The organism is Streptococcus oralis (assembly GCF_001075875.1).
Lineage (GTDB): Bacteria > Bacillota > Bacilli > Lactobacillales > Streptococcaceae > Streptococcus > Streptococcus oralis_I.
This window is the reverse complement of the sequence record NZ_JUOS01000092.1, coordinates 1-57,671: the sequence shown is the minus strand read 5'-3', so window position 1 is coordinate 57,671 and position 57,671 is coordinate 1. Positions and strand designations below refer to the sequence as shown.

Sequence of the window (57,671 nt, the reverse complement as noted above, 5' to 3'; positions counted from 1 at the left end):
GCCTTTATTCCCTTATACTGATCATAATCCAAGGTTATATGATAGTAATTTGTTGAACCAGCTAGAACTGTTTTACCATCAATGATAACACCATCCTTATTATGATTGTGTTTGAGAGGCTTGATTAAGTTGTTATTTGGATTGTCAGGATCATTCGGTTTACCAGGTGTTGAAACCTGAACAATATTTGAATAACTTTCGTACTTATTGTTGATCTTCAATTGGAAGTTATTCTTATAAGTTGCACCATCATTCGTAACCTTACCTACTAAAATTGGAGCTGGAACTAGCACTTCTTTACTTAAATCTTGATTAAGCTTAGATTTCAAACTTTCTAAGCCTTTCATGCGAACAACATGGCTCGATTCGTCATAAGTTAATTCAAAATCTGAACTAGCCTTCTTTGAAGCTTCTACATCTAGTACAAAACCTGAAGGTAATGCATCTACAATTTCAAAGTCTGTAATAGCTTCACGATTAGCTGGAAGAGGCTTAGTTGTTAATTCCCACTGTACTGTTGAAAGCTTAGGCACATAGCTTTTATCAATAGATTCACCTGCAGAATTCTTTACAAACTTTTCTAGGTTAGGTACTGCCTGTAAACGAGCATATCTAACTCTAACAGTTGGAGCTGGCAACGAAGACGGGAGCTCTTTTTCCTTTGGCTCCTCAGGTTTTGGTGGTAGTGCTTCCTCTACTTTCCCTTTTGGGGAACTTGGTAGAGGAGTTTCCTTCTCGTATGTTACGGCAGCAGGTTTTGGCACGAAAGAAACCTTCTTCAATTCCGCTCCAGATCCCAGAATTGTAAACACAACATTTTGAGCATTTCCTCTCGCATTCTCCGCATCCCACTCGGCTGCTGTTCTTCCCTCTCTAGATCCTGGAGAGGAAGTGTGGAGATAAGTTAGGCTAGATCCATACCCTACTGAGGCAAAGGAAGCTCTAGGAATATCTGAAGCATCATTTACACCTTCTTCAACTCCTCTCATAACTCGTCCATCAAAATTCAAACCAGAGCCACTCGGATTAATAACCATTCCACGACCAGATGAACCATAACTCAAATTTGAGCCTTGACCCCAATCGACATCTGAAATCACAGTTCCGATTAATAGAGAAGCTGGTGTTGTCGTTCCTTCAATATAAAAATCAAAAACCATTTCCAAACGGGTATGATTATTATAGACAAAGTAGAAACTTCCACCATCTCCACCCTTAAGATAAATATCTGGATCTGTCACAGGAACACCATTGCGAACTTCGCCTTGGTAGTCACCTAAATCAGAAACTCTGACTTTGGCCGTTACCTTTCTACCATCCGTAAGAGTTCCAATATTGTGAATATAAAATGTATCTCCGACTTTTGGAGCTTTAATGACATCGTAAGCTCCTGTAACATCTTTGCCAACTTGAGTTCCTTCAGTTCCTGTTACATAAGTGTCTGCATGATAGCCTAAAAATCCTTCCATGCTCTCTACTTGGAGATCATCATCTGGTACAACTGTAAAGTCACCATAATACTCCATCCCTCGACCAGATGAGTTAAAGCCTCCATAGACTTTGAAACCTGTATCAGATCCGAATAAAGGCTTACTTGTTTGAATTGCCTCTTTCTCAGCTTTAGCAGTTGCTAGCTTATTTTTATATTCTGTCAAAGAAGTTTCATAAGCTGCTTTCTTAGCTTCATTTCGTTTTCGGATTTCTGCATTTTCTTGATTGATACGATCAATTTCTGCCTGATTAGCCTTCTGATTTTTCCCATTCTCTTCACGGATTTTCGAATTTTCCTGATTGATACGCTCAACTTCAGCTTGATAAGAAGCTAAATCATTTTTATATTGCTCTTTCTTTGTAGCATTTTCTTCTTGGATTTTCTTACGTTCCGCTTGATTCTGTTTTTTATCTTCGAGATATTTTTTAGTAGTTTCCGCAATACTACCCGCTTGTGTTCGATAATCGCTTTCGACTTCCTTTTGCTTTTGATCCAACTCAGAAACCGAACTCGCTGTACCTTTATCTACTACAGAATCAAATTCTACATTCACCCCAGCTTCCTGTGCCTTTTTAACAGTTTCATCTAAACTTGAATGTGAAATAGAAACTTCTAATGAACCTGTTTTTTCTTCACTCTTTCCTTGGTTATCTGTAGAAATACTACTTGGATTCGTCTGCGCATAGGGAGCATTTGTGGCTGGATTTTCAGTTCGTTCATCTGCTCTAACCGGACTAGTCATCAAGCCCAAGGCAGCTAGACCAAGAATTACTCCACACGTTCCCCATCGTCTTGTTTTTCGGATTGAACCGATTGCTTGTGTCTCGTTATTAAATTTCATTCATTCTCCTTTTTTATTATCCATTCAATACATTCTTTACAGCACTAGTTTTAGGAAGTTTTTTAGGTTCTTCCTTCTTTGGTTCAGCAGTTTTTTCTTCCGTTTTCTTTGGCTCAGCCGGTTTCTCTTTTTCTTTATAAACAAACTTAAGTGTCTGTTTATCCGAAGAAACCTTCCCTTCCAACTCTTCTGGAACTGCCTTCAAAACATAAGTTGTATCTTTAACTGTAATTTCTGTTTCAACATCACGATCAAATTTCCAGTCTTTACCTACAAGCTCTCCAGCTTTGGAAATAACTTCAGAATTCTTGATTTCCTCGCCCTTTTCGTTGACAAAGATAGCTTTAACTTCCTCGCCTTTTTCATGTGCCAAGTAAGTCAGCAAAAGGTCATTTTCAGCAAACTTCCCTTTCTCTTCACCTTCTTTAAGGGTAACTTCAAATCCATCAACAGTCGGAGCTTTGATATCATAATCATCCCCAGAGAATCCCTTAGCTACAAGAATATCCTGATCAATCTGCTCATTCGTTAAAGCATTCAGAACCTTGACTGTTAAAGAATAAACCTTTTTATCTGCTGGTTTCTTTTCATACAGATAATGTAGTTTAACAGTATCCTTAGTAACTTTTCCAGAAGATTCTTTAGGCTCACCAGTCAATACATAGGTTTCACCATCAACGGTCAATTCCTTCTTAACTTCAGTTGCCTTCCATTCACTACCAATCTCCTTACCAGCTTCGATAATTGTGATATCGCCTTGACCAGGAATTTCTTTTCCGTCCGCTGTTCGGAAATCAGCAGTAACGGCTCCACCTTCATTTTTGATTGAATCAGATTTCTTAGCCACTTCTTTTCCATCTAGTGACACTGTACCTGTTGCAGTTCCTTCTCCAGTAAAGCTATAAACGATTGAGTAATCACCATCAGGTAGTTTTTCTGAAAAATCAACCTTCCCATCTTTGACCGGTAATTCTTTATTGACTTTACCACCTTTTAACAAAGCCTTAGTGATTTTTATTCCATCTCCACCGATGGCAACTTGAGCTGTTTGATCTGCACCCTTAGAGGTTTGTACTTTGACAGTAGCAGTTTCCATAAACTGTTTAACCACTTCAGCATCTACAATTGACTTGTCTTTACCAGTCATATCGTAGATATTGGGATGACCCAATTCTTTCATTTGCTCAATCGAACGCATAGAGTTAGTGTCGTTGTCTGTAACCTGATTACGATTGACAACTGACATAAAGGTCTTAGCCCGTCGTTTTGCCCACTCAGCGAAAGATTTGTCCATTTCTTCTGGTTTACCTTTATCCATCCAACCGTCAGTGTATTGGATAACAGATACAGTATCAGAAGGTTTTGTAATTTTTTCAACAATCTCTTCAAATGGAACAACAACATCTACAGACTCATCTAGGTAACGGTGTGAACCTAGAGCATTTGCTAAAGCAGCAAAATAAGCACCATACTCATGAATATCAGAATCTTTTTCTGTTGGAGCCTTAATCTTCAACAGATTATCAATGATTTCAAGCGCTTCTTGCTTCGTCAAGAGAGTTGAAGATATGCCCACAGTGTCTTTAATTTCTTTTTTTGTGCTCGCATGATATGAACTCTGTCCGTAATTATCCGCATAAAGTTGAATAATGTGACGACTTTGAGGGTTTTTATTTTCTTCAATAATCTTCTTACTTAGGAGTAAGGAATCCTTTACTTTACCTGCATTAGAAGAAGAATAGTCATAAACATGATCCGTAATAAGAGGATCAATTTCATTTGTTGTACTCGTATTTGTAGGAGCTTTTGTCTTAAACAGAAGCTCATTAGATCCTGCTTTATCTTCACCAGTTACTACTGTATTTTCAGTAGTTTTTAGTTCTGGAGAAAAATCAGGTTGTTTAGGATCAACTGGTTCTGGATTAGGATTTTTAACCTTAGGTGCATCTTTCTTAACATTTTCAATTTCGATTTTAGTCTTTTCCAAATCCTTGAATTTGTCGGATTTATTATTATTAACTTGTTTTTCGTCCACCCCAGAGGATTCGGGATCCTTCTGCTCTGTTTTTTCAGTCACAGCTGATTTAACTGAAGAAGCATTTTTAGATTCATCTGCTTGAGCTATTGCCGAACCGACAAACCCAACTGCAACTAGTCCTAGTGCTACAGAACATAGATGTTTTCCATATTTTCTATAGCTAAATGTTTTTTTCATAGCATCGCCTTTCTAAATGTTCATTGGAATATTTTCTTTGCGGATATCGTTGATGGATCTCTAGCTCTAAAATATACAATTATCATTGTTCCTCCAATCAAAAAGTCACCCAGAAATCTTGATGACTTTAATAAGTTTAATTTTCCTTAGATTCTCGTTTGATTTTCAACAAACTTAAAAGTGAAACAGTTACCATCCCCAAGAACCAATAACTAGAAGATTTTTCCCCCGTATTAGGTAATTCATATCTTGCAGCAGGTGCTTGATAGACTGGATCTTTGATTTTGGCCACTTGTTCGTGCACGTACTTCGCAGTCTTGCCATTTTGAACTACTGGAGTAGAATGAGTTCCAGCTTGTTCAATACTTGCTTTTTGAACAGTCAACTCTTTTTGATGCTCAATTTCTTGTTGTGCTTCCAGATAATCACGATAAGCCGACAACAACTCTTTATGAGTCTCTAATACCTTTCTTTGCTCTGATTTTGCAGTTTCTAGTTTTGCTAGTGCTAACGCTAGAATTGATTTCTTTTCTTTCAAAACTTCTTGAGCAGATTCAAGATTCACTTTTGCATTTTCTAAGAGTTGTGGGGCATTTTGCAAAACTTCCACTCGCTCTTTTGATGCTTTCAAGGCTTCAGTTGATTCTGAAAGTAAGGCTTGACGACTGAGGACAAGTTCTTTAATTCGAGTAAGTTCACCTTGTTTAGCAATCAATGCCTCTTTCTCAGCAGTCAAAGCTTCATTCAGTGATTTCCATTCAGTTTGTTTTTCAGCTAGTTTATCTTTAGCTAACGCAAGTGCTTCACGTTTGTTTTGCACGTCTGCATTCAACTGTTCCAAAGCCTCTTGCGCTTGTTTGTTTTCTAAACCAGCTTTTTCAAGGTTTGCTTTCGCCTTCTTTAACTTAGCTTCTGCTTCAGGAGCTTTTAAAGCAATATTCTGAATATCATTACGATTAGTCACTGCATTTTGCGCAGTAACTTCTGCTTGAGTATATTCCGTCTGTGCTTGTTCTTTTCTAGCTTGTGCATCCTTACGATTCGTTTCCGCAGTATCATAAGTATCCTGAGCCTGTGCCACAGAGTTTCTAGCTACTTGAATTCTCTCCTGAAGACTAGCTAGATTGTTCTTAGTATCAATTTTAACTTCTTGATGGAAACCATTTTTCAGCAAATCAATTGTTTTAGAATCTGTTCCAACATAGTGCATCGCAATCAAACCAAGATCTGTCTTTCGGGTTGCTACACCGATATACTGTAGCGTGACTGACTTACGATCAAGTCCTGCAAAGTTTAAAGCATGGCCCCAATCAGCGTGCTTATCATAAAACAGCATCATAATCATGTTGTTGTAAGCCTGTTGTTTCAGATCAGCTAATGTTACTACATTATCTGCATTTTGGAAGCCAATATTTTCAGCAAGCAGACCTTGATTCCCCTGATTCAAACCAACTTCTTTCGCAACAGTATTCAAAGCATCTAGGTCATGCCCGTACTGATTAGTTGATAGCTGAGTTACCTTCTGTGCCACTTTCTGCATATCTCGATTCACTAAGACTGGAATATCATCTGTTCCCATCAATCGACGGAAATCATTAATCAAATGTGCATTGAAAATGGCAAGTTCATCTTGAACTTCAGCAGATAAATGATTGACATCAGCAATCACAGTCTTTTTATCTGCTTCACTCTGCTTAAATGGAGAAGTTGGATTGCCGTAATAAGTCTCACCACCATCTGGAGAGCTAAATCCAGCAGCGGTCATTCCTTTCTTGGCAATTTCTTGTAACTTATTTGAATCTTCTTCCGTGGGGTTATTGAAGTAAGCCTTTAATGCTTCTACGTAGCCAGCAGGATAAGTGATAGAGGTAGTTGTCAAACTATCCAGGATACTTCGAGCCTTAGATAGATTCTCTTTAGCTACTCGATACTGATTTTCAGCGTTAGTAGCGTGAGTAGTTGCTTGATCTAGCTCCTTCGCTTTCACCAACCTAGTTGCTTCTGTACTCGTTACCTCTTCTTCCGCCTGTTTCAACTTAGAAGCACGTTGTTCATCTGCTTTTTTAGCAAGTTCTAAATCTTGTCGAGCTTGTTTTTCAGCTTTTTCGCTCAGTTCTAAGCTTCGCTTAGCTGCTTCAGCATTGGCAACAATGCCTGCAACTCCAGTTCCGTCTAAAATAGCTTGTTTTTCAGCTACAATTTGTTCTGCATCTGTAACTTCTTCTGTTTTGTCAGCAAGCTTTCTCGTAGCTTCTTTGACACTTGCTTCCTGATCAGTAACATTCTTTTCAGCTAGCTTTTGTTCTTCTTCAGCAGAAGACAGTTCTTCTTGAGCCTTCTTCTCAGCAACCTCTTTTTCAGCTACACTTTGTTCTGCATCCTGGATATTTTTAGGAGTAGCTTCCTGGACAAGTTTCTCCGCTTGAGTAACAGCTTCTGTAGCTTCTTCAACTACTTTCTCAGCGTCGTTCACCTCATTTTGAGCTGTGTTTACAATCTCCTCATGTTTTTTTACAACTGTGTTTGCCTGATCCACATTTTCTTGGGAGATAGCAATATCAGTTTCTGTAATTGTTTTTTGAGTTGCAGTCTTCTGTTGGTTACCTGAATTTGGCTCTAAAGGCTTTACCTCTTCTGCGAAAGCTTGAGTTGTTGTCCCAACCGCTGCTGTTGCGATTGCGCTCGCCAATAAAGCTTTCTTAACTTCTTTCATCATTTCCATTTGATTTCTCCTTTTTGTTATTACTTAACACAATGCTTATTTGAATAGTCTTTTAGTTCTCGTGAGATTTTATCAGACAATTTATTTGGGATAAAAGTCATATATACTAGAATCCCTGAAACTAAAAGAATAACTGTAAATATTATCTGGATAATACTCATTTCTTCACCTTTTCATAACATCACCTATCTGCTTTCAGCAACAAAGAAACAGTCCCTTGCTCCCCAAAACAGATAGATGAGGACTCTATCTGTTAAATTTTACTGCTAGGTCGGTGATAACCTTTACCGGTTAGCTGTAAGATAGTTTTATTTCCTTGTTTAATTCGTCTGGCAACTAAAATATCTCCACGTTTAATGGTGCGTATATCTCTATAGATTTTAGAGTATTCTGCAATCATTTCAACGGTTTGAAGTTTTCCTGCCACATATCCTTTTTTAGGAATAAGACCATACTTACTAGTTAATTTCATTTCTTCACCACTTGCAAGCCGTGCGGTTGCATCACCTTGCAAACCTAGTCGTCTTAAGTCAGTGAGTGTAACCTCACTAGTTGATTTTATTTGATTCATATTGTCCTCCTTTTTGAATCAAAGGCTGATTTACAGCCATGCCGAGTTGATGCCGTACATCTCTACTGTGTTTTTTACGCACGATTTATAGTTTAGAAATCGCAAACTCTTTCGTCTTACGGGACAAGTCAACCGTGACTTTACATAATGCAGTCAGCACTAGATATACTTTCTAGATACACACCGCCCCTGTTCTTCTTTTTATGCCTAGACTGCGCTAATCGGGACAGTGGGGATATTCAATTTTCAAAGAACAAGAGTAGTTTTAGGACTTGCTCAGGTCAAGTATTTTACAAATATAGAACTATCTTAATTCCAGAAAGTCAACCATCTTTCTCTTAACATGTTGCGGTGTCGTTAGACAACTCAGCTAAATAGTGTTTCAGTTTCGTCTCCGATAGTTTATCTGGATAATAGTGTGCAATTAGACTAGGACACTCATCAGGGAATTTTCTAGCGTACTCACTTTGTGCTGATACCTCCAGAAAACCATGTTCTTTTTCAATGAGTAGAGCCATCTTCCAAAAACGAATCATCATTTTGTAGAAGTAGGCTGGGACATTCTGGATTGGTTTTTCTTCAGCCTCTCCTGTTTTAATTTTGAAAATCAATTTATCAAGCTCACGTTCAAGATCTTGCAGCCAAACCTCTCCATAAATTTCCTGACCAGCTAAGAGGTTCTTGTAATTTTTCTCAACTTGACGTTTCGATTGATAGATTTTATTTTCAAGAATTTTTGCATCTTTTCCAAACAAACTGAGTTTCTGAACTAGTTGAGGAGAAAGAAAACCATGTTGCCCCATTCTAAACGCTTCAGAAATTGATAAACCAGATAAAGATGACTCGCCCTCGTATCGATTAGTATCGTATGAGGACTCTGTCTGACTCCTCTCTGTATTTATTCCGTCCGCTTCGTGGACATTTTGAAGTCCATTTTGCGGACGTCCATTTTTGATACTTTCGCTATTACCAATGCTTTGGGATACTTTTTCATAGAGAACTTTACCAAAAGCATTAACCCTCTTCAGTAACTCACCATCAGCTGAATAGTGCTCCACTATTTCTAAATTAGCATCTACTAGCTGAAGATAAAGTCTATTTGGCTTATTAAGCCCTTGCCTAACTTCTCGTAAGAGACCATGTTCTTGCAGTTCTTTCTTGATCTTAGTAACTTTCATCTTTCCCTTGTCCAATAGCAGCATCAGGTCAGAAACTGTAAAAATTAGAAATACCGCTCCATTTTCATCAACGTAATCTCTATTTCCCTTCTGGAATGAACTGATACTTAATTTACAACGATTATAAAGAGCGCCATAAGCTAACTTAGCATCAGATGAGAGACCCGTGTAAGAACTAGTCAATTTGACATAGCCGTTCTCATTGTGTTGAATACGGGTGAAAAATATTTCTGGAATTTGATAAAAAGTTAGAGTAGCTAGTTGATCAATTGTGATATCCGCCATTAGTAGCCTCCTACAACTTGTAACCTCAAGCCACCAGCTTCAGGAAAATATACAAGATGAGCCTGTTCTAACTCCTCAATAGCTGCAATAGCACGTTTTCTAGTCCATCCCATCGTCTTCATCAAATCGAAAATCATTACGTCTCTAGCTAAACTTGAAACGTTTGTTTGGTGTTGCTTCATAGATAATCCTTTCTTTAAGTAAGCCACTTTATATTCATACTTGTAGTAATTCTTCTGATAGTAAGCTAGTCTCTTTTGCATTTTCAAAACCAGCAATATAGGCCTCATAATCAACGTCAACTTTAACATTAATGGTTCTATTATTTAAACTCCCCATGCGACGATGTTGTTCTTCCAAAACTTCTGCTGGGATTTTTACCATCAAACCAAATTCTTCTGATGATTGAGCCTGGTCCTGAAAACGTTGATCTATTCCGTTTAAGAAACCTAGTAAGTACGATTTCTTATAGTCTTTCCATCTTGCTCTTGAGACTGTAGGGAAAAGTCGTTTCAGCCGGTATTTAAGGTATAAGAGCGCACCTTCGTAAACCTTACTACAAAGTTCAGCATCAGATTGATATCCAAAGAAAATTATCTGTGTGATGCCGTCTTCAGGAAGTCGTCTTCTTATCGTTTTACATCTAAAATTTTCGCCTAAAATACCTGCTAACTTTTCTTGCCACCATGGAAGTCTATATTCCCATGTTCCTATTGTTTCACCAATATCTTTTTGAGTTTTACTATTCGTTAAATCATTCATGGAAAGATTATGCTTCACCATAAGTCTTTGAGCCATCAGAAGGGCAGTCTGCCCCTCTTCATCGTTTGGTGCATCGTAAGCTAATTCTAAAAGATTTTGTATCTTCTCAATAATTTTATTATCCATATCAATCCACATGTTTATACTTTCTAGGCAAAGAACTAGCGTAATGTTTTGAATCATTAACCTTTGCATTATAAAAAATCATATTATTTTCAATAATTTCTTGCCATTTAGGAATCTCCTCACGACAAATACGATTAAGTCCATAAAAGTTCCTTACAATAAATCTAACGGCTCCAATATGATCTCCTAAACCAACAACACACAACACATCATGTTCCATATCATATACCCAATGACTTTTTGAATTTCTCAGTATTTCCCAAGCAAATTCCCAATCTCTCTCAAGCCAATCATGACCTGGTCTGTAATAAACTTTTGTCTGACAAGATTCATCATTAAATCCATAAAAACAGTGACTACATAGCGTTCTGTTTTTGTCTACCCACCAGCAAGAACCATACTTTTCATTGATGCAAGGTGTAACCCAGTTGCAAGAACATCGTCTACAAATTCCAGTTTCCATGCTTTACTCCTTCCTACCTAGACATATCCATTACAATTTCAATATTATCTGACATTTTTCCTCCCAAAATACAAAAAAGAACTAACGGATTTTCCGTTAGTTCAATATTTTCTATTTATCTCAAAACACTAGACACTTACACAGTAAAATTCCTAAAAAAATAACAAGCAAACCACCTAAGTAGGTCAAGAGAAAATATCTGTAAAAGACCTTCTTATCAGCCAAGAGTTTTTGGAGTTCATCATTCAAGGTTGAAAAAGTGGTTAAACCTCCACAAAATCCTGTGGCAAGGATAAGATAGACTTCTTTAGACTCCACATGATTGTAAAATAAACCAACTAAAAAACAACCCAGTAGATTAGCTATGAGAGTTCCTAGAGGCAGTACTGAACCATGATTATAACGTGAAAAGAAATAACGCACAAGGGCACCTAGTCCACAAGCAAGTGCTAAATACATGATTACCATTTCTTCCTCCCTAAACAATAAGCCAATAAAAGCCCTCCACCAATGCTCAGAACTAGATAGATTAGTAAACTTAGGTAAGAACCTGTATCCAGCAATTTTACACTATCTAACATGAGGCTAGAAAAAGTCGTTAAACCTCCACAGAAGCCAGTTCCAAGCGCTAAAATGACGCCTTTACTGCTACCCTTATAAACTAGATAACCTTTTACAAGATAGACTAAGCAGAAAATTCCTAAATAGTTAGCAAAGAGAGTTCCCCATGGAAAATCTGGACTGGCTGGCAACCATTTGGAAATCAAATAACGGACAAGGCCTCCTAGCATGGCAGCTAGAAAGATTCCTAGTGGGTAAAATTGTTCTTTTTTCATTTGATGTTTTTATCCTGATAATCGCGCGAACGTTTGAGAATGTCTGAAAAAATCGCGACAATTGACTCTTCGTATTTTTTATTGCTGACACGACTTCTGACTTTTTCAAAGATAGCCTCTTCTCTTTTGGTGTCCAAAATCGGTTTCCCTGAAGCCTTTTTATAAGCAACTACGCCTTCCACAAGATGCATTCTTTCTTCCAAGAGCTTCACGATTTGATCATCAATCTGATCGATTTCTTGTCTAATAATATCTAAATCCATAGAGTCTCCTTTTTATTTGAATGATTTTAGCAAAAATCTTCTAGATGGAATGGTACATTCTTAGGAACAACTAACAAAAACTGCACTGACAACTTTCATCAGTGCAACTTCATGCTTATCCTACTTTAGCAGCCAATTCTTCTGCAAATTGTTCCAAGCGTTCGATATCTTCTTCTTCTGCAGAGAGATCCACTTTGACGCATTCTGATCCCTTTTCAGCTCCTGTTGCCACAAATACACGATCAAAGTCATCAACAGCTTTACAGAACTCATCGTAGAAAGTATCGCCTGATCCTACCACACCGTAGATTTTGCCACTCAAGTTAAGATCTGCTAGGTCTTCGTAGAAGTCCATCATCTCATCTGGTAACTCTCCATCACCGTATGTGTAGGTTGCAACGATTGCGATATCTGCTTCAAGAAAGTCAGATGCGTCAACAGTTGTACACTCATCAACATCCACCTCTAAGCCCAATTCACGCAATTTATCTGCTACAATATCTGCAATTTCTTCGGTATTACCGGTCATACTGGCAAATACAATTTTTGCTAATGCCATATCGTCCTCCTCAATTTATCTTTCTCCATTATATCACATCTTTTTCATTTTAAAAATAAAAACTCTTGTGCTACAATGAAATAAGAAAGAATTGAGGTCACTTATGGAAATTTGCCATCAAATTTTAGAAAAAATTAAAGCATACGATACCATCATCATTCACCGTCACATGAAACCGGATCCTGATGCCTTAGGAAGTCAGGTTGGACTCAAAGCGCTTCTGGAACACCATTTCCCAGAAAAAAAAATCAAGGTAGTTGGTTACGATGAGCCAACCCTAACATGGCTTACAAAGATGGATCAGGTAGAAGACAAGGATTATCAAGGTGCGCTTGCTATCATCTGTGATACAGCAAATACCGCTCGTATCGATGATAAACGTTATACTAATGCTGAAACCATTATTAAAATTGATCACCATCCAAATGACGAAGTCTATGGAGATCTTGTTTGGGTAGATACCAACTCTAGCAGTGCCAGTGAGATGATTGCTCTCTTTGCTGAAGCAACTAACCTAGAATTATCCGACTACGCTGCTAAAATGCTCTGTGCTGGAATTATTGGCGATACCGGCCGTTTCCTTTATCCGTCTACTTCTGCTCGTACCCTTCGAATTGCTAGTAAACTAAGAGAACATAACTTTGACTATGCTGAATTAACACGTAAAATGGATACCATGAGCTTTAAAATCGCTAAACTTCAAGGTTATGTCTATGATCACCTAGAAGTTGATGAAAATGGTGTCGCACGTGTCATACTGACTCAAGAAATTCTAAAAACATATCAGGTAACAGATGCAGAAACAGCAGCCATTGTTGGAGCTCCAGGCCGCATCGATACAGTTAATCTTTGGGGAATCTTTGTCGAACAAACAGATGGCCACTATCGCGTTCGACTTCGCAGTAAATTCGTTCCAATCAATGGTGTTGCAAAAGAACATGATGGTGGAGGTCACCCACTTGCAAGTGGTGCTAACTCCTATAGCCTAGAAGAAAATGAAGTTATCTATCAAGAATTAAAAAACTTACTGAAAAAATAGATAAAAAGCTTGCCAAACTTATCAGAATCTGATAGACTAGTATGGTAACAATCTATGGCTCGCAAAGAGACCATGGCAGAAAGGAAATATTGCAAAATGAAAAAAGATATCCATCCAGAATATCGCCCAGTTGTCTTCATGGACACAACTACTGGTTACCAATTCCTTAGCGGTTCAACAAAACGCTCTAACGAAACTGTTGAGTTCGAAGGCGAAACTTACCCATTGATCCGTGTGGAAATTTCATCGGACTCACACCCATTCTACACTGGACGTCAAAAGTTCACTCAAGCAGATGGACGCGTGGATCGTTTCAACAAAAAATACGGTCTCAAATAATCATAAAAAGAACAGTTCCGACTGTTCTTTTTTGTTTCTTCAAATTAGGAGTCAACGACTACTGCTGTTCCACTACAAGTGACCATCAGCATACCATTTTCAGCACCTAAAGTTTCATAGTCCATTTTTATACCTATAATAGCATTTGCTCCACGTTCACTTGCACGCTCCATCATTTCTGCTATAGCTTCTTCTCTTGCTTGAGTCAATTCACCTTCATAACTACTCGCTCGACCTCCAAAAACATTACGGAAGCCAGCAGCCATATCTTTGAACATATTAACGCCAGCAACCACTTCACCAAAGACAATTCCTTTGTAGGCTAGGATTTTCTTTCCTTCAATTCCCGTAGTTGAAATAATCATCTTCCTTTCCTCCTAACTTCTTTTATATAATTGTAAACCCTTTCACTAACTCTGTCAAGAAATACTATAAGGGGCTCAGTGGTTGAAAGGAAACTCTTCTCACCATCCTTGTTTGCTATCCATTTAGTGCCAATTGTATGGATGGTGGCCTAAATCCTTTTCTTTGCAAGCCTAACTTGAGATAGGCTTCTCAGCCTCACTATTCTTACCAATAGTAGAGCTTAAAATCTATGACTGGTATAAAAGAGACTGTTCTTCCCTGCCCCAAAATTGCCCCAAAACTACAGAAAAAGCCTATCGACCAAGCTAGAAAGCTTCATACAATAGGCTTTTTCTAAATTCATTATTTAACAGCGTCTTTAAGAGCTTTACCAGCTTTGAATGCTGGAACTTTTGAAGCTGCGATAGTGATTTCTTTACCAGTTTGTGGGTTGCGACCTTTACGTGCTGCACGCTCACGAACTTCGAAATTACCAAAACCAATCAATTGAACTTTTTCACCAGCTGCAAGGTAATCAGCTACTGCTGCAAATACAGCATCAACTGCTGCTGCTGAGTCTTTCTTTGTCAATTCTGTAGCTTCTGCTACTTTAGCGATCAAATCTTGTTTGTTTGCCATGTTAATAATTCCTCCAAATATTTTCTAATTAACAATTACAATCATATCCTAAATTCTCTTGTAGGTCAAGTCAAAAACGCTATTTCTTGCTATTTTCTTTATTTTTTTAGGACTCATATCTGACTAAAATAGCCCAAGCATTTTCACCTGTATGTGTCTGAATAATCGAACCTGTTTCAAGTACAGAGATTGGTTTTTCAACGAATGGTTGTAGGATTTCTTTCATCTCTTCTGCCCAGTCTCTAGTTCCAGAATAGGAGATACCAATTTCGGCAACAGAACGTTCTGACAATTTTGAAACTAGCTCATCCAACCATTTCTTAAAGGTCTTAGCCCCACGTCCTTTCACGATTGGTTGTAATTCGTCATCCTTCATCTGCATGACTACTCGGATATTTAATAGAGAGCTTAAAAGACCTGTCACTCGACCAATACGGCCACCTTTAACAAGGTTTTCTAAGGTAGAAACACCGATGTAGAGCTCTGTATTTTTCTTGACTTCTTCAACATGAGCCACAATTGTTTCTATGTTTTGTCCTTCTTGAGCTAACTTAGCTGCCTCAACCACTTGAAATTTTAGGGCTTGATCTGTAAAGGAACTATCCAATACGGTCACATTAGCCGTTGATAAACTTGCACCCTGACGAGCTGCTTCGACAGTTCCTGATAAGATATGAGACATATGAATGGCTAAAATTTGACTACCGTCTTTACTTAACTCATCAAAAATCTCAGCAAAGAGTCCAACTGGAGGTTGACTTGTTTTAGGCAGATTTTTACTCTCTTTCATCAAGCGAAGAAATTCCCCTTCTTCAAGATCAGCATCCGAATAAAGAACACTATCAATCATTACAGAGAGCGGAACGACGGTAATATTTAATTCTTTGACCACTTCTGGTTCAATGGTAACAGAAGAATCTGTTACGATTTTTACTTGTGTCATAATTCAAATCTTTCTATATTTCACTTTTTGAGTGAATTTTTTCAATTTAACTATAACAATTATATCAAAAAAATGCTAAAAATTCATACTGTATCTATTCATTTTTATGATTGAATTTATAGATTTTTAAATCTTTCATTTTATAAAAATAGTCGCCTGCTAAGACGACTATTTTGGTATCATCATAAACGTTCATACAAATCTTGCATCTGTATGTCATCAGGAACCAACTTGAGATAGTGTTGGATCTGTTCTTTTGCTTCTTCAAACCTTCCAAGTTCGCGTAATAGATGAATGTATTGCTCTAAAAACTCAGGATTTTCCTTGAGTTCTGAAACCAATGCCTGATAAGATTCATAGGCAACATCCAAATCTTCAGTTTCTTGGTAACTCCGTGCAATCATCCACTTAGTCAAGAGATTTTCTGGCTCATATACTTCTAAGGCTAGAATATCCTCATACCGTTCTTGCTCCTGATACATGGTTGCTAGTCGCAAGAGGATTTCTTCTTGGTCTTCCGCATCTTCTTGAGCTTGAAGAAGATAAGCTTCCGCCTGCTCAGGTTGATGCAATTCGTAAGATAATTGTGAAGCAAGGAGTAGTAAACGTGTTTCGAATGGATTTTTTTCCAAACCTTGTTGAGCTATCAGTAAGGCTTGCTCAGTCTGGTGTTCCTTATGTAGAGCCTGACTATAACCATACTCATACCCTTCAAAATCTGGAGAAATAGTATCCAGTTGTTTAAAATATAAAACTGCCTTTTGATATTCCTCTTGATCAAAGTAAAGACTTGCTAATTCAAATGCAGTCTGATCTTCATACTCTAACTCTAAAGCTTTTTCTAAAAACTCTATGGCTGATTCAAACTTTCCAAGTCGAGCATAGGCAGTTCCAATTCGTTGATAGGTCGAAATCCCTGTCTGCTCATATATTTCACGATTATCCAGTTGAGCATAGCCCTTAATCGCTTCTAAATCATTTCCAAGTTCACTATCTAACTCTGCTAGCCCAAAAATCAATAAAAGATCATCAGAATAATTAAGAGCTTCTAATAGCTTGTCGCGAGCTACATCCGTCAATCCTTCCATTTGATAGAAATCAGCCTTTAAAACAAGAGCAGATACATAAGAATCGCTATTGGGTTGAATTTCTTCCAGATAGGCAAATGCTTCTTCAATTTGTCCGTCTTCACTTGCGATACTAGCTAGATTGAGATTTACTTCTGGAAATATTGGAGCTAGTTTTTCATAGATTTGACGAGCTTGTGGATAAAAACCAATACCTTCTAGATAATAAGCCAGTTCCAGAAGAAGATCATCAGAGTCTTCTACCAATGCTTTTTGAAAATAGTAATCAGCTCTTGTTAAATCTTGCTGATCCAAAGCTTCAAGCATTTCTTGACTATTGCTCACCTTCAACCTCCTCTTCTAACTCATACAGACCACTAACTTTTTTATACCATTCAAAAATAGCTGAAATAACAACTTTGGCTGAAGCATAAACAGGAATTCCTAATAGGACTCCCCAAACACCAAACATAGAACCAGACGTCAACAAAACGAATAGAATAGTGATTGGATGGATGTTTAGCTGACTACCTAAAATCAATGGAGACACAAAACGACCTTCAATTGTCTGCTCTACGATAAAAACGATAATAACTTTCAAGAGCATAACTGGTCCAGCAATTAACCCTAAGACCAGAGCTGGTATCATAGCAAGGAAACTTCCAAGATAAGGGATAAGATTTAAGACCCCAGCAGTAATACCAAGAGTCACCGCATATCTCAAACCAATAATTTTAAAGAAGATGATAAACATAATTGCCACGATAATAGCAACAGTAATTTGTCCTCTAACATAGTTAGAAAGTTGTTGGTTCACATCCGTTAGAACCTTACCTACTGGTTCTCTCAATTTATTTGGTAAGAATTGAGTGATATGATCTCTCAACCCTTTTCCATCTCTAAGGAGATAAAAGAGCATAAACGGCATGATAATTAGAGCGACAATGACTTGAGACGTTCCACTGATAAGAGCACTCACCCAGTTCACAGCCTTAGAAGATATATTACTTGCCCAAGCAGTTGCTTGTGTTGAAAACTGAGCCAGAACCTGTTCCAGTTGAGGTCTAAAGTCATCTGGCAAACGCTTAGTTACAAGATCATCAATAACTCTATCAGCATCTTCGAGATAATTTGGTACATTTTGCGCAAAAATAACTACTTGACGTTGAAGATTTGGAATCGCAACAGCCAGACCAATAATCAGAAGTATAGCAATAATGACAAAGATTATACTAATGGCTAAGACACGATTTATCTTGTACTTCTCCATCAAATCCACCAGTGGGTTTAAGAGATAAAAAAGCAATCCTGATAAAATAACAGGTAACATGACCACTGATAAAAAATCAACGACAGGGATAAATAAAAAACTAATCTTACTTAAAATAAAAATATTGAGACCTAGTAACAAGGCTACCAAAAATACAGTAACAGCCTTATTATCTAAAAACCATTTAAAAAACCAAGATAAATTAAAATGTTTCTCTTTTTGTTCCATATCTACTTCCTTTCCTTTGTCTTTTCATTATACCATTTTTACAGAGAATAAACTGTTTTTAAAGTGTTGAGGTGACGATTGAAAACTCTAAAAATCCATCTTGCATTTTACTAATTTTATACTTAGAAGTTTCATTCTTTTCCCTACCATTATCTTCAGTTATCCCAATTTATGATATAATAGAAACATCTTTATTTAGAGGTATAGATATGATTGAAACAATTTATTTCGGAACCTACACTCGTCGCTTATCCCAAGGGATTTATCAAGCTGATTTTGATACAGAGACTGGGCAATTATCAAATCTTAAACTATTTACTACTGAACCAAGTCCTACCTATCTTGCATTTGATCAAGAAAATCACCTCTACACTGTCGGTAGCAAAGACGGACAAGGGGGAATTGCTGCCTATCAAACTGATGGTACTTTGCTTAACCATGTTGTAACAGAAGGAGCCCCTCACTGTTATGTTGCTGTTGATGAAAAACGTGGCCTAGTATACGGTGCTAACTATCATAAGGGACAAGTTCTGGTCTATAAACGAAAAAAAAATGGTAGTCTTGAATTGGCTGATACAGTTCAACATAGCGGTCATGGTCCTCATGAAAATCAAACTACTCCACATGTACACTTTACAGATTTAACACCAGATCAGTATTTAGTGACTTGCGACTTGGGTACTGATGAGGTTACTACTTATGATGTCAATCCAGAAGGAAAACTAAATAAGCTAGCTACTTACAACTGTAGCCCTGGTGCTGGTGCACGTCACCTTGTTTTTCATAACCACTACAAGATTGCTTATCTCATCTGTGAACTCAATAGTTCAATTGAAGTATTGATTTATGATGGTGTTGGCGCATTTGAAAAAATGCAAGTTATTTCTACACTCCCTGAAGGATTTAATGACTTTAATGGAACTGCTGCAATTCGTCTCTCAGAAGATGGAAAATATCTTTACGCATCAAACCGTGGTCACGATTCTATTGTAGTCTACACAATTCTAGCTGATGGCAGTTTAGAATTGTTGGAATTCGTTCCTACAAACGGAAAAACTCCTCGAGATTTTATTCTCTCACCAGACCAAGAATTTCTCATCGTCGTTCATCAGGATTCTGATAATGCAACAGTATTTAAACGCAATCCAGAAACTGGTCGTCTTGCAGAACTTTCCAATGATTTCCACGTTCCCGAAGCGGTTTGCGTCACATTTTAAACATAAAAAAATGAACTTGATTCTCAAATCAAGTTCATTTTTTTATAATTTATTTCCGACATTGATTCGGTTAATAGCACGTTGTAATGCAATCTTAGCACGACGCTCTTGGTCAATCAAGTGTTTGTCTTGCGCTTCTTCGATTTCACGTTCTGCACGAAGTTTGGCACGTTCTGCACGGCTAATATCGATATCACGAGCACGCTCAGCTGAGTCTGCAATAATGGTAATGACATCATTAGCAATCTCAATGATTCCTCCGTTTACTGCTATCCAGTTGACATGAGAATCATCATCAATACGTTTGACTTTAACTTCATCAACTGCTAATACCGCAATCATATTTTGATGTCGTGGCAAGATCCCCATCTCACCATCCAGAGTTCGAACCGATACAAAGCTGGCATGGTGATCATAGACGAGGCCATCTGGTGTCACGATCTGGACAGTTAACTGAGCCATAGATCACCTCTTAAAATCCCATTTTTTCAGCCTTAGCGATAACATCTTCGATTGAACCTACTCCACGGAAGGCATCTTCTGGGAGATGATCGTGTTTACCGTCGAGAATTTCCTTAAATCCACGAACTGTTTCCGCTACTGGAACATAAGAACCTGGTTGACCAGTAAATTGTTCCGCAACGTTGAAGTTTTGTGAAAGGAAGAACTGAATACGACGGGCACGAGCAACCAAAGTCTTTTCTTCATCAGAAAGTTCATCCATACCAAGGATGGCGATGATATCTTGCAACTCATGGTAACGTTGAAGAACACGTTTGACCTCAGCCGCAACTGCGTAGTGTTCTTCTCCAACGATTTCAGGTGCCAAGGCACGTGAACTTGAAGCAAGTGGGTCAACGGCTGGGTAGATACCCAATTGAACCAATTTACGTTCCAAGTTGGTAGTTGAATCCAAGTGAGCGAAGGCTGTTGCTGGCGCTGGGTCAGTATAGTCATCTGCTGGCACGTAGATAGCCTGGATAGAGGTTACAGAACCTTTCTTAGTTGAAGTGATACGTTCTTGCAATTGACCCATTTCTGTTGCGAGGGTTGGTTGGTAACCAACGGCTGATGGCATACGACCCAAAAGGGCAGATACTTCTGAACCAGCTTGTGTGAAACGGAAGATATTGTCAATGAAGAGAAGAACGTCTTGGCCTTCTACATCACGGAAGTATTCAGCGATTGTCAAACCAGTAAGGGCAACACGCATACGTGCTCCTGGTGGCTCATTCATCTGACCAAATACCATGGCTGTTTTCTCGATAACGCCTGACTCTTTCATTTCCCAGTAGAGGTCGTTTCCTTCACGAGTACGTTCTCCAACACCAGTAAATACTGAGATACCACCGTGTTCTTGGGCAATGTTATGAATCAATTCTTGGATCAAGACAGTCTTACCAACTCCGGCACCACCGAAGAGTCCGACTTTACCACCTTTAAGATAAGGGGCAAGAAGGTCGATAACCTTAATCCCTGTCTCGAGGATTTCTGAAGAGGTAGACAACTCATCAAAAGTAGGTGCTTTTTTATGAATTGGCTGGCGCTCTGCGTCTTCTCCAAAAGGAGCTTCCAAGTCAATGGTATCTCCCAAAACATTGAAGACACGTCCCAAGGTTTCTTTACCTACTGGTACAGAGATTGGACGACCTGTGTCCAACACTTCCATTCCACGAGTTAAACCATCTGTTGATTCCATGGCGATGGTACGAATCATACCATCTCCCAACTCTAAGGCTACTTCAAGGACGATTTTTGTTTTCTTTTCGTCATTTTTGTAGACGACAAGTGCATTGTTAATCTCAGGTAGTTTTTCACCTGCTGCAAACAAAACGTCTACAACGGGTCCGATAACCTGAGCAATTTTACCTGAACTCATCTCCTTCTCCTATTCTATATAAGATACTGTCGGTTCCTAGTTTTGCTAGGTCCTAAGTTCATTGATATGAGCAGGATGGCTTTATTCTAAAGCGCTAGCTCCTGCCACGATTTCTGTGATTTCTTGTGTAATCGCCGCCTGTCTGGCACGGTTATACTGGATTGTCAAATCATTAATCACTTTTTTTGCATTATCAGTCGCTGTTTGCATGGCTGTCATACCGGCAGCATTTTCAGCTGTCTTGGCATCAATAATAGCACCATAAATCATACTTTCTGCAAACTGTGGTAGCAATTGATCCAAGATTTCTTCACGACTTGTTTCAAGGTCAAAGGTCAAGCTATAGTTATCATCTGCTTCATTTGGATCCAAGTCCACGATTGGAAGCATCTGCTCTACACGCATTTGACTTGTCAATGTATTCACGTGGTGGTTGTAGCAAACATAGAGCTCATCAAAAAGTTCATTTTGATACATTTCAATCGTTTTAGAGATAATCTTACGAACTTCATCGAAGCTTGGTTGACTGGCTAGACCACGCAATTCATAAATTGGCTGAATACCACGAGCTTTAAAGAAGTCTGCTCCCATACCACCGATACAGATAACTTCAAAATCATCACCTGATGGATGGTATTCCTTCTGAATTTCCATGACGGCCTTCAAGATGGAAGAATTATATCCTCCAACAAGACCACGGTCAGATGTAATGACGATATAGCCTGTTTTTTTGACTGGGCGGCTAATCAACATTGGATTTGTTGATCCGCCGGCACCATCTCCGTGAAGGATATCTGTAACCAACTTACGCACTTTTTGTGCATAAACTTGGAAGTTACGAGCTGCTTCTTCAGAACGACCTAACTTAGCAGCAGAAACCATCTGCATCGCGTTAGTAATTTGACTAGTATTTTTTGTTGAGGCGATTTTTGTTTTAATATCATTTAGAGATACTGCCATCTGACACCTCTATTCCTATTGGAAGCTAGATTGATTGAGAAACTCAGTAATCGCAGCATCCAAGACTGCTTCATCTGGCAAGTCTTTTGTTTCACGAATGGTTTCCAAAATCTCAGGATGTTGAGCATCAAAGAACATATGGAACTCTTCTTCGAAACGAACGATATCGTCTACAGGAATTGTATCCAAGAAACCATGGGTCAAAGCATAGAGAATAGTAACTTGTTTCTCAACAGGTAATGGTTTGTGAACTGGTTGTTTCAAGACTTCTACAGTACGACGACCACGGTTCAATTTAGCCTGAGTAGCTGCATCCAAGTCAGAACCAAATTTAGTGAAGGCTTCCAACTCACGGTATGAAGCAAGGTCGATACGGAGTGTACCAGCAACCTTCTTCATGGCTTTAATCTGAGCAGAACCACCAACACGAGATACAGAAGAACCTGCATCGATAGCCGGACGGATACCAGCATTAAAGAGACTATCGCTTAAGAAGATTTGTCCATCTGTAATAGAGATTACGTTTGTAGCGATATAGGCTGAGATATCTCCTGCTTGTGTTTCGATAAATGGAAGAGCTGTGATAGATCCACCACCAAGTTCATCAGAAACTTTAGCAGAACGCTCAAGCAGACGACTGTGAAGGTAGAAGACATCCCCTGGGAAGGCTTCACGACCTGGTGGACGACGAAGCAAGAGAGAAAGTTCACGATAAGCTACCGCTTGTTTAGATAAGTCATCATAAACGATCAAGACATGCTTACCTTGGTACATAAATTCTTCAGCCATAGCAACTCCTGCATAAGGTGCAAGGAAAAGCAATGGTGAAGGTTGTGAAGCTGACGCTGTCACAACGATTGTGTAATCCAAGGCTCCGTACTGGCGAAGTGTTTCTACTTGTGTACGAACTGTTGATTCTTTTTGACCAATCGCTACATAGATACAAATCATATCTTGACCTTTTTGATTCAAGATTGCATCGATAGCGATGGTGGTTTTCCCTGTTTGACGGTCACCGATAATCAACTCACGTTGTCCACGACCGATTGGAACAAGGGCATCAATAGCTTTCAAACCAGTTTGCAATGGTTGTGATACTGATTTACGTTGCATAACCCCAGGAGCTGGCGCTTCAACTGGACGAGTTTTGTTTGTGTCGATTGGACCAAGCCCATCTACTGGGCGACCAAGTGGATCCACGACACGTCCAATCAAGCTATCACCAACTGGAACTTCCATGATTTTTCCTGTACGACGAATGGTGTCGCCTTCGCGGATATCTGTAAAGTCTCCAAGGATGATAATACCAACATCTGTTGATTCTAAGTTTTGCGCCATACCATAAGAGCCGTTTTCAAAAATCAACAACTCTCCACTCATGGCATTTTCAAGGCCATGAGCACGCGCAATTCCGTCACCGATGTAGGTTACAACACCAGTTTCAGTCACATCAAAATTGGGTTTGAAATTTTCAATTTGTTGCTTAATTAAAGCGCTGATTTCTTGTGCGTTAATTGCCAAAAGAACACCACTTTCTATTTCAAATTTTCCTTAACAACTTTAAGTTGTTGTTTAATACTAACATCAATTGTCTTGTGATTGGCGATAATAACAAAACCACCAATTAAACTATCGTCGATTTCTTCTTTAATGCTACGCACTTTTAAAGACATCTTTTTCTCTATAATAGGAAGTAGACGTTCTTTCTGTTCATCCGTTAGGGGATGAGCAGATAGAATCGTTACTTCAAAACGATTCGTTTCTCTCTCAAGACGGTTTAAACAATCTACAATCACATCATAAAAAAGATTTGATCGATGATTGTACAACAGAACTTGAATGAAGTTTTGTAATAATGGCGATGCAGAGTCTTTGAAATAACTGACTGTTTTTTCCTTGTCAGACTCATCAACATCTACCTGAGCCAAAAAAGAAGGCAAGTCTGTTTCTTCAGCGACTTGCTTAATCTGGGTCAAGTCTGAGAAGATAGAATCTTCTTCTCCTTTTTCAATCACCAATTGGACAAAAGGCATGCTGTATTTTTCAATTACCTTTACTGTCTTTTTGTCCATTAAGCTTCTCCTAGCTGATCAATATACTGATCAATGAGTTCTTTATGGGCATGACCGTCAAGGTTTTGTGAGATGATTTTTCCAGCTAGACTAACTGTCAAATCTGCTACCTCACCTTTAACGCTTTGTAAAGCCTCAGCTTTATTTTGCGCAATTTCTTGGTTAGCTTTTTCTTTCAAGCGACCAGCTTCTAGCTTAGCTTCAGCCAGAATATCTGATTTGCTCTTTTCAGCTGTTTCCTTTGCATTCTCGATAATCGTTTTAGCTTCGGTACGGCTACCTGCTAGCTCAGCCTCTCGCTTACTTGCTAGTTCCTCAGCCTTTTTACGAGCTTCCTCAGCACCATCAATATCTGAAGAAATCTTTTCAGCACGTTGATCCAAAATACTGGTAATATTTCCCCAAGCATATTTCTTAACTAAAAAAATTAATAAAAGGAAGGAACCAGCGATAAGAATAAAGTCACCGATAATGGTACTAATAGTTAAATCCATCTTCTAATCCTCCTCTACTTACTCTTCCTCACCATTTACCTTTTTACCAATGTACATAGAAGACAACATGGTAAATACATACGCTTGAATACATGAAATGAAAATTGAAAAGGCTGTCCATAACATGTTTGCAATAAAGGCAAAAGGATACCAATAAAAGGCATATTGTGACAAGGCTAATAACAATCCTGCCAAGACCTCACCGGCGAAAATATTTCCGTAAATCCGAATCGCCAAGGAGGCAAAATTGGTGAACTCTTCTAAAACGTTCATCGGAGTCATAAAGCCAGGAGTAACAAATGCTCTCAAATATTCTTTAACGCCTCTACGACGAATTCCTTCTACATGGGCGATCAAAGTGATCAATAAGGAGAGGGATAAATCGTATCCAAGGTTGGCTGTTGGGGAAGTCCACAAGTTATAACCGTTTGTTGTTTGTACTTTTGCCATTAAGCCAATATTGTTGGCAACCAAGATAAACAGAAATAGAGAGAACAAGAACAAGGAATAATCCTTGATATATGAATCTCCAATGTTTGGTTTTGTAAAACCAATCACAAAGTCATAAATCATCTCAAGAGCATTCTGTTTGCCCTTTGGACGGATGGCCATTTTACGACTTGCCCAGTAGACAAAGGCAAAAACCATCAAAACAGTTACAAGAGACATGGCAAGCAGGGTCAAATCAAAGGATATTGGTCCAATATTAACGGTTGGATTCAAACTTTCTTCCATGGTTTGACACCTCCATTTCTAAATAGAGTTGTCTATTTGATAACGAATGACATCGCCAAGGTTACAAAGAAAGTTCCTTCGATAAAGGCAATCCCCATGATCATCAAACTACGCAATTGTGGAATGATATCTGGTTGGCGTGCTGCAGATTTGAACAAACCGTTCATCAAAAATCCTTCTGCAAGAGATACACCCATACAGGCAAGACATAGACCGAAAAATGTTAAATTCATGACGAATTCTCCTTTTTTAAATTAAATTTACTTCCCTAGTTTAGTCCTAAAATTTGCTTTTGTCAACTCTTTACTAGCATTGAAAGCGTTTCTAATCATTTATTTCTATTTTTACGATTTTCAAGACAATTATATAGAAAATTTTAATGTCTTTTCAGATTATTTTTCTTATCTTTCCTATTTTTCTGAAAAGAAAAATCCAAGTTTCAAAACCTGGATTTATCGTTTCTTATTTGAAATAAATTGAATGGTGGCTCTGGCAAGCTGGATTAAAGAGTGCTGCACAATAAGGACAGCTCCCCTTTTCTCTATACTCCTCATAAGTTAGGGTCTTCTTACAGGAACCACATAAGATAGGTTTATCCTGTTTTAGATTTAAAGGATAAGGAGAAAATGTGTGCGACTCTAGTTCATTGTGACACTGATAACAGGCATAGTATTTCTTACACTCATTACACTGGAGCGCTACGATATCTTTATCACTATGGTAATGAACACATCTGCTTTCATCATCTACTAGTAATCCATGAGCTTGAACCATTGACTTTCCTTATCTAGGCACGAACTGTAACGCTTGTTCCATCTTCTTTGTAAAGATTAATCAAACCTTCTTTCAAAGCACGGACCATATCACCTGCTTGTACTGGTTGTGGAACCTTGATAGTTAAAAGTTCCATTGGATTTGGTGCACGGTCAATCTTGTTACCTTTGGCATCATGAAGGTCTTCGATATAAGTTTCAAAATGGCGGAAACCTGGGCCATAAAACTCAACTTGGTCTCCTTCGTTGATAACGTTACGTTGGCGAATAGTTGCTGTTTGCGTTGCATCATCATAAGATACTACTTCAGCAACAAACTTGTATTCTGGAATCTTACGACGAGCACCGAACAGTTGTTCGTTTTCAGATGGTGTTCCGTAATAGAAACCTGTAGCCAATTCACGTTGAGCTACCTTCCACATTTCATCAATCAAGTCTTGCTTGATAGCTTCAAACTTTTCAGGACTTTCAAGGTAGGCATCAACGGCAGCCTTGTAGCAGTTTGTCACTGTTGAAACATAGTGGATAGACTTCATACGACCTTCAATTTTAAGACTGTCCACACCATTTTCAATCATATCTGGGATATGGTCAATCATAGACATATCAACCGCAGACATGGAGAACTCTTCAGGAATTTCTCCCTTGAGACTCTTACGCTCTTTACCAAATGGCATATCGTAAAGGTCATATTTCCAACGGCAAGATTGTGAACATCCACCACGGTTGGCGTCACGCATACTCATATGGTTAGAAAGCGTACAACGACCAGAGTAGGAAATACACATCGCACCATGTACGAATGCTTCGATTTCCACATCTGTACGTTTTCGGATTTCTGCCAGTTCTTCCATGGAAACCTCACGCGCCAAAACAACGCGAGTCAATCCAAGTTCTTTCCAGAATTCAAGAGTTTCATAGTTGGTCGCACTAGCTTGTGTTGAAAGGTGGATTTCAAGTCCTGGTGCTTCTGTTGCTGCAATCATGATTAAGGCAGGGTCAGAAACGATAACAGCTGCAATTCCAATATCACGTAACTTACGGAACCATTCTCCGGCACCTTCTTCATTTCCTTCGTGCATAACCATATTAGCAGCCACATAAACTTTAGCGCCATACTTAGCCGCGAACTGAACTCCTTCTTCCATTTGTTCGAAAGTGAAGTTTCCCGCACGACTACGTAGACCATAGGCCTGACCACCAATAAAGACAGCATCTGCTCCGTATTGAACAGCTACTTTTAGTTTTTCTAGTGTTCCTGCAGGTGATAGAACCTCAGGACGTTTCAAAGTTTTTGTCATTTTTTCTCCTATTTGCAATATAAAAGTTTGACACCAATCTTAACTATTTTATAGTAAACAGGATTCAAAATCAAGCCTTGAATGATTGTTTAGACAATTTTAATGTTTAGTTGTCTCTGAAAACGTTATTGAACAGTTTCAACATTCCAAGTAGTCCAGCCTTTAAAACGTATAGCACCCTTTTTGTCAGTTTTTAATACCAAATTCTCAAGTTCTTTATCTTCTTGGTTATTCTCCCCATTTTTAAGTTTAAATGATTTTTTCTTGTCTATTGAAATGACCGTGATTTTAGGGTGTACAGTTTTGAAGATTTCGATATCTGTCTTTTTCTTCAATGCTTGCTGATGAGTTATCACTACATCTGCTTGGAGTTTCGGATAAGACTTGGTTAAGAACTTCTCCTCTAAATTTCCAGTAACTAGAAAGGTTTGGTTTAGTAACTTTCCATACAAGACCATTGAATCCTTTTTATCGCTATTTTGGCTAGTGAATGCTTCCAAACTACTCCCAAAAATAAACAACTGCTGCCCAGTTTTAATAGCAGCTACCTTGATTTTGGTTTCCTTCAGTTTATCCATAAATTCTCTTTTAGATAATGTTTCTTCAGTTACTAGAATCTCTTCAAGCTCGAAGGCTTTACTCATTTCTAACACATGATCTAACTGCTTAGTATCACTAGTCGTTAGCACAAGTTGATCAATCTTTGCAACTCCTCGACTTTTCAGATAAGGGATTAAACTCCGTTTGGCATTGCTAGAGGAACCCCTCTCCTGCCAGGATTCTTTCTTGTCACGTTCAGATTTTTCTCCGACATCCAGTAGTATGGTCTTTCCTGTCATGTCTCTTAGGAAAATGCTCCGTCCCTGTTCCATATCTAGAACTGTGATTTCATTATCCAGTGGATGTTTGGTTACTAAAAAGAATGAGATGACAACTATGACAAGCATAGATAGTTTTTTCAAGTTCTTTCGGTAGTCGTAGATGAGAGCTAAAGTAATCAAAAGAAGAATTAAAATCCAAAGACTCGGCTGACCAAAAACAAGAGGCCTCGTAGATAGCTGAGAAATATAGCGTATGATGTTTTCTAGCCATTCAAAGAGAAAGTTGAACTGGGTGATGGGATATATAAATGACAGACAGAAGAGAATCGATAAAAGTGGCAATAGGACCATGTCAAACAAGAATGAAAAGACAATTGTCAAGAGAATGGACCACGGTTGGAATTCAGAAAAGTAAAATGATAAAATTGGCAGAATTCCCAAGGTAATAATGCAACTCTCTCTAACCAAACCTTTTATACCTGCTACTTCCTCACCAGTCATTGTCAGGATAAAGGCATAAGCACAGGAAAGAACTCCCCCAGCAGTTAAGAAAAAGTTCGGCATGATAAGAAATAGAATAAGAATCGTTAAAGCAAAATTATCCAGTGACTTAAAACCATGCTGAGCCAATAGCTTTTGTAGAAGACTTCTAATCACAGATGCTGAAAATCCTGTCAAGCCTGCATAAACTATGGAGAGGGGATAGGCTAACCATTTGAACTTCTCTTGCGTCAAACCCAAACGCAGAAGTAACTTCTTGAAAGCATCCATGAAAAATCCGACTTGCATTCCAGATAAAGCAAAAAGATGAATAATTCCTAGGCTGGAATAAAGTTCGTTCATTTCCTCAAAGTCTGTATCTAAATGTCCCAATAAAAGACCTGTCATATAATTACGCATAGGATCAGGAAAATTCCTTTTTATCCAGACAACTGCTTTTCTCCGCAAACTTGATAGATTTTCTCCAATATCCCAACTAGAAATTTGCTTTGATTCCACAATTTCGGATATAGTCAAGGTCTGATAAATTCCTTGTGTTTTGAGATAATTTCGATAATCAAAACCCGCAAAATTACTGGCTCCTTGAGGACTAGCTAACTTGCCTTTCACAACCATTTCATGTAGTTCAGATAAGTCTTGAAATTTTTCCTTTTCAGCTTCTGACTGAAGTTTATAATAGACCTGAAAGAGTCTACCGTCAGCCTTGCCACGAAAAGATAAGCTATCACCATTCACCTTGACTGTATCAGGCAAGATTCGTACCGTATCAACTGAGTCAACGTGATGTTGACCGGCTTCTTCTTGCTGCCATTTTTGAAGAATAAACCAACTCCCAAATATGCTGCAAATCAAGAGGACCTTAGTCACAGTTTTCCATGGAAATTGGAAAAAGAGGCAAACCAGTAAAAAGACAAAGCCCAAAAGTGCTAATACACTTGCTGAAAAGATTGCATAGTAAAGCCATAGGAAAAGAAAACTGAGATAGATTTTTGGAATTGGAAAGCGACTAATCCACTGTGACATATTCTTTTAGCTTTTCTATCGTTTTTGCACCAATACCAGAAACCTTTTTGAGCTCATCTACTGACTTAAATTTACCATTGGATTCACGATGGTCAATAATGTCTTGAGCACGTTTAGCACCTAAGCCTTTAACTTGTTTCAGTTCCTCTAAACTAGCTTTATTGAGATTGACTTTCTTATTTTCCTTGCTGTTGGAAGTACTTGATGTCATTTCTTGACTAGTAGCTTCTTCCTTAGTCGGAACATAGACTAGTGCTTCGTCACTAATTCTCTGGGCAAGATTGATAGACTTGCTATCAGCATTATCTGTCAGTCCGCCCGCTTTTTGGACAGCATCATTGATACGACTTCCAACTGGCAAGTCATAGATTCCAGGTGATTTGACAGCACCTTTGACATCGACAGTAATTAGATCTTGCTCCACCGCTTCTTCCTTCTGATTTCCATCTTCCTTTTCATCCGTCGAATCCTTTGGAACAGCTGCAACTTCAGTCTGCACCTTTGTTTCCTTAGCAGGTGCTTGAGCGACTGGCTTTAGGAGGAAAAATCCGCCTAAGACCAAGCCCAAACCAGCACAGATAATAATGATTTTATATTCTTTGATTTTCTCAATAAGTTCTTCCATATTTTCTCCTCTCTTAGCTTATTCGTAAGAGAAAGAAAAAACAGCTGAAAAAACTTTTCAACTGCTTACTTATTTGCAAAATAATCTTCCTTGGTCAAGACATAATGCACTCTTGTTACGATTCGACCTGGTTCTTTTTTATCCATCCTAGCATAAGGTTCTTCGTGAGAAAAGCGCATGCCTGATTTCTCCATGACCTTTCCTGAAGCAGGATTATCCTTATCGTGAAGAGCGGTCAACTTATTCATTCCAATCTTTTCAAAAGCTAGTTCAATCACGGTACGATTGGCTTCAGTTGTCAAACCTTGATTCCAATATTTTTGATGGATAATGTAACCAATGGCTGCCTTCTTAAGAACAGTATCGATCTTGTGCAAGTCAATAGTTCCGATAAACTCTCCAGTACTTTTTAGTTCAATGCCCCATCGACCCAAGGGATTGGCTAGATAAAACTGGGCAATATTATTCTTAGTTTCCTCTAAACTTTGATTGGTTGGAAAAGTATAGCGCGTATTTTCCTGGTTTGAAGCATATTCAAACATGGCTTCTGCATCATCAAGTGTCACAGGTCTAAGCACTAAGCGTTCTGTTTCGATAATTTGATGCTTCGCTAGTTTGATAAATAGTGATTCCATGATTGCACCTCCCAAAATAGGTTGCTAAAAGAATAACATAAAAGAAATAGGTTTACAAGTTTTTCTTGCAATTTAAAACGGTTTCATATACAATAAAGTCATCACAAAAACTCTGACGAATGATGTGATACATAAATTGAAACAGCTTAATAGAAAGTGAGTTATCCTATGTTAATTGGAATTCCAAAGGAAATTAAAAATAATGAAAATCGTGTTGCTTTGACACCTGCTGGTGTACAAAGTCTCATTGGTCGTGGCCACCGTGTCCTCATCGAAACAAATGCTGGACTTGGTTCTGGTTTTGCTGATGCTGACTATGAAAAGCAAGGAGCTGAAATTGTCGCAACTGCTGCTGAAGCCTGGGCTGCAGAATTAGTTGTTAAAGTGAAGGAACCCCTTGCTAGTGAGTACCAGTTCTTGCGTGAGGATTTACTTCTTTTCACCTACTTACACATGGCAGCTGCTCCAGAATTGGCTGATGCTATGCTTGCAGCTAAAACAACTGGTGTTGCTTATGAGACAGTCCGTGATACTCAAGGACAACTTCCGCTTCTCGTTCCAATGAGTGAAGTTGCTGGTCGTATGGCAGTACAAATTGGAGCCCACTTCTTGACGAAACAAGCTGGTGGTTCAGGAGTTCTACTCGGTGGTGTCCCTGGTGTTCCTAAAGGAAAAGTAACCATTATCGGTGGTGGTGTCGTTGGTACACACGCAGCTCGCATTGCGCTAGGTTTGGGAGCTCAAGTAACCATTCTTGATATCAGCGCTAAACGCCTCTCTATCCTAGAAGATGTCTTTGGTCACCAAATCCAAACACTCATGTCTAATCCATTTAATATCAAAGCAAGTGTGCGTGAAGCAGACGTTGTTATCGGTGCTGTCTTGATTCCTGGTGCCAAAGCTCCTAAATTGGTGACAGATGAAATGGTACAACAAATGCGTCCTGGTTCTGTCATTGTTGACGTTGCTGTTGACCAAGGTGGTGTTATAGCGACAGCTGACCGTGTGACAACTCACGATGAACCAGTCTATGAAAAACACGGTGTTCTTCACTATGCCGTTGCTAACATTCCTGGAGCAGTTGCTCGCACATCTACGATTGCCCTTACTAATGTGACTCTTCCATATATCGAAGCCTTGGCAGGAAAAGGATTTAAGAAAGCTATCCTAGAAGACGCAGGCTTGCTTGAAGGTGTGACAACCTATCAAGGATACCTCACCAGCCAGCCTGTTGCAGAAGGCTTGGAACGTGACTTCACTTCAATCAGTGAACTTGTCTAAAATGATTTATAATTTAAAACTACAAAAATAAGAAGCTACATAAAAACTAGCTTCTAAATCTCAAAAACGAGCATTTCCGTTCTTGGAGATGCTCGTTTTCTCATGTCATGGTTTATAATTTAAATTTTGATAGACTCTAGTTTCTAATCAATGTGATCACTATTTGTCAATATTAACCCTTTCAATCAATTCATTAGTTATCTAAACTAAGTCCATTTATAAATTTAAAAAGAGTATAAATATCAACGTAAACTTCATCATCACACTAGCTAATCTCAGTACATAAACCACTTTTTCATCTACAGATTTTGTCTTAATCTTGATCTTTTTTCTTTAATCCAAGAAATGCACCTAAGGTAAACATTATTCCGGCAATCAATGACGTGAAGACTTCGCTAACTGTTCCGGTTTTTGGCAACCTATCATTGTTAGTAGTTGATTTACTATCAATATTTGTATGTTTATTATCTATGTTCTCTGGTGCATTAAGATAAACTTCCTTCTTATTTTTAAAGTTTTTATCATTTTCATCAGGAACTGTAACTTTGACATCCTCAGTTGAATCAGATCTTTGACTTTCATCTAATTGACTATAATTTACTTGTACAGAAACTGTAGCTGTGACATCCTTAGTTGAATCAGATTTGTGTGAATGATTTTCTCTTTGTAAATCCTCCTTTTTGTAATTTTCATCTAATTGACTAGGATTTGCCTGTGGGTTGTCTTTCTTTTTGGATACATAAAAAGTAGGTTTATTTTCCTCCTCCTTTTTCTCCTCTATTTTCTTGAATACAGGTTTTATAAGGGTATCTTTTGATACATTAATAACATAGCCAGTGCCTTTTTTACCTTCGAAACCAGCAATTTCCCAGCCATCAAATTGATATCCTTTTTCTAATTCACCCTTATAGACAGGTAAAATGAAATCTTCTTCCGACACTATCGTTGAACTCATTTCTTTTCCATTTTGAATGGTCACAGTTACCATCTGAGGTTTTAGTTCGCTCACCTCTCCCGTATCCTTGTTTAAAATGAATTCTTTTACGGTCGTATTTCTTGCGAAATCTTTTACAACAATCTTAATGTTTAGTGTCTTATCTGTTAGTTGTTTAATATCATCAAATGATTTATATTCTTTTCCATTTACATAAATATGTTTGTCTTGAATCTCACCATCGAATCCATTATTTCTTTTATCATTGATATTAAAGACAACAGATTTTCCGTCAGCATATTCGATACTAGTATTTCCCTTAGGATCAATGTTTACTTCTGGTTTAACATTATCATATAAAAATTGATAGTGTACTCCAACCGCTTTCGCATTCAAATCGCTATAGCCAGTTTGAAGATAAACATTTCCATCCATATCTGTTACCTTATCTGGGAATCCGTTTGCTTTATAGTCTTTCATTCCCCAGTCCATGATGTCACCGTCTTTAACATTAAGCTTAATGTTAAAATCTCTAGTGTTATCAATGTGTAAATCTCCGTAGATTAAATAATTATCTACAACCGATTCATTAACTCTCAACTCCCAGTTAAAACCACCCTTATCAGAAATCTTACCTCTTAAATAAAATTCTGGATTTCGTACATAAATTTTATTAGATTTAGATGGATTAAAGTAGTTCTTGTCCATTGAAAGATTTACTGGTTTTGCATCAATAAATAACGTAGAGCCATCTTCTTTTATAGCTTCTACATTGGACTTATCCTCTCCAGTGTACTCTTTACCATCCTTACCAAATAATACCAGTTTAGAAGGATCTGTTACAAGATTTCCATCTTTATCGATTGCCTCCCCTTTATCGTTCATTTTAAAGGTAAACACTTGATATTTTACAATGTTAAAGCCGTCTAAAGCCGACATTAATACGGATTGAGTACTTCTTCCATCTTCAACATTTCTACTATCAGCATAAATTATTTTTTCTGAAAGGACTCTTAGATTAGGATTGGTCTTTTGGATTTTTGCTATATCTTCCTTGTTATAGACTCCATTTCCTTCTAACATATCCGTTTTTCCAGGATTATAGGTAGTCACTTTTAGTGCATAGCCTTTTCTTAGAATAATGTTATCTTTTAACAGATATTGTTGTTTTTCTGAATCAGAATAGATTTTACCAGATTCCATTTCCGTTAAATTGGTTGGTTTGTTTTTTGAAAGATCACCTTCTCCTAATTCTATTACATTTCCATAACTTGATGCATACGTATATTCTGTCTTAGTTTCCTTATTTTTTTCAGGCATTCTAATTTTAGTTTCAGCTTTTATCTGACCATCATCTTTAATAAAGAATCTCATATCTCCTGCAAAAGCTAATCCATCCACAATATCATTAATATTAGCGTATAAATCAAATGTCATTGTTTTTGAGTGGGAGTCATACTTGGTCGTTTTGATTTCTATCGATTTATAGTTATTTCCATAATATACCTTGGCATTTTTAGAAACATTACTTATCTTTCCAAGAATTTCAAAGTGTCCATCTTTAGACGGGCTTAGAACACCATAAATTTTTGATTTGATTTCATCAAGTTTTTCAGTTTCATATTGTAAGGCACTACCATCGTCATAAGCAATGATATTCCCCTTATCATCGTATTTATAATCGTATTCCTCTGTTCTCTTACCAGTTTCACTTGTAAAGTCATCAACTTCTCTAAATTTCTTTTTAATGAGTTTCTTCAAGTCTTTTCTTTCAAAATCTCTAATTGTTGAAATGGCTTTATTGATAGTCAAGCTAGATTTTTCTTCGATAGACTCTTCATTGTCTTGATGATTTTCTTCCTCAGTTGTATCTTTTTTAAGACTATCCTCTTTTCTATTTTCTAAATTTTTAAATTTAGATTCGGCAATCTCGCCAAGCTTTTGATATTTAGATGAATCTTGATCAGGATCTACTAGATAATAGGAAATCATCCCCTTTTCATCTGCATGATCAGCAAATTTAATTCTATGAATCTTTGTGAAATTGCTAGAGCCATCTAATGCAATGACTTCAATGATTTTTCCTCTTAAATCTCCTGCACCATTAATTTCATAAATGGTATTTCCGTCTTTGTCAAGTTTCCTATTTCTTCCTTGACCCTCACCTGCATAAGTTACTTCAAGATTTTTCTCAACCTCTCCATCTTCATTAACCAGAGCGGCGCCGGCATACCAAACTTCGTTGGCAATCTCGTCAAATTTTTCAGGATGTTCTTTTTGATCTCTCGCAAATAAAGTTTCATTCTTGTATTGATCTTTTACCTTGTGATAAGTATCCTTTGTGATCAGCTTAATTTTTTCAGGATTTGAAAAATCAACCGAAACAATCTTAGGGGCTGTGTTATCAATTTTTACTGGAATATAGGAAACCTGCCATGGGTAATCTTTAGTTAATCTATATTTAAATTTATAGAAATATTGACCTTCCGCAATCGGTTCAAATTGACCTCTTATCCTAGTAGCTGGATCTTTGGTATCCTTGCTTTCTGGTGCATTTTCTTCTTTCCCTCTAGGATTATAGATGAGTCCATCCCATTTCAAGTCGCCCCAAACTTTTAGCTTAGAAGATTTGATTCCCTTTGCATCATTTCTTTTAGAGTTTAAAATTCCTTTAACAAAGTGTTCTCTCGAAATGACTTTTAAGTCAATTTGATTTTCTCCCTCCTTATTTGTATTTACTATTGAAATCAATCCTTCTTCTGCACTTCTTAATACAAGTGGAGAAGGTGTTAATCCTCTCTCAAGTTGAGCATCTTGAGGATTTCCATTTGAATCTAAAGGATAAATTTTAGCAATATTAGAACCACTTGATGATGGTGCGTTGATCCCTTCGTTATTGAAAGCAAATAATTCTGGATTTTGATCTAGGGATGTTGTATTTTTATCTTTTCTATTTTGGATAACTCCTGCTGGATTAAATTTATCTATACCATGTTCTCCACCAATTCCCTTATTTAAGGTTCCTGGAATTTTTGGTTTACCATCATCATCATAACCTTCCATTGTTTTTGATTTTGAACCTTCTTCCCAGGCCCATTTATCAAGGATTGGTTCTTTATTCCAATCCCCAGCAAATCCCATTAGAGGCATCGATAAAGAAGGTTGGAAATTTGTTTTCTTACCATTGGAGTTTAAAGCTTCCATTTCTTCCACTGACTCAAAATGAATAAATGATTCTACAAATTTATTTTTATTTTTAGCCTCTCCAACGTTTATAACCGCATTTAAATCAAAGCTAGAATTTGGGCCTATAGTGAAAGTGTCATGCTCAAATGTAATATTTGCATCTTTTACTTTCTCTGGGTGAATTTCTGGAACAATTTGCTTCCCATCTGGAGATTTTTCATCTTTGTATGTTTCATCCAGTTTTAGTCTATCAGTTAGAGCATCTGTAGTTACCGCTGATGCTGAAACTTTAAAGGTTAAAGGTCTGTTTGATGTATTGTGAAGCTTAATTGTAAAGTATTTTTTATCTCCTTTTATTTCTTTAAGAGAAATAGAACCATAAGAGTTTACCAAACCTTTAGAATCTGTGTTTTTGAAAGTCGCTACAACTTCATTTCTCAAAGCATTGGCAACATTAATTAGCCCTGCTCCCTGTTGTCTAGGTGATGCAAAGTATTGACTTTTTTCTTTCCAAGAAGTCGCATCCATCATAGGCCGTGCAGTATTTTGTAGGGCTATTTTTGTAAGACTTGTAAGGTCTATTTTGTCATCTCCCTTAAGATTTTTCAAGACAGGTCTTTCAAGCATTTCCTTTAACTTGGGCCTAATCAAAACAGTAGAAGCCGCCACGATTGGAGTTGCCATACTAGTCCCTGACATATAGCCATAAGTTGATTTCCCATTAATGACATTGAGAGTAGATTTAATATTTTTACCTGGTGCTGAAACATCAGGTTTTAAAAGTAAATCTATTCTTGGCCCCCAAGATGTGGATCCTGCTGGTACTATGATATCTTCTTTATACAGTTCTTTGTCTGTGTCAGATGCAAACTTAAAGTCAATTTCTTTTTCATCACCTACATTCGGTTTATTGGAATTATAGCTTTCCATATCAATTGGATAGTATTGCTCCAATTTATCTTTAAAATCTTCCTTATTATTCCTTTTAACCTCAGTTTTTTTATCAGGATTAATCATGTTCCATAGCTTTACACCATCATCTCCTGAAATTGAAAATACTTGACTTTTAGTCCCTTCATCCGCTTCATATCCCATGGCTGGAAGCTCTGTCCAATTATCTCTGTTGTAGTAATTGACAGTATTTACAACCATAATGGCGCGTGCGCCCTTATCCGTTGCTCTTTTAAAAGCATCTTTTAAATCCTTGGTATAAATTCGATCCATTACTGCAATTTTGCCCTTAAGATCCAATCCTATCAAATCTTGGTCTTGACCCTTGCCTATATATACAAAGTTTAATTTACTAGGAGCTTTTGAACCGTCTTCATTTGTCATAATTTTATTTTTATCGAAAAAGGCCCCTATATTTCTGTATTTAAAACTTTCTCCACCTATGTTAACTTTATCAAACTCAACTGTTTGATTTTTAGCAGATGCGACTGCTATCGCATCTTCATGTGCTGCAGTTCGTGTTACATTTCCAGTATCTGTCATTTTCAGATTATTATTTGCTACTAAATCCCAAGACGAACTTGAAGCAGAAGTCGCATAGTTACCCGTAGCTACAACCATTGGAATGCCTGCTTTTCTTAACGCTCTAATAGCTTCCCAATATTTCTCACCTACAAGACCTGTTCCTGTAAAGCCAGATGATACTGAAACAACATCGACATTGTGTTTGATGGAATCTTCAATAGCATGAAACATTGTTTCATCTCCTGCGAAGCCAGATCCTGCGTCAGAGTACATTTTATAAGAGAATATCTGTGCATTAGGAGCAATTCCATCTATTCCGTTAAAGTTTTTGATATCTTTTTCAGTATCATTTCCCGCAAGAATCCCGGCAATATGCATCCCATGTGGATCAAAATAATCGCTTCCATCATCAGCTTTTTCTACAGTGATTTTACCACCATTATAATAATTGAACGCATGAGGGATTTTATCACTCAACCAGAATTTTTTATCAGTACCTTTTAAGTCTTCTTTTTTAAATCTCATTGAGCCTTTAGCATCATCATCAATCCTCATGGCCTTATGCCTATAATCTGTCCCGGTATCGATATTTGAAATGACCATACCTCTACCATCAAAATTTTTACCAAATGGAGCATTGATAGACTTTAGGTAATCAATTGCCTCTTCAACTCCAATTTCCTTTCTAGCATGATTCATCATTGGCTGGACTTTTTGTGATCGTTCAACCGATGAGATACCTTCTATTAGTTTAATTTTGTCCAGATTAGATTTGATTGTTTCAATAGCACTACCGTTAAAAACGGTATCATAAGTATATAAAACTTTTGTATCCTTAAGATTGGCTAATTCCTTGATTGCTTTTTCACCAGATTCTTTATCTTTAAATTCGGCAATATATACAACTTTATCTTCTTTATTGAGATTTTCTGTGTTTTTATTTACAAATGAGTCCGCATGATCTCCTTGGGATTGATTGGAATTTTCTTCTTTGATTTTTGCTTCTTCATTGCTAGTGTTATTGTCTATCACAGGATTTTTACTAACAACTTCTTTTTCCTCAATAATTGTTGTTTTCTTCTCTTCAGTATGCTTTAAAGTTTCTATAGCATTATGAATATCTTCATGTTTCTCTTTATTTTCTGTTTCCTTATCTACTGCTACTTTTTCTTTATCAGAGATAGTTACAGCATCTTCAGAACTAGATGTTTCTGCTAAGACTACCTCGTTAGGTACATATGCTGCTAAAATAACTGCAGCTGTGGTTAATGACAATACTGTACTTTTTTTCATTTTAATTCCTTACATATTTATTTAACTTCCTAAAGATAGAAAACTTTAACTTTGCTAGCCTTTGTTATAAAAAGTTTTATGAAGTATCATCTAGGAAATAGAGTAGTACATTTATATATAATTGTTAGCTCTCTGAAAAATAGTATATCAATTAAAAAAATTTAAGTCAAGAAAAAATTAACACACATTAATTTGTTTTTTAACCTGTGTTAATTTTATAAAATCCAAAGCTTTCGTGGTTAACTGGAATACATTATAAGCACATTCACACCATCAAGAATAGTAGGAATCAAGTTGAACCACTACTAAAACCACCAAAAACTCAGTTAAGTTTGAAAGTGAATCTTGCCTACGATATTCCACTAATTCACGAACGAGAATGATTAGCCTCTATGTGGACAGTATTCCTAGTCAAGTTCTATTGGAAGAGACCTCCTACACTGGCCGCCCTGCCTTTCATCCAGCCATGCTCATGAAGATGACCCTGTTCGCTTATGCTCGTCAAGTGTTCTCTGGACGTAAAATCGTTCAAATGAACGAAGAAGTCATTCCTATGAAATGGTTGAGGCAAGATACCTATGTTAGCTATAAAACGATTAATAACTTCCACTCTAGTAAACATGCCAACAACCTAATCAAAATTGACTAAAAAGTACTAAACGAGCACAGATAACCCAATGAACTGGGAATATCTTGAGGACACGGACCAGTTTATAAAGCCCGATGACATAGTTTATTCCTTTAAGAACTACTCTAGTCAAACCGATAAGTATGATTTTCAACGTGATTTCAAGATTTATGAGGCGGATAAAGTTCAAGATACTCCTGAGTTAGAACAGTTGGCTAAAACAGATAGTGGGAATCAGAAACAAATCCATTATAATCCAACTTGGAATTACTTTAAGGAACTCCTTAAGCAAACATTACATAGTGAAGAAGGCTCTCGAATCTATGCCAAACGGAAAATTGATGTTGAACCCGTTTTGGTAGATTGAAGAGTGTTTTTGGCGTGCGCAGAGTGCATGTCAGAGGTAAACAAGCTGTCGCAACAGAAATAGGATTTCATCTTTATGTTCACGTATCTCACCAAATTGGCCAAGAATCTAGCCTCTAAAACATCCACTATTCAAAAACCACACAGTGTTTCTTTCAGCTTGATTTGATTCAAGACTGGAATCACTGTGTGGTTTTATTGGAAAGCTAGTTTTTGCCCAACCTTTTTCTTTATTCTGTTTCTTCTTCACTTTCTTCAGCTTTGACAGGTAGAGGTTCATAGGCTCTGATAATTTGAGCTACAACTGGGTGGCGAACCACATCCTTGGCTGAGAAATGAACAAAGTCAATTTGATGAATATTCTTGAGTTTTTCTTGAGCATCAATCAAACCTGACTTGACATTACGAGGTAGGTCAATCTGGCTAATATCCCCATTGACAATCATTTTCGAGTTAAATCCAAGACGAGTCAAGAACATCTTCATCTGCATGATGGTCGTATTTTGCGCTTCATCCAAGATGACAAAGGCATCATCCAAGGTACGTCCACGCATATAGGCCAAAGGTGCAATTTCAATAATTTCACGTTCCATGAGACGGGTTGTTTGATCCTTCCCAAGAATCTGGTACAAGGCATCGTAAACAGGACGAAGGTAAGGATCTACCTTTTCCTTGAGATCACCTGGAAGAAATCCAAGGCTCTCTCCCGCTTCCACTGCTGGACGTGTCAATATGATTCGCTTGACTTGTCCACGCTTGAGGGCTGTTACGGCCAAAGTCACTGCTAAGAAGGTCTTACCTGTTCCTGCCGGCCCAATCCCAAAGGTCACATCGTGTTGCTTGACACTATCCACATAAAGCTTTTGACCCAAGGTTTTAACACGGATGGGCTTACCTGTATTATCCTTGATAATCTCTTCTTCATAGAGGGCGACAAACTTATCGATTTCATTATTCTTAACCATGGTAATGGCTGTCACCACGTCAGGAGTTCCGACAGTCATTCCACGATTAACCAAGACCATTAAGGCTTGGATAACTTGGCGGGCTTCCTCACAAGCTGACTCCTCTCCCAAGACTTGTACAATTTCTGTACGGGCATGGATGATGACATCTAATTCATCCTCCATCAATCGAAGGTGGCGCTCATTGGACCCAAAAAGATGAAATAGGTCATCTGGATGACTCAGTTGAATATCTATTGAATGTTCCTTCAAACAAAGACCCTCTCTAATTCTCTTATTTCGTTTTATCATTTTGTTTTCTTTTAAGTATGAAATAACTTTCAAAAATCCTATCACTCTGACAATTCGTAATGGTAAACGATACTTGCCAAAATAAGTAAAATCCTCATAAAAGATAACTGAATGACTATATTATAGCAAAGAGGCTGAGAAATTACTATCCCAAACCTCATCTAGTAGCCTTAATGTTCTAAATATTCCTGCCAGATACGATCAAAGTCTCCCATATTAAAGGAAAAGCTAGCATGTTCCTCTAAAAAACGACTGACTTGATCAAAATCATCTGTATGCTTTGGGAAGGCGGATTCCTCAAAAGCCAAATCCGCTAAAATTGCTTTGGGACTATTGCTTTTAGGGTTGCGCTCGGTCATGAGCCAAGTATAAAATGATTTTCTCATAAGCCTCCTAAATCAACTCTGTGCCAAACTGATCTTGCTTGATTTTGCCAGCCTTCATCAAACCACCGAGTGCTTTTTTAAATTGACCTTTTGAAATACCGAAAGTAGCCTTGATATCTTCTGGTGATGACTTATCATTCAAAGTCATGAACCCACCATTGCTTTCCAAATAAGTCAAGATCATCTGCGCATCATTTTCCAACATCTCAAAAGAACGTGGTTTTAGAGAAAGGTTAAGAGTACGGTCAACCTCACGGAAACCAATGACACGCGCATCTAGCACTTGGCCCAAACGTGGTTCTGCATAGCGCTCACTTGGATGGATAAATCCAAGCATGTTGTTCTCTGGTAGATAGACAAAAGTTCCTGATAATTTGAGACGGTATACAATTGCAGGCCAATTTTGATTCTGCATGTTATTGTAGGCAGGACGTGCCAACCGTTGGAAATCTTCCTGATAAGCTAAGATTCCCCAGATACGGTCCTTCTTATCCACTTCTAGACGAATATAAAGTCGATCACCTTTCTTTGGCCAGAGTTCTTTAAGTTCAGGGAGAATATCTAGTGACACAACGATTTCCTTGTCTGGTAATCCTGTATCAACAAAAACACCCAGGTCCTTACGAACCTCTGTTACTGTTCCCCAACCAAATTGTTCCTGAGTTGCAGTTACTTCTGTAGTAGTGAGGCGCAATTTTTGCTTCATATCTGTGTAAGCAAAACCTTTGACCGTATCACCAACTGTATGCTGACCTTCTTCTTTAGCTAGGGCATATGTTTGACCATCCTTTTGAACAAAGTAAAAACGGTCATTTTCATCGATGATGAGTCCAACGATAAAACTTGCAAGATTTGTATTCATATTTCCTTCTTTCGAATAAAACTCAGCCAGCAATGCCAACTGAGTTTTTCTGTTTATTTCTTAGACTTCCAAGATTTCTTTTTCTTTGTTGGCAGTCATTTCGTCGATGTGTTTAACAGCATCGTCTGTTGCTTTTTGAATCTCTTTCTCAAGAGCCTTCAACTCATCTTCAGTGATTTCTTTTGCTTTTTCTTGTTTCTTAGCTTCGTCCATAGCATCACGACGGATATTACGGATAGCAACTTTAGCATTTTCACCGACTTTTTTCACTTCTTTAGCAAGGTCGCGACGAGTTTCTTCTGTAAGAGCTGGGATTACCAAGCGAATAACAGAACCATCGTTAGCTGGTGTAATACCTAGGTCTGAAGCATTCAAAGCACGTTCGATATCTTTCAAAGATGATTTGTCAAATGGTGTTACCAACAAGACACGCGCTTCTGGGATTGTGATAGAAGCAATTTGGTTAAGTGGTGTTTCAACACCATAGTACTCAACGTGGATGCGGTCAAGCAAGCTAGCATTAGCACGGCCAGCACGAATACTTCCAAACTCACGAGCAAGTGAGTGGTGAGATTGGGTCATTCTCTCTTTTGCTTTTTCTACGATTGCGTTTGCCATAATGATTTCTTATTCCTTTTCTTCGATATTATTTGAAACTGTAGTTCCGATATTTTCACCAAATACAACACGTTTAATATTTCCTGGTTGGTTCATGTTGAAAACAACCAAGTCAATATCATTGTCCATTGAAAGTGTTGAAGCTGTTGAGTCCATGATACGAAGACCTTTATTGATCACGTCACGGTGAGTCAACTCTTCAAATTTAACAGCTGTCTTATCCTTTTTAGGATCAGCATTGTAGACACCATCAACCCCATTTTTAGCCATCAAGATAGCGTCCGCTTCAATCTCAGCTGCACGAAGAGCCGCTGTTGTATCTGTTGAGAAGTATGGTGAACCAATTCCCGCACCAAAGATAACAATGCGTCCTTTTTCAAGATGACGAAGGGCACGGCCACGAACGTAAGGTTCTGCTACTTGTTGCATGGCAATGGCTGTTTGAACACGTGTATCCACACCAACTTGTTGCAATGAATCTGCCATTACAAGAGCATTCATAACGGTTCCAAGCATTCCTGTATAGTCTGCTTGTACACGATCCATTCCAGCCTCTGCAGCAGGTTCTCCACGCCAGAGATTTCCTCCACCAATAACGAGGGCAATCTCAATACCTAAGTTATGTACTTCTTGAATTTCTTGAGCCATTGCTTGAACAGTTTTGATATCAATTCCGACACCACGTTTGCCAGCAAGGGCCTCACCTGATAACTTAATCAAAATACGTTTATATTTGGGTTCCACCTGACTTCGCTCCTTTATTTTATTCAAACTATTTTATCACATTTTTTGAGAATTTTATAGTCTCATGAGTTATTCTTTTGAAAATTTTAAACGGATAAAAAGTTTTCCAAATCAGCCAAAGCACGCTCTGCAATTGTTTCATAACGAGCCTTCTTATCACGAATGCGGTCGCCTTCCAATTCCTTGATAATTCCGAAATTGACGTTCATTGGTTGGAAGTGTTTACTATCAGCATGGGTGATGTAATGAGCTAGACTTCCAATTGCTGTTGTCTCTGGGAAAATAGCCTCGCTTTCACCCTTGAAAAGACGAGCTGCGTTAATACCAGCTACTAGACCTGATGCCGCTGACTCAACATAGCCTTCCACACCCGTCATCTGACCAGCAAAAAAGAGATTTGGTTGTTTCTTAGAACGATAGGTCTGCTCAAGAAGATTTGGTGAATCCATATAAGAATTACGGTGCATAACTCCATAGCGAACGAACTCTGCATTTTCAAGACCTGGAATCATTTGGAAGACACGTTTTTGTTCGCCCCATTTAAGGTGAGTTTGAAAACCAACGATATTGTAAAGACTACCTGCCGCATTATCCTGACGAAGCTGAACTACAGCGTATGGTGTCTTAAATTCTCCGTCACGAGGACCTGTGTAATCGTCTGGATACTCCAAACCAACTGGTTTCATAGGACCATAGAGCATGGTTTTGATACCCCGTTTAGCCATGACTTCGATTGGCATGCATCCTTCAAAATACTTTTCTTTTTCGAAAGAATTCAACGGAGCTTCTTCCGCATTGACCAAAGCTTCATGAAAATCCATAAACTCTTGTTTGGTCATAGGAGCGTTGAGATAGGCTGCTTCTCCCTTATCATAACGAGATTTGAGATAAACCTTGTTCATATCAATCGAATTAACATCCACAATAGGCGCTGCAGCATCGTAGAAATAAAAACCGTCACCGCCATTAAGAGCATGAATTTTCTCAGCAAGGGTATCACTAGTCAAAGGTCCAGTCGCTACAACTGTAATAGCATCCGTTGGCAATTCTGTGATTTCGTCACGTACCACTTCAATCAAGGGATGGTTGGCAATCTTTTCAGTAACCATTTGAGAGAAACCATCACGGTCAACCGCGAGAGCACCACCAGCAGGAACTCGTGTTGCTTCTGCCGATTCCAAGATAAGAGAACCTAAGCGACGCATTTCTTCTTTGAGGAGGCCGACAGCATTTGTAAGAGCATCTCCACGTAAAGAGTTAGAGCAGACCAACTCTGCAAAATTGTCAGTTTTGTGTTGTGGTGTTGACTTGACACCACGCATTTCATAAAGTTTAACTGGAATACCACGCTCTGCGATTTGGTAGGCTGCTTCAGAACCCGCCAAGCCCGCACCGATAACATTGATATAAGATTGAGACACGACACTAATACCTCTTTGGGTGAAACTTAAGTTCATTCCAGAACAAGTCACTAGACTGTTTGACACCCACAAATCTTTCTATTTTTTTCTTCTTCTAGTATAACAAAAAAAGGGAAGAAGGCAAACTTCCCTGTTTAGTCATTGGATTGATTGTCTTCCCATTCGTGATAAGCAGCGTAGAGCTGGCTTTTGTTCCATTGGTAAATCTTTGCAACTTCCTTAATGGCCTGATTTTTCTTCATACCTTGATGAATGCGGTCCTGTATCTCAGAAAATAAATCCTCTTCATCCTTATCCTCTACTTCTTGACTAGCACCCTCTACAATGAGAAGACACTCGCCCTTAAGTGGTGTTTCAGAAATACTTTCTAGTAACTCTGTAATCTTACCTCGTTGGTATTCTTCATAAATCTTGGTCAATTCGCGAACCAGAACTACTGGACGGTCACCATAAACTTCTAGCATATTCTCCAGTGTATCCGCTACACGGTGAGGAGATTCATAGAAAATCTGGGTCTCTGGATAAGCTTTTTTCGCTTCGAAAAACTGCTTTTGCTGGCCTGATTTTCTCGGTAAAAAGCCGTAAAAGATATGTGGCTGTGGCGCTAAACCACTGGCAATTAAGGCAGAAATTCCTGCAGAGGCACCTGGAACAGTCACAATCGCGATATCTTCTTCAATGGCAGCCTTGACCAAATCATGACCTGGGTCAGAAATACTAGGCAACCCCGCATCAGATACTTGGGCAAGATTTTGACCTTGCTTCAACAACTCAATCAAATCAGGAATTTTTTCCTTGGCATTATGTTCGTGAAAACTGATTTGCTTGGTTGAAATCTCAAAATGCTTGAGCAAAAGTCCCGTATTACGAGTATCTTCTGCCGCGATCCAGTCAACCTCTTTCAAGGTCTGAATGGAGCGAAAAGTCATATCATCTAGATTACCGATTGGCGTTGCGACTAGATAAAGCTTGCCGTAGGGAGTTTGTCCCTTAAAACTCTTTTGAATCTGCATACTTACTCCCTAAATAACAACTCATCACAAAACATACATTCTGCATCTTGCTCCCGACGTTGACCATAAAAGTCACGACAAACATGAAAACCATCCTCATAAATGCGACGGACATTTTCCCTTACATGTTTCGTTTTGGCTGGAGCTGTCTCCTCAACCTCTCCCAAACGTTCTCTCAGTTTATCATTTTCTAAACGAAGAGCTGTATTTTCCTCTACCAGACTCTTGAGATTTTTTTTGATGGCTTCGACGTCTGCCAAGGTTACCAACAATTGCTGTGAAAAGTCATCTAAAGCATCAAATAATTCTTTTTTATTCATTACAGCCCTTTCTATAATTTATCATTTCTTTAATTTTTTTGTAAAACCAGGTATTCCAAAGCGTTTTGAAAGCTGACATTGGCCCACCACATTTTTCGAGCTTGAATGAGATGTTGCAAAATGTTCCGCGCAGAAACATTGAGAACCTCCTGGCCAGCTAATACCTCTAAAATCCTGAGCACCTGATCTTGCTTTTCTTTATCATCAGCCAAACTCGTTAATTTTGCAACCTGCAAATAGGATTCTTTTTTATGAGCTAAAAGCCAAGCAAAAAGGCGTTCACTTTCATCTACTAGTGCCCAAAATCCTGCTTGATGCACAAGATTATCAGCCTCGGTCTGAGACTGACTGAATTGGGCCAATAGTTTAGCTTTATTTTTTACTAAACCAGCCTCTTCAAGCTGTGACATTAAAGTAGAGACTTGCTTCTTAAATTGGAAAATCTGTGTCCGACTTCGAATCGTTGGTAACATCTGTTCTTCATCATTGGTCAAAAAGAAAATGTAGATTTCGCTCTGTGGTTCTTCAATAACCTTCAAGAGTGAATTTGCAGCGTTCACATGCATTTTTTCTGCTTGTTCGATAATAAAGACCTGCCGTTGATTTTCAATACCAGACTGGGAAAATTGACTGACTAATTCCCGAATACGCTCCGTCTTAATCACTTGATTCTGAGGTTTGATCATGGTCACATCAGGAAATTCTTCTTGTTCAATCAATTTACAATTCCGACATTTTTCACAAGGAAAAATACCAGTTTTCTCACTACAAAAGAGACTTTTAGACAAGAAAAGGGCCATCTCTAAACTTCCAAAATTACCTGAAAAGAGATAGGCGTGATTGAGCTGCCCTTGCTCTAAAATATGAACAAAACGTTCAAATTGTAAAGGTTGACAAGCTCTTAATTGCTCTTGTTTCATCTCCTTAATCCCATCCTGTCAAAAAGTAGCTGTTGCGTGTTCTCAATCACCTGATCAAGTGGTAGACTAGCATCGATTTTTACAATGCGGTTTGCTTCCTTTTCCAAAAGAGATAGATAACCCTGACGGACTTTTCGGTGTAGGTCCAGACCTTCCATGTCCAAACGATTGATCTCCCGATCACTATTGGCAGCAATACGTGCCAACCCCTCTTCGACCTCAATGTCAAAATAAAGAGTCAAATCAGGTTTTAGTCCATCTGTCGCAAACTGATTAAGCCAATCAATGGCATCGATATCTAAACCACGCCCAAAGCCCTGATAAGCAACAGAACTATCGATAAAGCGATCCATGATAACCAGTTTTCCAGCTGCAAGTGCTGGTAAGACCTTTTCCACCAAGTGTTGTCGACGACTAGCAATATAGAGGAGAAGCTCAGTCTTAGGATCCATTTCAGTATGACTAGGATCTAGGATAACTTCGCGAATTTTTTCTCCAATTAAGACCCCACCTGGTTCGCGCGTTGTTAAAACTTCTACTCCCATATCCTCTAGTACAGGGATTAGGGCTTCAAGAACGCTTGTTTTTCCTGCTCCCTCTGGTCCCTCAAGAGAGACTAAAAATCCTTTTGACATGTCTGACTCATTTCTATTTTTCTCTCTTCTATTCTATCAAAAAAATGGGGATTTGTGAAAAGCTTTTTTCATTTCCTTCTTTGTAAGAAAAAAAGAGTGTGAGTTTTAACGCTCACCCTCTTATTTGCCTAATTCTTGAGTTTTTTTGTAGGCTTGGTTGACAGCATCCATAACGGTTCCTCTAAAAGCATGCTCTTCTAGACTTGCTACACCAGCAATGGTCGAACCACCTGGGCTACAAACTTGGTCTTTCAAGACTCCAGGATGTTGCCGACTTTCTAGGACCATTTGACCTGCACCAACTACTGTTTTAGCCGCCATTTTCAATGCCGTTTTTCTTGGCAATCCTGTTTGCACACCTGCATCCGCCAAGGCCTCGATAAAGAGATAGACAAAGGCTGGTCCACAGCCTGCAAGTCCTGTTGCTGCATCTATTAAACCATCACTTATTTTAACCAACTGGCCAGCCTTGGCTAAAAGTTGACAAAAAAGTTCACTATCTTCTGGATGACAATTTGCAGACAAGGCATAGCTAATCACTCCTTGCCCAATAGCAACAGGTGTATTAGGCATAATACGAATAATCCTATGGTGACTTGGAAGAAGACTAGCGAGTTTTTCCAAGGTCAAACCAGCTGCCATGGAAATCAAAAGAAGACTTTCTCGTTTCTCAAGGACTGGCTGATATTTAGAAAGCAGTTCTGAGAACTGTGCTGGTTTAACTCCTAGAAAAATCACATCTGCTTCTGCAAAGATTTCGTCATTGCTAGAAGCCAGACCACCGAAGTTGGTAATAAAAGCATCCACCTTAGCTTGACTACGATTAGCAAGGAGAATCTGATGAATCGTTTTTGCCTGCAAGACAGCCTTAGCCAAACTAGCTCCCATATTCCCCAAGCCGATAAATCCAATCTTCATCTCTTTACTCCCTTATCTGTCCATCACCAGTAACCACATATTTGTAGCTGGTCAATTCCTTCAAGCCCATTGGTCCACGCGCATGTAGTTTCTGAGTAGAAATCCCCATTTCACAACCAAGACCAAATTGACCACCATCTGTGAAACGAGTCGACGCATTGACATAAACCGCTGCCGAGTCCACTTGATCTGTAAAGTAAGCTATAGCATCAGCATTTTCAGTCACAACGGCATCCGAATGATGGGTACTGTGGGTCTCAATATGGGCAACCGCTTCTTCTAAACTGCTCACAACCTTAACAGCAAGGACATAGTCTAAAAACTCAGTGTCAAAGTCTTGGGCCTCAGCTGCTTGACCTGAAACAAACTGGCTTGCTTTGCTATCCAAGCGGAATTGAATTGGTTCCAACCCAGCTTCTTTTCGATCGGCAACCAGAACTTGCTCCAAGCGAGGAAGGAAGCTTGCTGCCTTGTCTTCATGAACAAGTAGAACCTCCATGGCATTGCAAACAGAGGGACGACTGGTTTTAGCATTGTTGATGATAGACAGAGCCTTGTCTTCGTCTGCATCCTTATCCACATAGACATGGACAATCCCAGTCCCTGTCTCGATAACAGGTACAATAGCATTCTCAACGACAGCATTGATCAAGCCAGCCCCTCCACGAGGAATAAGAAGGTCTAGATAGCCCTTGGCCTTCATCATGGCATAGCTACTGTCACGACTGGTATCTTCCACCAGTTGAATCACATCTGGGTGAATAGTAGTCGTCTCCAAGCCCTTCTTCAAGGCTGTGACAATGGCATGGGCCGTTTGATAGGCATCCTTACCACTACGAAGAACAACCGCATTTCCGCTCTTGAGAGCCAAAGCAGCTGCGTCAGACGTCACATTTGGACGGCTTTCATAGATAATACCAATAACTCCCATGGCTACACGTTTCTTGGTGATAGCCAGGCCGTTTTCAAGCTGACTAGTTTCTAAAACTTCACCGATTGGATCTGGTAAAGCAACCACTTCACGAATCCCAGTTGCCATCGCTTCTATACGACTTGCATCCAAATAAAGACGATCCAGCATCACATCTGAGATTTTACCTTTGGCCGCTTCCATATCGAGGGCATTGGCCGCTAAAATCTCCTCAGTAGCTACTAATAAGTGATTAGCCATGGCTAACAATGCTTGGTTTTTCACCTCTTCACTAGCTGTGTTAATTGATTTTTTAACAGCCTGTACCTGTTCAAATTGTTCTTGTGTACTTACCATAGTTTACCTCTAAAATTCTGTAAAGAGTAGTTGGATTTCAGGAGTAATGGAAATCCAGTCATCACGGTGAATCAAGACACCCTTGGCTTTTTGAGATCGAAGGACATCTTTCAGCCCCGATGCACCTAGTTGTACTCTACCTTTTCCGAGTGATTTTCCAGTCTCCTTATCAAAAACCGTAACAATATCGCCATAAGAAAAGTTGCTCTCAACATCTACAACACCTGATAAAAGTAGACTTTTACCATGTTGAGAGAGAGCTTCTGCAGCACCTTTATCAACCCAAATAGCCCCCTGACTTTTGGCATAAAAGGCCAGCCATTGTTTCTGGGTACGGAGCCCCTTCTCCTGTGCAACAAAGTAAGAACCGTCCTTGGTCTTCTCTGCTGCCTCTATCATAGCATCAGCTTTCAAGGATGAACAAATATAAACAGGTACTTCTGATTCTGTCGCAATGGTTGCTGCCTTTATCTTAGTCAGCATGCCTCCAGTTCCATTAGATGAACCTGCTCCGCCAGCCATATCGATAATTTCACGATTGATGGTCTCGATTCGCTCCAAGCGTTTAGCTCTTGGATCCGAGTTAGGATTACCAGTATAAAGACCGTCTACATCTGTTAAGAGAACCAAAAGATCTGCCTGCACCATTGCAGCTACCTGAGCACTGAGCGTATCATTATCCCCGACCTTGAGCTCATCAATAACGACACTGTCATTTTCATTGATAATAGGAATCGCACCACGATTAAGCAGGACTGACAAAGCTTGATGGGCATTTTTATAACGTCGCTTATCGACAAAATCATCCTGAGTTAGCAAGATTTGCGCTGAAACAATCTGTCTTAAGAGCAAATTTGTTGTATATTCTTCCAGAAGCAATCCTTGACCAACCGCCGCTGAAGCTTGCTTATCCGCAATCTTTGTTGGTCGTTTTTTAAATCCTAAGGCTCCGAAACCTGCTGCAACAGCCCCAGAAGACACCAAAATCAGCTCATGACCTGTTTCATGTAGCATTGCAAGCTGCTGTGTAATAGCTTTTACTTTACTGCGAGATAAACTTCCATCTTTATGTGTCAGGGATGAAGTTCCCACTTTAAATACGATACGCTTGTACTTCATATTTTTCTCCAAATTTAATATTTAACCATTTTACCATGATTTTATGAAATTGTAAAAAAGGAACTCTCTCACTTTTGATCGCAAAAAAAGAACCTTGCATAGCAAGATTCTTTTAGTGTCTGACTTAAATAATTGTTCTTCTGGGAACTAAATCGAATTAAGCTTCGATTTCTGTAACCATACCTGAACCAACAGTACGTCCACCCTCACGGATAGAGAATGTAGTACCTTGTTCTACGGCGATTGGGTGGATCAACTCAACGTCGATTGTCACGTTATCACCTGGCATTACCATTTCAGTACCTGCTGGAAGTTCGATTGAACCTGTAACGTCAGTAGTACGGAAGTAGAATTGTGGACGGTAGTTGTTGAAGAATGGAGTGTGACGTCCACCTTCTTCTTTAGTAAGGATGTAAACTTCACCTTTGAATTTAGTGTGTGGGTTGATTGAACCTGGTTTAGCGATAACTTGTCCACGTTCGATTTCGTCACGTTGAACACCACGAAGAAGGACACCTACGTTGTCTCCTGCAAGACCTTCGTCAAGTTGTTTACGGAACATTTCAACACCAGTAACAACAGCTTTTTTAGTTTCTTCTTTGATACCAACGATTTCGATTTCGTCGTTGACACGAACAGTACCACGGTCGATACGTCCTGAAGCAACTGTACCACGTCCAGTGATTGAGAATACGTCTTCGACTGGAAGAAGCAATGGTTTGTCAGTGTCACGTTCTGGTTCTGGAATGTACTCATCAACAGTGTTCATCAATTCCATGATGATGTCTTCGTATTTAGAGTCACCTTCAAGAGCTTTAAGAGCTGAACCTTGGATAACTGGAAGATCGTCACCTGGGAAGTCGTATTCTGAAAGAAGGTCACGGATTTCCATTTCAACCAATTCAAGCAATTCTTCGTCGTCAACCAAGTCGATCTTGTTCATGAAGACGATAAGGTGTTTAACACCAACCTGACGTGAAAGAAGGATGTGCTCACGAGTTTGTGGCATTGGTCCGTCAGTTGAAGCTACTACAAGGATAGCTCCGTCCATTTGAGCGGCACCAGTGATCATGTTTTTAACGTAGTCCGCGTGTCCTGGAGCGTCGATGTGAGCGTAGTGACGTTTTTCAGTTTCGTACTCAACGTGCGCAGTGTTGATTGTGATACCGCGTTCGCGTTCTTCTGGAGCAGCATCGATAGACGCATAGTCTTTAGGTTGGTTAACTGCTGAAGGCAAGCGACGTGCCAAAACAGTTGTGATAGCTGCAGTTAGGGTAGTTTTACCGTGGTCAACGTGTCCGATAGTACCAATGTTAACGTGTGGTTTACTACGATCGTATTTTTCTTTTGCCATTTGAGTAAAAGCCTCCAATAAAATATATTTTATAGATAGACAGTAGGCAATACAGTCTAACTTTCCTTACTATTTTATCAAATTTCAGCTAAATTGCAAGTGTTTTACAAAGTTTTTGTGAATTATTCTTATTCTTGCTCTACTTCCTCTACCAATTTATTTAAAATATCTATAAATAGGCTTATTTTAGCAAAAGGCGATAGACCATAAATCAATAACCCAAGTCTGAATTTCCTATTTCCAGCCCCAAAAGACTTCAATCATTCAGTTGTTTTTAAAAAATTATGTATAGAAAAATTAAAGTTTCATCATAAGCGTTTTGAGAGTTTAAAACCAATAAAAAGGTTGATCAACTACAGCGCCAAAGATACAATGATAAAAAAAGATATCGGAATCTTTTATCCCGACATCTTTATTCTGATTGATGTTTTTCGACTTCTTGTGCTTTCTTATGATTTTCATACAGTCGCGCTAAGAATTTAGCAATCTCTTTTAAAATGGAATAGGTTGGAACAGCAACAATCATCCCAATCACACCATAAATATTACTTGATAATAAAAGCAAGACTAAAATAGTAATCGGGTGAACCTTCATAACCCCACCCACAATACGTGGATATAAAATATTTCCATCAACTTGCTGAATAATCAACATATAAATGACAGCAATAATCATTTTATGAGGATCGGTGAAGAGATTTGAGATGATCATTGGAATCAAGCCAATGCTTGGTCCTACATACGGAATCAAATTAGCCAATCCAGAAAAAATTGCGAAGACCAAGGCGTATCTTAGACCAATCACACTATAACCGATAAAAGCTAAACATCCAATAATCACTGCATCTATAGACACTCCACTAATGTAACGAGAAATAGTTGTATTTAGGTTTGTCAATAAACCAGATATGTTCAATTTATCTCGTTTTAATACAGTTCTTTCTAGCATGGGTAAAAATTTATGCCCATCAAGTAATAAGTAAATCAAGAAAACTGGTGTCATGATGATAATCAATACAGTGCTTACGAGTGCAGATAGAACACTTCCAACACTATTTGTCACACTGTTCAAGATATTTTGCAAAATATCAACATAAGAGAGGTTCAGTTGCTGAATAGTTTGTTGGATATCTAGATTTTGTAGGGCTGGATGTTTTGATAACTCAATGACTAAATCTTGAAGACGACCGTAAATGTTTTGACTCGAGTAAATTAAGCTACTCAACTGATTAATCAAAATCGGCAATAGATAAACAAAACTAAGTACGAGTGCACAAACTAAGGCACAAAGGGTTAACAAAATCCCAATGATTCGATTGATTTTGCATTCCTTCTCTAAAAAGATAACAATTGGGTTAGTTAGATAATACAAAAATCCTCCCAATAAAAAAGGAATCATGATTGTATTTGCAACACTAACAAAGGGTGTAATAATAGCACCCATTTCTTTCCATAGATAGAAAATTAAGGTTATTAGTAGAATTTCAGTTGTCCAGAAGAATAGTTTATTTCTCCGAAACATAGGCCACCTCCTCTTTTCCCTATTTTACCATATTTCAAAAAAGATTGATAACTTTCATCACAAAAACAAGAATATCTTTTGTCTTTGTGATAGAATAAAGTTACTATGAAGAAATTATTTTTAACCCTAATCACATTATTTTTATTCGGTTCGGCTACAACTGTTGCTGCCCAAGATTTTGATGTAGCAGCAAAACATGCCATTGCTGTTGAAGCTAATAGCGGTAAGATTCTATACGAAAAGGATGCTACTCAACCTGTTGAAATTGCTTCTATTAGCAAATTGCTTACCGTATATCTCGTTTACGAAGCCTTGGAACAGGGGAAAATCTCTCTTTCCACTCCTGTAGAAATTTCTGATTACCCCTACCAGTTGACAACTAATTCTGCGGCTAGTAATGTTCCCATGGAAGCTAGAAATTACACTGTCGAAGAATTGCTAGAAGCTACTTTAGTATCTAGTGCGAACAGTGCTGCTATCGCTTTAGCTGAAAAAATTGCCGGTTCTGAGAAGGACTTTGTAGATATGATGAAGGCCAAACTACAAGAATGGGGAATTCAAGATGCTACACTCGTCAACACAACTGGGCTCAATAATGAAACTCTTGGCACTAATATCTATCCTGGTTCAAAGAAAGATGATGAAAACAAATTGAGCGCTTATGATGTTGCTGTCGTTGCTCGCAACCTCATCCTCAAGTATCCTCAAGTTTTAGAAATCACCAAGAAACCTTCTTCTACTTTTGCAGGGATGACAATTCATTCTACCAACTATATGTTGGAAGGAATGCCTGCCTATCGTGGTGGTGTTGATGGACTTAAAACTGGTACGACTGATAAAGCTGGAGCATCCTTTGTAGGTACGACTGTAGAAAAAGGAATGCGTATTATCACTGTTGTCTTAAACGCTGACAACCAAGATACTAATCCATATGCACGCTTCACAGCTACTTCTTCTATTTTAGATTATATCTCATCAAACTTTTCTCTACAGACAATTGTCAAGCAAGGAGAAAGTTATGAAGATAGTAAATCACCTGTATTAGATGGGAAGGAAGATACTGTTACGGCTGTTGCAAAAGAAGATATCAAAATCGTTCAACGTCTTGGTAGTCGTACACAATCAACTATTACTTACACAGCGGACACGACTGAACACACTGCTCCACTAGAGGCAGGAACTGTCGTTGGACATTTGACTTATGAAGACAAGGATCTAGTTGGTCAAGGATACATTACAACTGACAAACCGAGTTTTGAGATGGTCGCAGAAAAAAATGTCGAAAAAGCCTTCTTCTTAAAAGTTTGGTGGAATCGCTTCGTTCGTTTTGTTAACGAGAAGTTATAAAAAAATCGAAAAATCGCGAATTTCGCGATTTTTTTCTTTATTCATTTTCAGCTAAAGTCGAATGCTTATATCCATAAAAAAAGTAAATAATAACTCCTATTAATAAAGCTAGTCCAAATGCCATCCATGTTTCTAGGGTATACTGAAGCATGAATGAGAGGCAAATCAGAATAGACAAGATTGGTAAAAAAGGTACCAGAGGAGTTTTAAATTCTCCCTCTTTGGGCATCCCCTTATCTTTTCTCAATTTGATAATTCCATAGGCTAAGAGAATAAGGTAGGCTAAAGTACAGATATTGAGAAAGGCTGCGATACTTGCCAAAGGGAAGATACCCGCTGCAATCGCTGAAACTCCACCTGTCAAAATGGTTGCATTCTTTGGAACGCGACTAGTCTTGGTTACTTGTTTGAAGCTTTGAGGCAATAGTCCATCTCGGGCCAAGCTATAAATCATTCGTGACAAGGCATAGGTCATGGAAATACATACCGTAATCAAGGTAAAAATTGCAACAAGTGAAACATAATTAGCTGCCCAACCAATACCGATACTTCTCAGCGCAAAAGCCACTGCATCATCAACATTGAGCTTGCTATAGTGAACGATACCTGTCAATATCAAAGTAACCAAGGCATACAGAATGGTTACAATGGTTAAGGATAAAACAATCCCACGTGGAATATTCTTTTGTGGACTTTGAATTTCATCAACTGCCATAGAAATGGACTCAAAACCTAAGAATCCAAAGAACATGAGTGAAGCACCTGCCATAATTCCAGTGCTTCCTCCATAAATCTGACCAAAACCAAATGGTGCAAAATCTGACCAATTTTCAGGTTTAATGTACCAAATACCAACTAGGATAAATAAGGCAAGAGCAGAAAATTTTAAAACAACGAGAATAGAATTAAAACGAAGAGCTGCTTTCGAATTTAAAAGTACAACACCTGTAACAAGTAGAATTACTAAAATTGGTAAAAAATCAATATAAGTACCATGTTCAGGATTAAAAGTTCCATTCAAGACTTGTGGCAAGGAAATTCCATAATGGCTAAGCAACCCCTTAAAATAGGCCGCCCAACCTGAAGCGACACCAGAAACAGCTGTCATAAATTCCATAATGGTTAACCAACCAGCTATCCAGGCTGGGAATTCACCCAAAATTGCATATAAATAACTATAGGCTCCACCCGTTGCAGGAACACGAGAAGCAAATTCTGCAAAAAAGAGTGCAGATAAGGATACGCAGATAGCAGAAATTACAATCGATACCACAAGGGCAGGTCCTGCTAATGTTGCTGCAGCAGTTCCTGTAATGGTGAAAATTCCCGTTCCTACCATAGCACCAATTCCCAAAAGAATTAAATCCCATAGTTTTAAATGGCGATGCATTTCTGTCTTACCTAGACTAACGTCTTTGGTTCTAAAAATATTCATCATTCATCTCCCAATTTATAAGATTGTATTATTTTATCATATATAAGGATTTTTGTGAATATTTATTAGCATTTTTCATCAAAAAAACTGAGAGTAGGGCTGTAAAAGCTGATGAAATCAGCGTAGTAGAGCCCACTCAACCACTGCGTCT

The 57,671-nt window shown here is 38.4% G+C and carries 52 protein-coding genes and 1 pseudogene (1 of these 53 running past the window's edge); 6 read left to right on the top strand and 47 right to left on the bottom strand.

Going from position 1 to position 57,671, the window contains the following annotated elements:
• From ADM33_RS05680 to ADM33_RS05625, 12 genes are all read right to left on the bottom strand, one after another.
• Window positions 1-2,333, bottom strand: the 5' portion of a protein-coding gene (locus ADM33_RS05680) for an SspB-related isopeptide-forming adhesin (RefSeq protein WP_049503648.1). The gene continues 1,672 nt to the left of window position 1, outside the view; only the first 2,333 of its 4,005 coding nucleotides appear in the window; the start codon lies at window positions 2,331-2,333; the stop codon falls past the left edge of the window.
• 16 nt (window positions 2,334-2,349) lie between these two features.
• Window positions 2,350-4,548, bottom strand: a complete 2,199-nt coding sequence (locus ADM33_RS05675; protein ID WP_049503646.1) for a MucBP domain-containing protein — start codon at window positions 4,546-4,548, stop codon at window positions 2,350-2,352.
• Between the two features lie 136 nt (window positions 4,549-4,684).
• Window positions 4,685-7,270, bottom strand: a complete 2,586-nt coding sequence (locus tag ADM33_RS05670) for an SEC10/PgrA surface exclusion domain-containing protein (protein ID WP_049503644.1) — start codon at window positions 7,268-7,270, stop codon at window positions 4,685-4,687.
• A gap of 253 nt (window positions 7,271-7,523) precedes the next feature.
• Window positions 7,524-7,841, bottom strand: coding sequence for a hypothetical protein (locus tag ADM33_RS05665; RefSeq protein ID WP_049503642.1), 318 nt, complete (start codon window positions 7,839-7,841; stop codon window positions 7,524-7,526).
• A gap of 338 nt (window positions 7,842-8,179) precedes the next feature.
• Window positions 8,180-9,304, bottom strand: coding sequence for a replication initiator protein A (locus ADM33_RS05660; protein WP_049503641.1), 1,125 nt, complete (start codon window positions 9,302-9,304; stop codon window positions 8,180-8,182).
• The gene (locus tag ADM33_RS11545; protein WP_049503639.1) at window positions 9,304-9,486 is read right to left on the bottom strand and encodes a hypothetical protein; all 183 of its coding nucleotides are present in this window, start codon (window positions 9,484-9,486) and stop codon (window positions 9,304-9,306) included. The genes ADM33_RS05660 and ADM33_RS11545 overlap by 1 nt, the downstream gene beginning before the upstream one ends.
• A gap of 34 nt (window positions 9,487-9,520) precedes the next feature.
• On the bottom strand, window positions 9,521-10,192 hold the full coding sequence (locus ADM33_RS05650; protein ID WP_049503682.1) for a DUF2786 domain-containing protein: 672 nt from the start codon (window positions 10,190-10,192) through the stop codon (window positions 9,521-9,523).
• Between the two features lies 1 nt (window position 10,193).
• Window positions 10,194-10,655, bottom strand: a complete 462-nt coding sequence (locus tag ADM33_RS05645; protein WP_049503637.1) for a hypothetical protein — start codon at window positions 10,653-10,655, stop codon at window positions 10,194-10,196.
• A gap of 120 nt (window positions 10,656-10,775) precedes the next feature.
• Window positions 10,776-11,123: a fluoride efflux transporter CrcB gene (crcB, locus tag ADM33_RS05640; RefSeq protein ID WP_049503635.1), complete on the bottom strand. Its 348-nt coding sequence runs from the start codon at window positions 11,121-11,123 to the stop codon at window positions 10,776-10,778.
• A complete protein-coding gene (gene crcB, locus ADM33_RS05635; RefSeq protein ID WP_049503634.1) occupies window positions 11,117-11,491 on the bottom strand; it encodes a fluoride efflux transporter CrcB in 375 nt (124 codons plus the stop codon). The genes crcB (ADM33_RS05640) and crcB (ADM33_RS05635) overlap by 7 nt, the downstream gene beginning before the upstream one ends.
• On the bottom strand, window positions 11,488-11,754 hold the full coding sequence (locus ADM33_RS05630) for a chorismate mutase (RefSeq protein WP_049503632.1): 267 nt from the start codon (window positions 11,752-11,754) through the stop codon (window positions 11,488-11,490). The genes crcB (ADM33_RS05635) and ADM33_RS05630 overlap by 4 nt, the downstream gene beginning before the upstream one ends.
• A gap of 115 nt (window positions 11,755-11,869) precedes the next feature.
• Window positions 11,870-12,313 carry a flavodoxin gene (locus ADM33_RS05625; protein ID WP_001162134.1) on the bottom strand — a complete coding sequence of 148 codons (444 nt, stop codon included), beginning with the start codon at window positions 12,311-12,313 and terminating at the stop codon, window positions 11,870-11,872.
• A 103-nt stretch (window positions 12,314-12,416) separates the two neighbouring features.
• On the opposite strand from ADM33_RS05625, the gene ADM33_RS05620 reads away from it, so the two are divergent.
• Together ADM33_RS05620 and ADM33_RS05615 are read left to right on the top strand one after the other, a co-directional pair.
• The gene (locus ADM33_RS05620) at window positions 12,417-13,352 is read left to right on the top strand and encodes a DHH family phosphoesterase (RefSeq protein WP_049503630.1); all 936 of its coding nucleotides are present in this window, start codon (window positions 12,417-12,419) and stop codon (window positions 13,350-13,352) included.
• A gap of 96 nt (window positions 13,353-13,448) precedes the next feature.
• Window positions 13,449-13,691, top strand: a complete 243-nt coding sequence (locus ADM33_RS05615) for a type B 50S ribosomal protein L31 (protein ID WP_000710764.1) — start codon at window positions 13,449-13,451, stop codon at window positions 13,689-13,691.
• Window positions 13,692-13,735: 44 nt separating this feature from the next.
• Here ADM33_RS05615 and ADM33_RS05610 read toward each other — a convergent pair whose 3' ends face one another.
• The 5 genes from ADM33_RS05610 to ADM33_RS05590 all read right to left on the bottom strand — a co-directional run bounded on the left by ADM33_RS05610 (window position 13,736) and on the right by ADM33_RS05590 (window position 18,183).
• On the bottom strand, window positions 13,736-14,056 hold the full coding sequence (locus ADM33_RS05610; protein ID WP_000587311.1) for a heavy metal-binding domain-containing protein: 321 nt from the start codon (window positions 14,054-14,056) through the stop codon (window positions 13,736-13,738).
• Window positions 14,057-14,399: 343 nt separating this feature from the next.
• Window positions 14,400-14,675: an HU family DNA-binding protein gene (locus ADM33_RS05605; protein ID WP_001284633.1), complete on the bottom strand. Its 276-nt coding sequence runs from the start codon at window positions 14,673-14,675 to the stop codon at window positions 14,400-14,402.
• A 106-nt stretch (window positions 14,676-14,781) separates the two neighbouring features.
• Window positions 14,782-15,618, bottom strand: coding sequence for a DegV family protein (locus ADM33_RS05600; RefSeq protein ID WP_049503627.1), 837 nt, complete (start codon window positions 15,616-15,618; stop codon window positions 14,782-14,784).
• 182 nt (window positions 15,619-15,800) lie between these two features.
• A complete protein-coding gene (locus ADM33_RS05595; RefSeq protein WP_049503626.1) occupies window positions 15,801-17,030 on the bottom strand; it encodes a tetratricopeptide repeat protein in 1,230 nt (409 codons plus the stop codon).
• Window positions 17,020-18,183, bottom strand: a complete 1,164-nt coding sequence (locus ADM33_RS05590; protein ID WP_049503623.1) for an AI-2E family transporter — start codon at window positions 18,181-18,183, stop codon at window positions 17,020-17,022. Before ADM33_RS05590 ends, ADM33_RS05595 begins: the two co-directional genes overlap by 11 nt.
• Window positions 18,184-18,392: 209 nt before the next feature.
• On the opposite strand from ADM33_RS05590, the gene ADM33_RS05585 reads away from it, so the two are divergent.
• A complete protein-coding gene (locus ADM33_RS05585) occupies window positions 18,393-19,400 on the top strand; it encodes a lactonase family protein (RefSeq protein ID WP_049503621.1) in 1,008 nt (335 codons plus the stop codon).
• Between the two features lie 42 nt (window positions 19,401-19,442).
• On the opposite strand, the gene ADM33_RS05580 is transcribed toward ADM33_RS05585, so the two are convergent.
• From ADM33_RS05580 to ADM33_RS05520, 13 genes are all read right to left on the bottom strand, one after another.
• Complete coding sequence (locus ADM33_RS05580) at window positions 19,443-19,862, bottom strand: F0F1 ATP synthase subunit epsilon (RefSeq protein ID WP_049503620.1); 420 nt, start codon at window positions 19,860-19,862, stop codon at window positions 19,443-19,445.
• A gap of 10 nt (window positions 19,863-19,872) precedes the next feature.
• Window positions 19,873-21,279 (bottom strand): F0F1 ATP synthase subunit beta, encoded by a 1,407-nt coding sequence (atpD, locus tag ADM33_RS05575; protein WP_000094353.1) that lies wholly within the window; start codon window positions 21,277-21,279, stop codon window positions 19,873-19,875.
• 81 nt (window positions 21,280-21,360) lie between these two features.
• Window positions 21,361-22,239, bottom strand: a complete 879-nt coding sequence (locus ADM33_RS05570) for a F0F1 ATP synthase subunit gamma (RefSeq protein ID WP_049503618.1) — start codon at window positions 22,237-22,239, stop codon at window positions 21,361-21,363.
• Window positions 22,240-22,254: 15 nt separating this feature from the next.
• Window positions 22,255-23,760: a F0F1 ATP synthase subunit alpha gene (gene atpA, locus ADM33_RS05565; protein ID WP_049503616.1), complete on the bottom strand. Its 1,506-nt coding sequence runs from the start codon at window positions 23,758-23,760 to the stop codon at window positions 22,255-22,257.
• Between the two features lie 14 nt (window positions 23,761-23,774).
• Window positions 23,775-24,311 (bottom strand): F0F1 ATP synthase subunit delta, encoded by a 537-nt coding sequence (locus tag ADM33_RS05560; RefSeq protein WP_049503614.1) that lies wholly within the window; start codon window positions 24,309-24,311, stop codon window positions 23,775-23,777.
• A complete protein-coding gene (gene atpF / locus ADM33_RS05555) occupies window positions 24,311-24,805 on the bottom strand; it encodes a F0F1 ATP synthase subunit B (RefSeq protein ID WP_000366310.1) in 495 nt (164 codons plus the stop codon). Before atpF ends, ADM33_RS05560 begins: the two co-directional genes overlap by 1 nt.
• Window positions 24,806-24,823: 18 nt before the next feature.
• The gene (atpB, locus tag ADM33_RS05550) at window positions 24,824-25,540 is read right to left on the bottom strand and encodes a F0F1 ATP synthase subunit A (RefSeq protein WP_000392935.1); all 717 of its coding nucleotides are present in this window, start codon (window positions 25,538-25,540) and stop codon (window positions 24,824-24,826) included.
• 32 nt (window positions 25,541-25,572) lie between these two features.
• A complete protein-coding gene (locus ADM33_RS05545) occupies window positions 25,573-25,773 on the bottom strand; it encodes a F0F1 ATP synthase subunit C (protein WP_001054551.1) in 201 nt (66 codons plus the stop codon).
• A gap of 229 nt (window positions 25,774-26,002) precedes the next feature.
• Window positions 26,003-26,314: a CHY zinc finger protein gene (locus ADM33_RS05540; RefSeq protein ID WP_049503612.1), complete on the bottom strand. Its 312-nt coding sequence runs from the start codon at window positions 26,312-26,314 to the stop codon at window positions 26,003-26,005.
• A 13-nt stretch (window positions 26,315-26,327) separates the two neighbouring features.
• Entirely contained in the window at window positions 26,328-27,614 is a 1,287-nt protein-coding gene (locus ADM33_RS05535; RefSeq protein ID WP_049503610.1) for a peptidase U32 family protein, read from the bottom strand.
• Between the two features lie 125 nt (window positions 27,615-27,739).
• Window positions 27,740-29,959: a ComEC/Rec2 family competence protein gene (locus tag ADM33_RS05530; protein WP_049503608.1), complete on the bottom strand. Its 2,220-nt coding sequence runs from the start codon at window positions 29,957-29,959 to the stop codon at window positions 27,740-27,742.
• The gene (locus ADM33_RS05525) at window positions 29,943-30,584 is read right to left on the bottom strand and encodes a helix-hairpin-helix domain-containing protein (protein ID WP_049503607.1); all 642 of its coding nucleotides are present in this window, start codon (window positions 30,582-30,584) and stop codon (window positions 29,943-29,945) included. The genes ADM33_RS05530 and ADM33_RS05525 overlap by 17 nt, the downstream gene beginning before the upstream one ends.
• Before the next feature lie 65 nt (window positions 30,585-30,649).
• Entirely contained in the window at window positions 30,650-31,219 is a 570-nt protein-coding gene (locus tag ADM33_RS05520) for a GNAT family N-acetyltransferase (RefSeq protein WP_049503606.1), read from the bottom strand.
• A 168-nt stretch (window positions 31,220-31,387) separates the two neighbouring features.
• Here ADM33_RS05520 and ald point away from each other — a divergent pair, with 168 nt between their 5' ends.
• Window positions 31,388-32,500 carry an alanine dehydrogenase gene (gene ald, locus ADM33_RS05515; protein WP_049503605.1) on the top strand — a complete coding sequence of 371 codons (1,113 nt, stop codon included), beginning with the start codon at window positions 31,388-31,390 and terminating at the stop codon, window positions 32,498-32,500.
• Window positions 32,501-32,813: 313 nt separating this feature from the next.
• Here the strand turns inward: ald and ADM33_RS05510 are convergent, their stop codons facing one another.
• Window positions 32,814-39,389, bottom strand: a complete 6,576-nt coding sequence (locus ADM33_RS05510) for a S8 family serine peptidase (RefSeq protein ID WP_049503604.1) — start codon at window positions 39,387-39,389, stop codon at window positions 32,814-32,816.
• A gap of 272 nt (window positions 39,390-39,661) precedes the next feature.
• Between ADM33_RS05510 and ADM33_RS11625 the strand changes: the two are divergent.
• Window positions 39,662-40,648 (top strand): annotated as a pseudogene (locus tag ADM33_RS11625) (transposase).
• Here the strand turns inward: ADM33_RS11625 and ADM33_RS05500 are convergent.
• The 15 genes from ADM33_RS05500 to ADM33_RS05430 all read right to left on the bottom strand — a co-directional run bounded on the left by ADM33_RS05500 (window position 40,614) and on the right by ADM33_RS05430 (window position 54,738).
• Window positions 40,614-41,600 (bottom strand): PhoH family protein, encoded by a 987-nt coding sequence (locus ADM33_RS05500; protein ID WP_049503680.1) that lies wholly within the window; start codon window positions 41,598-41,600, stop codon window positions 40,614-40,616. The pseudogene ADM33_RS11625 and the gene ADM33_RS05500 overlap by 35 nt on opposite strands.
• Before the next feature lie 209 nt (window positions 41,601-41,809).
• On the bottom strand, window positions 41,810-42,025 hold the full coding sequence (locus ADM33_RS05495; RefSeq protein WP_001232087.1) for a YozE family protein: 216 nt from the start codon (window positions 42,023-42,025) through the stop codon (window positions 41,810-41,812).
• A gap of 7 nt (window positions 42,026-42,032) precedes the next feature.
• Window positions 42,033-42,887, bottom strand: coding sequence for an RNA-binding virulence regulatory protein CvfB (gene cvfB / locus ADM33_RS05490; RefSeq protein ID WP_001095465.1), 855 nt, complete (start codon window positions 42,885-42,887; stop codon window positions 42,033-42,035).
• Between the two features lie 60 nt (window positions 42,888-42,947).
• On the bottom strand, window positions 42,948-43,505 hold the full coding sequence (frr, locus tag ADM33_RS05485) for a ribosome recycling factor (protein WP_049503603.1): 558 nt from the start codon (window positions 43,503-43,505) through the stop codon (window positions 42,948-42,950).
• A gap of 9 nt (window positions 43,506-43,514) precedes the next feature.
• Window positions 43,515-44,249, bottom strand: coding sequence for a UMP kinase (pyrH, locus tag ADM33_RS05480; RefSeq protein ID WP_049503602.1), 735 nt, complete (start codon window positions 44,247-44,249; stop codon window positions 43,515-43,517).
• An 86-nt stretch (window positions 44,250-44,335) separates the two neighbouring features.
• Window positions 44,336-45,670, bottom strand: a complete 1,335-nt coding sequence (gene trmFO, locus ADM33_RS05475; protein ID WP_049503600.1) for a methylenetetrahydrofolate--tRNA-(uracil(54)-C(5))-methyltransferase (FADH(2)-oxidizing) TrmFO — start codon at window positions 45,668-45,670, stop codon at window positions 44,336-44,338.
• Window positions 45,671-45,804: 134 nt separating this feature from the next.
• A complete protein-coding gene (rsmI, locus tag ADM33_RS05470; RefSeq protein ID WP_049503598.1) occupies window positions 45,805-46,683 on the bottom strand; it encodes a 16S rRNA (cytidine(1402)-2'-O)-methyltransferase in 879 nt (292 codons plus the stop codon).
• Window positions 46,684-46,685: 2 nt separating this feature from the next.
• On the bottom strand, window positions 46,686-47,003 hold the full coding sequence (gene yabA / locus ADM33_RS05465) for a DNA replication initiation control protein YabA (RefSeq protein WP_001034369.1): 318 nt from the start codon (window positions 47,001-47,003) through the stop codon (window positions 46,686-46,688).
• A gap of 29 nt (window positions 47,004-47,032) precedes the next feature.
• The gene (locus ADM33_RS05460; protein WP_049503597.1) at window positions 47,033-47,923 is read right to left on the bottom strand and encodes a DNA polymerase III subunit delta'; all 891 of its coding nucleotides are present in this window, start codon (window positions 47,921-47,923) and stop codon (window positions 47,033-47,035) included.
• Complete coding sequence (tmk, locus tag ADM33_RS05455; RefSeq protein ID WP_049503595.1) at window positions 47,920-48,558, bottom strand: dTMP kinase; 639 nt, start codon at window positions 48,556-48,558, stop codon at window positions 47,920-47,922. Before tmk ends, ADM33_RS05460 begins: the two co-directional genes overlap by 4 nt.
• 120 nt (window positions 48,559-48,678) lie before the next feature.
• A complete protein-coding gene (gene proC / locus ADM33_RS05450; RefSeq protein WP_049503593.1) occupies window positions 48,679-49,476 on the bottom strand; it encodes a pyrroline-5-carboxylate reductase in 798 nt (265 codons plus the stop codon).
• Window positions 49,477-49,480: 4 nt separating this feature from the next.
• The gene (locus tag ADM33_RS05445) at window positions 49,481-50,743 is read right to left on the bottom strand and encodes a glutamate-5-semialdehyde dehydrogenase (protein ID WP_049503591.1); all 1,263 of its coding nucleotides are present in this window, start codon (window positions 50,741-50,743) and stop codon (window positions 49,481-49,483) included.
• Between the two features lie 9 nt (window positions 50,744-50,752).
• Window positions 50,753-51,862 carry a glutamate 5-kinase gene (gene proB / locus ADM33_RS05440; RefSeq protein WP_049503589.1) on the bottom strand — a complete coding sequence of 370 codons (1,110 nt, stop codon included), beginning with the start codon at window positions 51,860-51,862 and terminating at the stop codon, window positions 50,753-50,755.
• Window positions 51,863-52,019: 157 nt separating this feature from the next.
• Entirely contained in the window at window positions 52,020-53,216 is a 1,197-nt protein-coding gene (gene tuf, locus ADM33_RS05435) for an elongation factor Tu (protein ID WP_001040718.1), read from the bottom strand.
• A 412-nt stretch (window positions 53,217-53,628) separates the two neighbouring features.
• A complete protein-coding gene (locus ADM33_RS05430; RefSeq protein ID WP_049503587.1) occupies window positions 53,629-54,738 on the bottom strand; it encodes an AI-2E family transporter in 1,110 nt (369 codons plus the stop codon).
• 105 nt (window positions 54,739-54,843) lie between these two features.
• Here ADM33_RS05430 and pbp3 point away from each other — a divergent pair, with 105 nt between their 5' ends.
• Window positions 54,844-56,085: a D-alanyl-D-alanine carboxypeptidase PBP3 gene (gene pbp3 / locus ADM33_RS05425; RefSeq protein WP_049503586.1), complete on the top strand. Its 1,242-nt coding sequence runs from the start codon at window positions 54,844-54,846 to the stop codon at window positions 56,083-56,085.
• Window positions 56,086-56,122: 37 nt separating this feature from the next.
• Here pbp3 and ADM33_RS05420 read toward each other — a convergent pair whose 3' ends face one another.
• Window positions 56,123-57,520 (bottom strand): APC family permease, encoded by a 1,398-nt coding sequence (locus tag ADM33_RS05420; protein WP_049503584.1) that lies wholly within the window; start codon window positions 57,518-57,520, stop codon window positions 56,123-56,125.
• Window positions 57,521-57,671: the final 151 nt, after the last annotated feature.

Coding starts and splice junctions, on each gene's coding strand:
- ADM33_RS05675 (WP_049503646.1), bottom strand. CDS start 4,548: ATGAAAAAAACATTTAGCTATAGAAAATATGGAAAACATCTATGTTCT.
- ADM33_RS05670 (WP_049503644.1), bottom strand. CDS start 7,270: ATGGAAATGATGAAAGAAGTTAAGAAAGCTTTATTGGCGAGCGCAATC.
- ADM33_RS05665 (WP_049503642.1), bottom strand. CDS start 7,841: ATGAATCAAATAAAATCAACTAGTGAGGTTACACTCACTGACTTAAGA.
- ADM33_RS05660 (WP_049503641.1), bottom strand. CDS start 9,304: ATGGCGGATATCACAATTGATCAACTAGCTACTCTAACTTTTTATCAA.
- ADM33_RS11545 (WP_049503639.1), bottom strand. CDS start 9,486: ATGAAGCAACACCAAACAAACGTTTCAAGTTTAGCTAGAGACGTAATG.
- ADM33_RS05650 (WP_049503682.1), bottom strand. CDS start 10,192: ATGGATAATAAAATTATTGAGAAGATACAAAATCTTTTAGAATTAGCT.
- ADM33_RS05645 (WP_049503637.1), bottom strand. CDS start 10,655: ATGGAAACTGGAATTTGTAGACGATGTTCTTGCAACTGGGTTACACCT.
- crcB (WP_049503635.1), bottom strand. CDS start 11,123: ATGGTAATCATGTATTTAGCACTTGCTTGTGGACTAGGTGCCCTTGTG.
- crcB (WP_049503634.1), bottom strand. CDS start 11,491: ATGAAAAAAGAACAATTTTACCCACTAGGAATCTTTCTAGCTGCCATG.
- ADM33_RS05630 (WP_049503632.1), bottom strand. CDS start 11,754: ATGGATTTAGATATTATTAGACAAGAAATCGATCAGATTGATGATCAA.
- ADM33_RS05625 (WP_001162134.1), bottom strand. CDS start 12,313: ATGGCATTAGCAAAAATTGTATTTGCCAGTATGACCGGTAATACCGAA.
- ADM33_RS05620 (WP_049503630.1), top strand. CDS start 12,417: ATGGAAATTTGCCATCAAATTTTAGAAAAAATTAAAGCATACGATACC.
- ADM33_RS05615 (WP_000710764.1), top strand. CDS start 13,449: ATGAAAAAAGATATCCATCCAGAATATCGCCCAGTTGTCTTCATGGAC.
- ADM33_RS05610 (WP_000587311.1), bottom strand. CDS start 14,056: ATGATTATTTCAACTACGGGAATTGAAGGAAAGAAAATCCTAGCCTAC.
- ADM33_RS05605 (WP_001284633.1), bottom strand. CDS start 14,675: ATGGCAAACAAACAAGATTTGATCGCTAAAGTAGCAGAAGCTACAGAA.
- ADM33_RS05600 (WP_049503627.1), bottom strand. CDS start 15,618: ATGACACAAGTAAAAATCGTAACAGATTCTTCTGTTACCATTGAACCA.
- ADM33_RS05590 (WP_049503623.1), bottom strand. CDS start 18,183: ATGGAACAAAAAGAGAAACATTTTAATTTATCTTGGTTTTTTAAATGG.
- ADM33_RS05585 (WP_049503621.1), top strand. CDS start 18,393: ATGATTGAAACAATTTATTTCGGAACCTACACTCGTCGCTTATCCCAA.
- ADM33_RS05580 (WP_049503620.1), bottom strand. CDS start 19,862: ATGGCTCAGTTAACTGTCCAGATCGTGACACCAGATGGCCTCGTCTAT.
- atpD (WP_000094353.1), bottom strand. CDS start 21,279: ATGAGTTCAGGTAAAATTGCTCAGGTTATCGGACCCGTTGTAGACGTT.
- ADM33_RS05570 (WP_049503618.1), bottom strand. CDS start 22,239: ATGGCAGTATCTCTAAATGATATTAAAACAAAAATCGCCTCAACAAAA.
- ADM33_RS05560 (WP_049503614.1), bottom strand. CDS start 24,311: ATGGACAAAAAGACAGTAAAGGTAATTGAAAAATACAGCATGCCTTTT.
- atpF (WP_000366310.1), bottom strand. CDS start 24,805: ATGGATTTAACTATTAGTACCATTATCGGTGACTTTATTCTTATCGCT.
- atpB (WP_000392935.1), bottom strand. CDS start 25,540: ATGGAAGAAAGTTTGAATCCAACCGTTAATATTGGACCAATATCCTTT.
- ADM33_RS05545 (WP_001054551.1), bottom strand. CDS start 25,773: ATGAATTTAACATTTTTCGGTCTATGTCTTGCCTGTATGGGTGTATCT.
- ADM33_RS05540 (WP_049503612.1), bottom strand. CDS start 26,314: ATGGTTCAAGCTCATGGATTACTAGTAGATGATGAAAGCAGATGTGTT.
- ADM33_RS05535 (WP_049503610.1), bottom strand. CDS start 27,614: ATGACAAAAACTTTGAAACGTCCTGAGGTTCTATCACCTGCAGGAACA.
- ADM33_RS05530 (WP_049503608.1), bottom strand. CDS start 29,959: ATGTCACAGTGGATTAGTCGCTTTCCAATTCCAAAAATCTATCTCAGT.
- ADM33_RS05525 (WP_049503607.1), bottom strand. CDS start 30,584: ATGGAAGAACTTATTGAGAAAATCAAAGAATATAAAATCATTATTATC.
- ADM33_RS05520 (WP_049503606.1), bottom strand. CDS start 31,219: ATGGAATCACTATTTATCAAACTAGCGAAGCATCAAATTATCGAAACA.
- ald (WP_049503605.1), top strand. CDS start 31,388: ATGTTAATTGGAATTCCAAAGGAAATTAAAAATAATGAAAATCGTGTT.
- ADM33_RS05510 (WP_049503604.1), bottom strand. CDS start 39,389: ATGAAAAAAAGTACAGTATTGTCATTAACCACAGCTGCAGTTATTTTA.
- ADM33_RS05495 (WP_001232087.1), bottom strand. CDS start 42,025: ATGAGAAAATCATTTTATACTTGGCTCATGACCGAGCGCAACCCTAAA.
- cvfB (WP_001095465.1), bottom strand. CDS start 42,887: ATGAATACAAATCTTGCAAGTTTTATCGTTGGACTCATCATCGATGAA.
- frr (WP_049503603.1), bottom strand. CDS start 43,505: ATGGCAAACGCAATCGTAGAAAAAGCAAAAGAGAGAATGACCCAATCT.
- rsmI (WP_049503598.1), bottom strand. CDS start 46,683: ATGCAGATTCAAAAGAGTTTTAAGGGACAAACTCCCTACGGCAAGCTT.
- yabA (WP_001034369.1), bottom strand. CDS start 47,003: ATGAATAAAAAAGAATTATTTGATGCTTTAGATGACTTTTCACAGCAA.
- ADM33_RS05460 (WP_049503597.1), bottom strand. CDS start 47,923: ATGAAACAAGAGCAATTAAGAGCTTGTCAACCTTTACAATTTGAACGT.
- tmk (WP_049503595.1), bottom strand. CDS start 48,558: ATGTCAAAAGGATTTTTAGTCTCTCTTGAGGGACCAGAGGGAGCAGGA.
- proC (WP_049503593.1), bottom strand. CDS start 49,476: ATGAAGATTGGATTTATCGGCTTGGGGAATATGGGAGCTAGTTTGGCT.
- ADM33_RS05445 (WP_049503591.1), bottom strand. CDS start 50,743: ATGGTAAGTACACAAGAACAATTTGAACAGGTACAGGCTGTTAAAAAA.
- proB (WP_049503589.1), bottom strand. CDS start 51,862: ATGAAGTACAAGCGTATCGTATTTAAAGTGGGAACTTCATCCCTGACA.
- tuf (WP_001040718.1), bottom strand. CDS start 53,216: ATGGCAAAAGAAAAATACGATCGTAGTAAACCACACGTTAACATTGGT.
- ADM33_RS05430 (WP_049503587.1), bottom strand. CDS start 54,738: ATGTTTCGGAGAAATAAACTATTCTTCTGGACAACTGAAATTCTACTA.
- pbp3 (WP_049503586.1), top strand. CDS start 54,844: ATGAAGAAATTATTTTTAACCCTAATCACATTATTTTTATTCGGTTCG.
- ADM33_RS05420 (WP_049503584.1), bottom strand. CDS start 57,520: ATGAATATTTTTAGAACCAAAGACGTTAGTCTAGGTAAGACAGAAATG.